General features: G+C 54.3%; 55 protein-coding genes and 4 tRNA genes (2 of these 59 only partly in view). 34 read left to right on the top strand and 25 right to left on the bottom strand.

The genetic code is table 11. The annotated features are described in order from the left end of the window. The 9 genes in view from hyfB to ACLW56_RS11530 are tightly spaced (at most 16 nt apart) and all read left to right on the top strand, a layout consistent with a single transcriptional unit that may run on beyond the window. Positions 1-1,875, top strand: partial view of a hydrogenase 4 subunit B gene (gene hyfB, locus ACLW56_RS11570; RefSeq protein WP_330983919.1) — the 3' portion only. 141 nt of this gene lie to the left of the window's left edge; the window shows 1,875 of its 2,016 coding nt (coding positions 142-2,016); its start codon lies off the left edge, out of view; its stop codon occupies positions 1,873-1,875. A gap of 10 nt (positions 1,876-1,885) precedes the next feature. Next, positions 1,886-2,836 (top strand): respiratory chain complex I subunit 1 family protein, encoded by a 951-nt coding sequence (locus ACLW56_RS11565; RefSeq protein WP_330983918.1) that lies wholly within the window; start codon positions 1,886-1,888, stop codon positions 2,834-2,836. 16 nt (positions 2,837-2,852) lie between these two features. Further along, positions 2,853-4,292, top strand: a complete 1,440-nt coding sequence (locus tag ACLW56_RS11560) for a hydrogenase 4 subunit D (protein WP_330983942.1) — start codon at positions 2,853-2,855, stop codon at positions 4,290-4,292. Between the two features lie 11 nt (positions 4,293-4,303). Beyond that, the gene (gene hyfE, locus ACLW56_RS11555; protein ID WP_330983917.1) at positions 4,304-4,954 is read left to right on the top strand and encodes a hydrogenase 4 membrane subunit; all 651 of its coding nucleotides are present in this window, start codon (positions 4,304-4,306) and stop codon (positions 4,952-4,954) included. Between the two features lie 4 nt (positions 4,955-4,958). Further along, positions 4,959-6,548, top strand: a complete 1,590-nt coding sequence (locus ACLW56_RS11550) for a hydrogenase 4 subunit F (protein ID WP_330983916.1) — start codon at positions 4,959-4,961, stop codon at positions 6,546-6,548. A 14-nt stretch (positions 6,549-6,562) separates the two neighbouring features. Beyond that, entirely contained in the window at positions 6,563-8,278 is a 1,716-nt protein-coding gene (locus ACLW56_RS11545) for an NADH-quinone oxidoreductase subunit C (RefSeq protein ID WP_415377763.1), read from the top strand. Positions 8,279-8,288: 10 nt separating this feature from the next. Next, complete coding sequence (gene hyfH, locus ACLW56_RS11540) at positions 8,289-8,849, top strand: hydrogenase 4 subunit H (protein ID WP_330983914.1); 561 nt, start codon at positions 8,289-8,291, stop codon at positions 8,847-8,849. Beyond that, entirely contained in the window at positions 8,836-9,603 is a 768-nt protein-coding gene (locus tag ACLW56_RS11535) for an NADH-quinone oxidoreductase subunit B family protein (protein WP_330983913.1), read from the top strand. The genes hyfH and ACLW56_RS11535 overlap by 14 nt, the downstream gene beginning before the upstream one ends. Then, positions 9,600-10,013, top strand: a complete 414-nt coding sequence (locus tag ACLW56_RS11530) for a formate hydrogenlyase maturation HycH family protein (protein ID WP_330983912.1) — start codon at positions 9,600-9,602, stop codon at positions 10,011-10,013. The genes ACLW56_RS11535 and ACLW56_RS11530 overlap by 4 nt, the downstream gene beginning before the upstream one ends. Before the next feature lie 242 nt (positions 10,014-10,255). Here ACLW56_RS11530 and ACLW56_RS11525 read toward each other — a convergent pair whose 3' ends face one another. Further along, positions 10,256-11,869 carry a sigma 54-interacting transcriptional regulator gene (locus ACLW56_RS11525; protein ID WP_330983941.1) on the bottom strand — a complete coding sequence of 538 codons (1,614 nt, stop codon included), beginning with the start codon at positions 11,867-11,869 and terminating at the stop codon, positions 10,256-10,258. A gap of 249 nt (positions 11,870-12,118) precedes the next feature. Between ACLW56_RS11525 and hycI the strand changes: the two genes are divergently transcribed. After that, on the top strand, positions 12,119-12,574 hold the full coding sequence (gene hycI / locus ACLW56_RS11520) for a hydrogenase maturation peptidase HycI (protein ID WP_330983911.1): 456 nt from the start codon (positions 12,119-12,121) through the stop codon (positions 12,572-12,574). Positions 12,575-12,670: 96 nt separating this feature from the next. Here hycI and ACLW56_RS11515 read toward each other — a convergent pair whose 3' ends face one another. From ACLW56_RS11515 to ACLW56_RS11495, 5 genes are all read right to left on the bottom strand, one after another. After that, positions 12,671-14,089: a 6-phospho-beta-glucosidase gene (locus ACLW56_RS11515; protein ID WP_330983910.1), complete on the bottom strand. Its 1,419-nt coding sequence runs from the start codon at positions 14,087-14,089 to the stop codon at positions 12,671-12,673. Between the two features lie 3 nt (positions 14,090-14,092). Then, positions 14,093-15,544 carry a PTS cellobiose/arbutin/salicin transporter subunit IIBC gene (ascF, locus tag ACLW56_RS11510; protein ID WP_330983909.1) on the bottom strand — a complete coding sequence of 484 codons (1,452 nt, stop codon included), beginning with the start codon at positions 15,542-15,544 and terminating at the stop codon, positions 14,093-14,095. 803 nt (positions 15,545-16,347) lie between these two features. Then, positions 16,348-16,839, bottom strand: a complete 492-nt coding sequence (locus tag ACLW56_RS11505; RefSeq protein WP_330983908.1) for a hypothetical protein — start codon at positions 16,837-16,839, stop codon at positions 16,348-16,350. A 535-nt stretch (positions 16,840-17,374) separates the two neighbouring features. Continuing rightward, on the bottom strand, positions 17,375-18,265 hold the full coding sequence (locus ACLW56_RS11500; RefSeq protein WP_330983907.1) for a hypothetical protein: 891 nt from the start codon (positions 18,263-18,265) through the stop codon (positions 17,375-17,377). A 22-nt stretch (positions 18,266-18,287) separates the two neighbouring features. Then, positions 18,288-18,767, bottom strand: a complete 480-nt coding sequence (locus ACLW56_RS11495) for an Hcp family type VI secretion system effector (RefSeq protein ID WP_330983906.1) — start codon at positions 18,765-18,767, stop codon at positions 18,288-18,290. A gap of 326 nt (positions 18,768-19,093) precedes the next feature. Here ACLW56_RS11495 and ACLW56_RS11490 point away from each other — a divergent pair, with 326 nt between their 5' ends. From ACLW56_RS11490 to ACLW56_RS11475, 4 genes are all read left to right on the top strand, one after another. Further along, positions 19,094-20,107: a LacI family DNA-binding transcriptional regulator gene (locus tag ACLW56_RS11490; protein WP_330983905.1), complete on the top strand. Its 1,014-nt coding sequence runs from the start codon at positions 19,094-19,096 to the stop codon at positions 20,105-20,107. Positions 20,108-20,251: 144 nt separating this feature from the next. Beyond that, positions 20,252-20,779 (top strand): electron transport protein HydN, encoded by a 528-nt coding sequence (gene hydN, locus ACLW56_RS11485; RefSeq protein WP_330983904.1) that lies wholly within the window; start codon positions 20,252-20,254, stop codon positions 20,777-20,779. Positions 20,780-20,786: 7 nt separating this feature from the next. Then, positions 20,787-23,009, top strand: a complete 2,223-nt coding sequence (hypF, locus tag ACLW56_RS11480) for a carbamoyltransferase HypF (RefSeq protein ID WP_330983940.1) — start codon at positions 20,787-20,789, stop codon at positions 23,007-23,009. Then, positions 23,009-24,025: a HoxN/HupN/NixA family nickel/cobalt transporter gene (locus ACLW56_RS11475; protein WP_330983903.1), complete on the top strand. Its 1,017-nt coding sequence runs from the start codon at positions 23,009-23,011 to the stop codon at positions 24,023-24,025. The genes hypF and ACLW56_RS11475 overlap by 1 nt, the downstream gene beginning before the upstream one ends. 17 nt (positions 24,026-24,042) lie before the next feature. Here ACLW56_RS11475 and gutQ read toward each other — a convergent pair whose 3' ends face one another. From gutQ to srlA, 7 genes are all read right to left on the bottom strand, one after another. Next, the gene (gene gutQ / locus ACLW56_RS11470; protein ID WP_330983902.1) at positions 24,043-25,008 is read right to left on the bottom strand and encodes an arabinose-5-phosphate isomerase GutQ; all 966 of its coding nucleotides are present in this window, start codon (positions 25,006-25,008) and stop codon (positions 24,043-24,045) included. Next, positions 25,001-25,774: a glucitol operon DNA-binding transcriptional repressor SrlR gene (srlR, locus tag ACLW56_RS11465; RefSeq protein WP_330983901.1), complete on the bottom strand. Its 774-nt coding sequence runs from the start codon at positions 25,772-25,774 to the stop codon at positions 25,001-25,003. Before srlR ends, gutQ begins: the two co-directional genes overlap by 8 nt. Before the next feature lie 63 nt (positions 25,775-25,837). After that, on the bottom strand, positions 25,838-26,197 hold the full coding sequence (gutM, locus tag ACLW56_RS11460; protein ID WP_330983900.1) for a transcriptional regulator GutM: 360 nt from the start codon (positions 26,195-26,197) through the stop codon (positions 25,838-25,840). Positions 26,198-26,265: 68 nt separating this feature from the next. Beyond that, positions 26,266-27,045 carry a sorbitol-6-phosphate dehydrogenase gene (gene srlD / locus ACLW56_RS11455; protein ID WP_330983899.1) on the bottom strand — a complete coding sequence of 260 codons (780 nt, stop codon included), beginning with the start codon at positions 27,043-27,045 and terminating at the stop codon, positions 26,266-26,268. A gap of 15 nt (positions 27,046-27,060) precedes the next feature. Then, positions 27,061-27,423, bottom strand: a complete 363-nt coding sequence (gene srlB / locus ACLW56_RS11450; protein WP_330983898.1) for a PTS glucitol/sorbitol transporter subunit IIA — start codon at positions 27,421-27,423, stop codon at positions 27,061-27,063. A gap of 10 nt (positions 27,424-27,433) precedes the next feature. Next, on the bottom strand, positions 27,434-28,405 hold the full coding sequence (locus ACLW56_RS11445; RefSeq protein ID WP_330983897.1) for a PTS glucitol/sorbitol transporter subunit IIB: 972 nt from the start codon (positions 28,403-28,405) through the stop codon (positions 27,434-27,436). Continuing rightward, a complete protein-coding gene (srlA, locus tag ACLW56_RS11440) occupies positions 28,402-28,965 on the bottom strand; it encodes a PTS glucitol/sorbitol transporter subunit IIC (protein ID WP_330983896.1) in 564 nt (187 codons plus the stop codon). Before srlA ends, ACLW56_RS11445 begins: the two co-directional genes overlap by 4 nt. A gap of 256 nt (positions 28,966-29,221) precedes the next feature. Here srlA and mltB point away from each other — a divergent pair, with 256 nt between their 5' ends. From mltB to luxS, 19 genes are all read left to right on the top strand, one after another. Further along, positions 29,222-30,301, top strand: a complete 1,080-nt coding sequence (gene mltB, locus ACLW56_RS11435; protein ID WP_330983895.1) for a lytic murein transglycosylase B — start codon at positions 29,222-29,224, stop codon at positions 30,299-30,301. 112 nt (positions 30,302-30,413) lie between these two features. Further along, positions 30,414-30,539, top strand: coding sequence for a hypothetical protein (locus tag ACLW56_RS11430; protein WP_330983943.1), 126 nt, complete (start codon positions 30,414-30,416; stop codon positions 30,537-30,539). Further along, the gene (locus ACLW56_RS11425; protein WP_330983894.1) at positions 30,536-31,213 is read left to right on the top strand and encodes a metal ABC transporter ATP-binding protein; all 678 of its coding nucleotides are present in this window, start codon (positions 30,536-30,538) and stop codon (positions 31,211-31,213) included. The genes ACLW56_RS11430 and ACLW56_RS11425 overlap by 4 nt, the downstream gene beginning before the upstream one ends. After that, on the top strand, positions 31,210-32,070 hold the full coding sequence (locus ACLW56_RS11420; protein WP_330983893.1) for a metal ABC transporter permease: 861 nt from the start codon (positions 31,210-31,212) through the stop codon (positions 32,068-32,070). The genes ACLW56_RS11425 and ACLW56_RS11420 overlap by 4 nt, the downstream gene beginning before the upstream one ends. 15 nt (positions 32,071-32,085) lie before the next feature. Next, positions 32,086-32,964, top strand: a complete 879-nt coding sequence (locus tag ACLW56_RS11415; protein WP_330983939.1) for a metal ABC transporter substrate-binding protein — start codon at positions 32,086-32,088, stop codon at positions 32,962-32,964. A 134-nt stretch (positions 32,965-33,098) separates the two neighbouring features. Beyond that, positions 33,099-33,596 (top strand): nicotinamide-nucleotide amidase, encoded by a 498-nt coding sequence (gene pncC / locus ACLW56_RS11410; RefSeq protein ID WP_330983892.1) that lies wholly within the window; start codon positions 33,099-33,101, stop codon positions 33,594-33,596. Between the two features lie 73 nt (positions 33,597-33,669). Next, positions 33,670-34,728: a recombinase RecA gene (gene recA, locus ACLW56_RS11405; RefSeq protein ID WP_330983891.1), complete on the top strand. Its 1,059-nt coding sequence runs from the start codon at positions 33,670-33,672 to the stop codon at positions 34,726-34,728. 196 nt (positions 34,729-34,924) lie between these two features. Next, positions 34,925-35,425 carry a recombination regulator RecX gene (gene recX, locus ACLW56_RS11400; RefSeq protein ID WP_330983890.1) on the top strand — a complete coding sequence of 167 codons (501 nt, stop codon included), beginning with the start codon at positions 34,925-34,927 and terminating at the stop codon, positions 35,423-35,425. 133 nt (positions 35,426-35,558) lie between these two features. Continuing rightward, a complete protein-coding gene (alaS, locus tag ACLW56_RS11395; RefSeq protein WP_330983889.1) occupies positions 35,559-38,186 on the top strand; it encodes an alanine--tRNA ligase in 2,628 nt (875 codons plus the stop codon). A 239-nt stretch (positions 38,187-38,425) separates the two neighbouring features. Further along, positions 38,426-38,611 carry a carbon storage regulator CsrA gene (csrA, locus tag ACLW56_RS11390; RefSeq protein WP_000906486.1) on the top strand — a complete coding sequence of 62 codons (186 nt, stop codon included), beginning with the start codon at positions 38,426-38,428 and terminating at the stop codon, positions 38,609-38,611. Positions 38,612-38,936: 325 nt separating this feature from the next. Further along, positions 38,937-39,029 (top strand) — tRNA-Ser (locus ACLW56_RS11385). Between the two features lie 4 nt (positions 39,030-39,033). Beyond that, positions 39,034-39,110, top strand: a tRNA-Arg gene (locus tag ACLW56_RS11380). 196 nt (positions 39,111-39,306) lie between these two features. Next, positions 39,307-39,383: transfer RNA gene (locus tag ACLW56_RS11375), tRNA-Arg, on the top strand. Positions 39,384-39,586: 203 nt separating this feature from the next. After that, positions 39,587-39,663, top strand: a tRNA-Arg gene (locus ACLW56_RS11370). A 300-nt stretch (positions 39,664-39,963) separates the two neighbouring features. Beyond that, on the top strand, positions 39,964-40,278 hold the full coding sequence (locus tag ACLW56_RS11365) for a BON domain-containing protein (protein ID WP_330983888.1): 315 nt from the start codon (positions 39,964-39,966) through the stop codon (positions 40,276-40,278). A gap of 119 nt (positions 40,279-40,397) precedes the next feature. Further along, positions 40,398-40,964 (top strand): fructose-1-phosphate/6-phosphogluconate phosphatase, encoded by a 567-nt coding sequence (yqaB, locus tag ACLW56_RS11360; protein WP_330983938.1) that lies wholly within the window; start codon positions 40,398-40,400, stop codon positions 40,962-40,964. Then, positions 40,961-41,389, top strand: coding sequence for a YqaA family protein (locus ACLW56_RS11355; RefSeq protein WP_330983887.1), 429 nt, complete (start codon positions 40,961-40,963; stop codon positions 41,387-41,389). Before yqaB ends, ACLW56_RS11355 begins: the two co-directional genes overlap by 4 nt. Before the next feature lie 78 nt (positions 41,390-41,467). Then, positions 41,468-43,024 carry a glutamate--cysteine ligase gene (gene gshA / locus ACLW56_RS11350; protein ID WP_330983886.1) on the top strand — a complete coding sequence of 519 codons (1,557 nt, stop codon included), beginning with the start codon at positions 41,468-41,470 and terminating at the stop codon, positions 43,022-43,024. A 205-nt stretch (positions 43,025-43,229) separates the two neighbouring features. After that, positions 43,230-43,745, top strand: coding sequence for an S-ribosylhomocysteine lyase (gene luxS, locus ACLW56_RS11345; protein WP_330983885.1), 516 nt, complete (start codon positions 43,230-43,232; stop codon positions 43,743-43,745). Between the two features lie 122 nt (positions 43,746-43,867). Here the strand turns inward: luxS and emrB are convergent, their stop codons facing one another. The 12 genes from emrB to ACLW56_RS11285 all read right to left on the bottom strand — a co-directional run bounded on the left by emrB (position 43,868) and on the right by ACLW56_RS11285 (position 56,987). Beyond that, positions 43,868-45,415, bottom strand: a complete 1,548-nt coding sequence (gene emrB, locus ACLW56_RS11340) for a multidrug efflux MFS transporter permease subunit EmrB (RefSeq protein ID WP_330983884.1) — start codon at positions 45,413-45,415, stop codon at positions 43,868-43,870. Between the two features lie 15 nt (positions 45,416-45,430). Beyond that, complete coding sequence (gene emrA, locus ACLW56_RS11335) at positions 45,431-46,603, bottom strand: multidrug efflux MFS transporter periplasmic adaptor subunit EmrA (protein ID WP_330983883.1); 1,173 nt, start codon at positions 46,601-46,603, stop codon at positions 45,431-45,433. A gap of 127 nt (positions 46,604-46,730) precedes the next feature. Beyond that, positions 46,731-47,261, bottom strand: coding sequence for a multidrug efflux transporter EmrAB transcriptional repressor EmrR (gene emrR / locus ACLW56_RS11330; RefSeq protein WP_330983882.1), 531 nt, complete (start codon positions 47,259-47,261; stop codon positions 46,731-46,733). Positions 47,262-47,540: 279 nt separating this feature from the next. Further along, positions 47,541-48,719 (bottom strand): MFS transporter, encoded by a 1,179-nt coding sequence (locus ACLW56_RS11325; protein ID WP_330983881.1) that lies wholly within the window; start codon positions 48,717-48,719, stop codon positions 47,541-47,543. 206 nt (positions 48,720-48,925) lie between these two features. After that, complete coding sequence (gene proX / locus ACLW56_RS11320) at positions 48,926-49,921, bottom strand: glycine betaine/L-proline ABC transporter substrate-binding protein ProX (RefSeq protein WP_330983880.1); 996 nt, start codon at positions 49,919-49,921, stop codon at positions 48,926-48,928. 60 nt (positions 49,922-49,981) lie between these two features. Further along, positions 49,982-51,046 carry a glycine betaine/L-proline ABC transporter permease ProW gene (gene proW, locus ACLW56_RS11315; RefSeq protein ID WP_330983879.1) on the bottom strand — a complete coding sequence of 355 codons (1,065 nt, stop codon included), beginning with the start codon at positions 51,044-51,046 and terminating at the stop codon, positions 49,982-49,984. Beyond that, a complete protein-coding gene (gene proV / locus ACLW56_RS11310; protein WP_330983878.1) occupies positions 51,039-52,241 on the bottom strand; it encodes a glycine betaine/L-proline ABC transporter ATP-binding protein ProV in 1,203 nt (400 codons plus the stop codon). The genes proW and proV overlap by 8 nt, the downstream gene beginning before the upstream one ends. A 389-nt stretch (positions 52,242-52,630) precedes the next feature. Beyond that, entirely contained in the window at positions 52,631-53,593 is a 963-nt protein-coding gene (gene nrdF / locus ACLW56_RS11305; RefSeq protein ID WP_330983877.1) for a class 1b ribonucleoside-diphosphate reductase subunit beta, read from the bottom strand. A gap of 10 nt (positions 53,594-53,603) precedes the next feature. Continuing rightward, positions 53,604-55,748, bottom strand: coding sequence for a class 1b ribonucleoside-diphosphate reductase subunit alpha (nrdE, locus tag ACLW56_RS11300; RefSeq protein ID WP_330983876.1), 2,145 nt, complete (start codon positions 55,746-55,748; stop codon positions 53,604-53,606). Continuing rightward, on the bottom strand, positions 55,721-56,131 hold the full coding sequence (gene nrdI / locus ACLW56_RS11295; RefSeq protein ID WP_330983875.1) for a class Ib ribonucleoside-diphosphate reductase assembly flavoprotein NrdI: 411 nt from the start codon (positions 56,129-56,131) through the stop codon (positions 55,721-55,723). Before nrdI ends, nrdE begins: the two co-directional genes overlap by 28 nt. Next, positions 56,128-56,373, bottom strand: coding sequence for a glutaredoxin-like protein NrdH (nrdH, locus tag ACLW56_RS11290; RefSeq protein ID WP_330983874.1), 246 nt, complete (start codon positions 56,371-56,373; stop codon positions 56,128-56,130). Before nrdH ends, nrdI begins: the two co-directional genes overlap by 4 nt. Before the next feature lie 182 nt (positions 56,374-56,555). Beyond that, on the bottom strand, positions 56,556-56,987 hold the full coding sequence (locus ACLW56_RS11285) for a carboxymuconolactone decarboxylase family protein (RefSeq protein WP_330983873.1): 432 nt from the start codon (positions 56,985-56,987) through the stop codon (positions 56,556-56,558). An 85-nt stretch (positions 56,988-57,072) separates the two neighbouring features. Between ACLW56_RS11285 and ACLW56_RS11280 the strand changes: the two genes are divergently transcribed. Continuing rightward, positions 57,073-57,127, top strand: partial view of a PLP-dependent aminotransferase family protein gene (locus tag ACLW56_RS11280; RefSeq protein WP_330983872.1) — the 5' portion only. Its footprint extends 1,298 nt past the window's final position; 55 of the gene's 1,353 nt are visible here — the first part of the coding sequence; its start codon is at positions 57,073-57,075; its stop codon lies beyond the right edge, outside the window.

The raw sequence follows: 57,127 nt of genomic DNA, 5'->3' as shown, positions 1-57,127 counted from the left end.
TGCAGCGCGGTGCCTGTTCTGCTGAGCGGGGAAGTGCACACCTGGCTTGCCGCCGGGCCTTTCCCTTTCGCGGCCTTCAGCGTGCGTATGGACAGTCTCGCTGCGTTTATGGTGATGGTCATCTCGCTGCTGGTGACCCTGTGCGCGCTCTATTCGCTTTCTTATATGCAGGAATATTTGGGCAAAGGCGCGGCCTCGATGGGGTTCTTTATGAACCTGTTTATCGCCTCGATGGTCGGCCTGGTGGTGATGGATAACGGCTTCTGGTTCATCATTCTGTTCGAGATGATGTCGCTGGCTTCCTGGTTCCTGGTGATCGCCGATCAGAGCGAAGAGTCGATCAAAGCGGGCTTGCTTTACTTCTTCATTGCCCACGCCGGATCGGTGCTGATCATGGTGGCGTTTTTCCTGATGTGGCGGGAAAGTGGCAGCCTGGAATTTGAATCCTTCCGCCAGTTACACCTTTCGCCTGTTGTGGCGTCGTGGGTCTTTATCCTCGCGTTTCTGGGTTTTGGCGCGAAAGCGGGGATGCTGCCATTGCATAGCTGGTTGCCTCGTGCGCACCCGGCGGCACCTTCCCACGCTTCGGCGCTGATGTCGGGCGTAATGGTGAAAATCGGGATTTTCGGCATTCTCAAAGTCGGGGTCGATCTCCTTGGTGCCACCGAAAGCTGGTGGGGGATTGTGGTGCTGGCCTTTGGCGCAGTCTCTTCCGTATTAGGCGTCTTGTATGCGCTGGCTGAACACGACATCAAACGCCTGCTGGCGTGGCACACCGTCGAGAACATCGGCATCATCCTGATGGGCGTCGGCGTGGGAATGGTCGGCATTGCCACTCATCATCCTGTGCTGGCGACCATTGGTCTGCTCGGCGCGCTGTTCCATTTGCTCAATCATGCCTTGTTTAAAGGGCTGCTGTTCCTTGGGGCAGGCGCTGTGATTTTCCGTGTTCATACCCGCGATATGGAAAAAATGGGCGGCCTGGCGAAGCTGATGCCACTGACCGGCACCGCGTTCCTGATTGGCTGCATGTCCATTTCTGCCTTGCCGCCGTTAAACGGCTTTGTCAGTGAATGGTTCACCTATCAGTCGCTGTTCACCATGAGCCACGATGGCGATTTCGCGATGCGTCTGGCGGGGCCGATTGCCATTGTGATGCTGGCGATAACCGGTGCGCTGGCGGCGATGTGCTTCGTGAAAGTGTACGGCATTAGCTTCTGCGGCGGCGCTCGCAGCGAACAGGCTGAACACGCACGAGAGGTGCCGTGGCCGATGACGGCGGCGATGATTGTGATGGCGCTACTCTGTGTCGCGCTGGGTGTTGGGGCTTCTGTCGCCGCGCCGATCCTGACGAAAGTCGCCACTTCCTTAACGCATGCTTCTGATGTGATTGTTGCCGGCAACGCTGTCTTGCAGCCGGGTAACAGCGCTCAGGCCATGCTTTCTCCTGCGATTTCCTTCCTGTTGCTGATTGCTCTGCCTGTGCTGCCGCTGGCGGTGTGGTGGGTGCTGCGCGGCGAGCGCGGTGCTTTCCGTCGTCGCGGTGAACCGTGGGCTTGTGGTTATGCGTGGGAAGAAGCCATGTCGGCTTCGGCGGGCAGTTTCACCCAGCCTTTGCGCGTGATGTTCGCGCCGCTCTATCGGATGCGTAAACAGCTCGATCCTTCGGCTGCACTGGGCCGTGGCCTGACCAAAGCGACAGACGGCGCGGCAGCGGTCGAACCATTCTGGGATGAGCGAATTATCTGGCCTGTGGTGCGTGCCGTTCAGCGCGTGGGCGCGGTCGTTCAACGGATGCAGAGCGGTGATTTCCGCCTGTATTGCCTGTACGTGGTGGTGGCGCTGGTGGTGCTGCTACTGACCGTGGCCTTGTGAGGAGTATGAAATGTTAATCCAACAAACGCCAGAGTGGGGCATGGGGCTGTTTGCGGTTTGTCAGGCCGCCATTCTGCTGGCGCTGACGCCGTTAATGACCGGGATTTCCCGCCAGATCCGCGCCCGTATGCACTCACGCCGCGGGCCGGGCATTCTTCAGGATTATCGGGATCTCGGCAAACTGTTCAAACGCCAGCCCGTCGGGCCCGATCAATCCGGAGCAATGTTCCGTGTGATGCCGTGGGTGCTGCTCAGCAGCATGCTGCTGGTCGCCATGGCGCTGCCTGTGTTTACTCAAACCTCACCGTTTGGCGGCGCAGGCGATCTCATCACGCTGTTGTATCTGTTCGCGCTGTTTCGCTTCTTCTTCTCGCTCTCCGGGTTGGACAGCAGTTCACCGTTTGCCGGAATTGGCGCCAGCCGCGAGCTGACGCTGGGCATTCTGGTCGAACCGATTCTGATCCTCGGCCTGATTGTGGTGGCGCTGATTGTCGGCTCCACCAACATCGGCACCATTAGCGCCACGCTGGCGGAAGGCTGGTCTTCGCCGCTGGCGATTTTCATGGCATTTCTGGCCTGCGGTTTCGCCTCGTTTATCGAAATGGGCAAAATCCCGTTTGATGTCGCCGAAGCCGAGCAGGAGCTACAGGAAGGGCCGCTTACCGAATATTCAGGGTCTGACTTCGCGCTGGTGAAATGGGGGATTGGCCTCAAGCAGGTGGTGGTCGCCGAACTGTTCCTTGCGGTGTTTATTCCGTTCGGCAAAGCCGCAAGCCTGACGGCATCGGCTTTACTGCTGGCGCTTGTGGTGATGGTCGTCAAGTTGCTGGTGGTGTTTGTGCTGGCTTCGCTTGTGGAAAACTCGCTGGCGCGAGGCCGTTTCCTGCTGACGCACCGCGTGACCTGGCTTGGCTTTGGCGTGTCCGCGCTGGCCTTCGTCTTCTATTTTACCGGTCTGTAAGGAGCGCCGTTAAATGATGGAAAACATAGCTCTGACGACTCTGCTGGTGCCGTTTGTCGGTGCGCTGCTGACGGCCTGTGCGCCGCAGCGGCTGGCGAAAAAAATCTGCACCTTGTTTGCCTTGCTGGCAACGCTTGGCACGGTGATTCTGGGGTGGCAGTTTCTTGCGGGCGGTAAAGTTGATGTGACTTATACGCTCGTCAGCGTGCACGGCGTGGCGCTGTTTGGCTTTACGGTCGACCGCATCAGCACGCTGATTGTGTTTGCGGTAGTGTTCCTCGGGTTATTGGTAAGCCTTTATTCCATGGGCTACCTGACCAGCGGCAACCGCGAGCATCCGCATGATGGCGGCAATCGCTACTACGCCTTTCTGCTTATCTTCATCGGCGCGATGGCGGGGCTGGTCCTTTCTTCCACCCTGCTGGGGCAACTGCTGTTTTTCGAAATTACCGGTGGCTGTTCGTGGGCGCTGATTGGTTATTATCAGACGCCAAAATCTCAGCGTTCGGCGATGAAAGCGTTGCTGATAACCCACGTGGCCTCGCTTGGGCTTTACCTCGCGGCCGCCACGTTATTCCTCAATACAGGCACTTTTGCGCTTAGCGCATTAAGCCAGCTGCACGGCACCGCCAGCTACGTGGTTTACGGCGGCATCCTGTTTGCGGCGTGGGGCAAATCCGCACAGTTGCCGATGCAAGCCTGGCTGCCGGATGCGATGGAAGCGCCAACCCCAGTTAGCGCTTACTTACACGCAGCGTCCATGGTCAAGGTCGGTGTTTACATCTTTGCCCGCGCCATTCTGGAAGGCGGCAACGTGCCGCACGTCATCGGTTGGGTCGGCATTGTAATGGCGACCATTACCATGATTTACGGCTTCATGATGTACCTGCCGCAGAAGGACATGAAACGCCTGCTGGCCTGGTCGACCATCACTCAACTGGCGTGGATGTTCCTTGCGTTGTCGATGGCGGCGTTGGGGTCAAAACAGGCGCTGGACGGCGGCATTGCCTACATCTTCAACCACGCGTTTGCCAAAAGCCTGTTCTTCCTCGTTGCCGGGGCATTCAGCTACAGCTGCGGGACTCGTCTGTTGCCAAAACTGCGCGGCGTGATGAGCAAATCCCCACTGCTGGGTATTGGTTTCTGCGTCGCTGCCCTGGCGATTGCCGGGGTGCCGCCGTTCAACGGCTTCTTCAGCAAATTTCCTGTCTTTGCCGCCGGGTTCACGCTCTCGTCAGAACACTGGCAACTGCTGCCGGTCATGGTGCTGGCGCTGGTGGAGTCCGTGGCGAGCTTCGCGTGGCTGATTTACTGGTTCGGGCGCGTGGTGCCTGGGGAACCAGGGCCGGAAGTGGCGCAGATGTCACCGCTGCCGATGGCGATGCGCGCTGTGTTGGTCGTTCTGGTAGTGATGTCGCTGCTTTCCAGCGTCATGGCTGCGTACTGGCTTAATTAAGGGAGTCGATGATGACCGGAGCCTTACTCGTTAATAACCTCGCCGGGCTGATGATGGTGACATCACTGCTGGTGATTGGGGCGAAACACCCGCGCAGCTCCTGCTGGTTCTATGCCCTGCAGTCGCTGGTACTGGTGCTGATTTTCTTCACGCTCTCCCGGACGCTCGATTCTGAACAACTGCTGATGTGGTCTTTCAGCGCGTTGCTCACCAAAGTGATTCTGGTGCCGCTGATCATGGGCTTTGCGCTACGCAAGCTGGCAGACCCGAAAGCCGATGCCAGCCTGATCAGCCCGACGATGCTGACAATAGCCGCCGCAGTGATTGTGGTGCTGTGCTGGTACGTGGTGCGCCCGGTGCAGTTGCCGCTGTTGCAGGATTTAAAACCTGCGCTGTCGGTGGCGCTGGGCCATTTCCTGCTTGGCCTGCTGTGCATCGTCACCCAGCGCAACATTCTCAAACAGGTGTTTGGCTACTGCCTGATGGAGAACGGCTCGCACCTGGTGCTGGCGCTGCTGGCGCATAAAGCGCCGGAGCTGGTGGAGATTGGCATCGCCACCGACGCGATTTTCGCGGTGATTGTCATGGTGCTGCTGGTGAGAAAAATCTGGCGCACGCTCGGCACGCTCGATGTGGATCAACTGACGGCGCTGAAGGGATAACACAATGAGTCATACTGCTATTTTCACCCTGTTACTGCTGACGCCGCTGCTGTTTTCGCTGCTGGCGTTTGCCTGTCAATTGTTGGGTTCTGGCTCGCGTGCGGCGGTAACATTTCTGCACGCCGTAGGTATTGCCGCGCTGTTGGGCGTAACGCTTTACGCCGTCAGCGTGGTTTATCAGCAAGGCGAGATGTTCTCGGACAACCTGTGGCTGCACGTTGATAGCCTGAGCGCGCTGTTCCTTGCGCTTCTGGGGATTATTGGCTGCCTGACTGGCCTTTATTCGATTGGCTATATGCGCCACGAAGTGGACGAAGGGGAAATTTCCGTCACCACGCTGTGCAACTACTACGGCTTCTTCCACCTGTTCCTGTTCACCATGATGCTGGTCGTCACCAGCAACAACCTGATTGTGATGTGGGCGGCGATAGAAGCCACCACGCTCAGTTCGGCGTTTCTGGTGGGCATTTACGGTCAGCGTTCATCGCTTGAAGCGGCCTGGAAGTACATCATCATCTGTACGGTGGGCGTGGCGTTCGGCCTGTTCGGCACCATTCTGGTGTACGCCAACGCGGCCAGCTTCATGCCAGATGCGCACAACGCCATTTTCTGGAGTGAAGTGCTCAAACACGCCTCACAGCTCGATCCGACCTTAATGCACCTCGCCTTTGTTTTCGTGCTGATTGGCTTTGGCACCAAAACCGGGCTGTTCCCGATGCACGCCTGGCTGCCTGATGCGCACAGTGAAGCGCCAAGCCCAACGAGTGCGCTGCTTTCCGCGGTGCTGCTCAACTGCGCGCTGCTGGTCATCATTCGTTTCCACATCATTATTACCAGCACAATTGGCACTCAGTTCCCGAACATGCTGCTGATGATTTTTGGCCTGCTGTCGGTGGCGGTGGCCGCGTTCTTCATTCTGGTGCAACAGGATGTGAAACGCCTGCTGGCTTATTCCAGCGTTGAGAACATGGGGCTTATCGCCGTGGCGCTGGGGATCGGTGGGCCGCTGGGGGTGCTGGCAGCACTGCTGCACACCCTCAACCACAGCCTGGCGAAAACGTTGCTGTTTTGTGGTTCCGGTAACGTGTTGCTGAAGTACGGCACCCGTGACTTAGGCGTGGTGCGCGGCATGCTGAAGCTGATGCCTTTTAGCGCCGTGCTGTTGGCTGGCGGTGCGCTGGCACTTGGCGGTATGCCACCGTTCAACGTGTTCCTCAGTGAGTTTATGACCGTCACCGCGGGCCTGGCTGGGGGACATATCTGGCTGACTATCGGCCTGCTGCTGTTGCTGACGGTGGTGCTCGGCGGGTTGGTACGAATGGTGGCTTGCCTGCTGTTTGGTACCGCGCCTGAAGCTACCAGCAAAGGCGAACTGGGTCTGCTGACCACGCTGCCGATGGCGATTCTGCTGGTGCTTATGTTGGTGATGGGCACTCACATTCCGCAGCCGGTGAGCCGCCTGCTGGAAAACGCCGCGTCGATTGTGATGAAAACATCCCCGCAGCAAGGTTTTCAGTGGCCGTGGGCTGGAACGTCTGCCGCGGTCACTTCCCACTGTAATAGCACCCGCGAGTGCGCTGGAGAAATGAAGTGAGTTATCAACAATATATGAACGGTCTCGCGCAGGGCGATGTACGTGGGTTGGGGTATCTGGCCGCAGTGAGGGAAAAATTCCCCGGCGCGATTCTGGATGAAGAGCGTCAGACCGGCGATCAGGTGACCATTACCGTTAAAATTAACCTGCTGTCAGAGATTGTTGAATTTCTCTATTACGGCTGCGGTGGCTGGCTGCCAGTGCTGTTTGGCAACGATGAACGTACGCTGAACGGACATTTTGCGGTGTATTACGCGCTGTCGATGGAAGAGGGCGAGAAGTGCTGGGTGGTGGTGAAAGCGTTAGTCGATCACTCGCTTGAGTTTCCTTCCGTCACGCCTCGCGTACCTGCTGCTGTCTGGGGCGAGCGTGAAATTCGCGACATGTATGGCCTGAAGCCAATTGGCCTGCCGGATGAACGCCGTCTGGTGCTGCCGGACGACTGGCCGGACGAGATGTATCCGCTGCGCAAAGATGCAATGGATTATCGCCAGCGCCCGGCTCCGACGACGGAAACAGAAACCTATCCGTTCATTAACGACGGTGACAAAAAAGCCCGCGTGGTGCCGATTGGCCCAATGCACATCACTTCGGACGAACCGGGCCACTTCCGTCTGTTTGTCGACGGCGAGACGATTGTCGATGCGGATTACCGTTTGTTCTATGTTCACCGCGGCATGGAAAAACTCGCTGAAACCCGCATGGGCTATAACGAAGTGACTTTCCTTTCTGACCGAGTGTGCGGCATCTGCGGGTTTGCCCACAGCGTGGCGTACACCACATCAGTCGAAAACGCGCTGGGGATTGTGGTGCCGCAGCGTGCGCACACCATCCGTTCCATCCTGCTGGAAGTCGAACGCCTGCACAGCCATCTGCTGAACATTGGGCTTTCGAGCCACTTTGTCGGCTTCGACACGGGCTTCATGCAGTTTTTCCGCGTGCGTGAAAAATCGATGATGATGGCGGAAATGCTGACCGGCTCGCGCAAAACCTACGGCCTGAACCTGATTGGCGGCATTCGTCGCGACATCCTCAAAGAGCAGCGCATCAAGACTATCCAGCTGGTTCGTGAGATGCGTGCCGAAGTGACTCAACTGGTCGATATGCTGCTCTCGACGCCAAACATTGGCGAGCGTACGCAGGGCGTCGGCATCCTCGACAGACAAGTAGCGCGTGATTACAGCCCGGTTGGGCCGCTGATCCGCGGCAGCGGGTTCAAACGCGACATGCGCTTCGATCATCCGTATTCCGACTACGGCAATCTGCCAAAAACGTTGTTTGCCTATGACGGCGGCGATGTGTTCTCGCGCGTGATGGTGCGTGTCAAAGAGACGTTTGATTCGCTGGCGATGATTGAGTATGCGCTGGACACCATGGGCAATGGCCCTCTGCTCACGGAAGGCTTCACCTATCAGCCGCATAAATTTGCACTCGGATACGTGGAAGCCCCGCGTGGGGAAGACGTTCACTGGAGCATGCTTGGCGACAACCAGAAGCTGTTCCGCTGGCGCTGCCGTGCGGCGACTTACGCCAACTGGCCGGTGCTGCGCTATATGCTGCGCGGCAACACGGTGTCTGATGCGCCGTTGATCATCGGCAGTCTTGATCCTTGCTACTCCTGCACCGACCGGGTAACGCTGGTGGATGTGCGTAAACGCAAGTCGACCACGGTGCCGTACAAAGAGATTGAACGTTATAGCATTGAGCGCAAGCACTCGCCGCTCAAGTAAGGACTGAACAATGCTGAAACTGTTTAAAACCATCCTTAAAGCGGGCGAGCCAACGGTCAAATATCCGTTTGCGCCACTGGAGATCAGCCCGGATTTTCGTGGCAGACCAGAGCTGAACCCGGAACAGTGTATTGCCTGCGCCGCCTGCACGATGGCGTGCCCGGCGAATGCGCTGACCATGGAAACACATCCTGAAAATAACGAGCGCCTCTGGCAGCTGTTTATCGGCCACTGCATTTTCTGCGGACGCTGCGAAGAGGTGTGCCCAACCAAGGCCATTCGTCTGACCAACGATTTCGAACTGGCGGTCACCAACAAAGCGGATCTGTATGTGAAAGCGGTGTTTCGTCTACAGCATTGCGAAGTCTGCCAGCAGCCCTTTACGCCGGAAAAATCCGCTCACTATGCCGTGGAATTGCTGCGCCAGTCGGGCGTCAGCGACGAAGCGCTGGAGAGTATGAAATCTCAGTTCACCACCTGCCCGGCATGCAAACGCAAGCAAACCTTGGGTCGTCACGACCAGCAAGGGCTCAGTTTTAACGTCGTGGAGAAAGCCGATGAGCGAGTTTAATCATCACGTTAGCCAGCCCGTCACTCTGGCGGACGATGCGACCCGAATGAAGCAAATGCTGCTCAAAGACATCAAGCGTTCAGCCTACGTGTATCGCGTGGACTGCGGCGGGTGTAACGGCTGTGAGATTGAGATTTTCTCCGCCATTACGCCGGTTTTCGATGCGGAGCGCTTCGGCATCAAAGTGGTGGCTTCCCCTCGTCATGCAGATATTTTGCTGTTCACCGGCGCGGTGACTCGCGCGATGCGTGTACCCGCGTTGCGAGCCTATGAGTCTGCGCCCGATCCTAAAATCTGCATTTCCTACGGGGCTTGTGGCGTGGGCGGCGGCATTTTCCACGATCTTTATTGCGTGTGGGGCGGCAGCGACACCATTGTGCCCATTGACGTGTGGATCCCAGGTTGCCCACCAACGCCCGCCGCGACCATTCATGGTTTTGCCGTGGCATTGGGCTTGCTGGATCAAAAACTCAAAGGCGTGGATCACGTTCAGGGCGAAAACGAAAAACCAGCGTTGATCCTGCCAGATGTGCCGTTGGCGCTGCGCGTGGCGGTGGAAAGGGAAGCTCGCAGAATGGCGGGTTATCGTCAGGGCGGAGATATCTGCCAGCGGTTCCTGACGCTGATTCAGCATAAGCAGCCGCAACAAGCGGCGCATGAGGTTGAAGCCTGGCTTCGCAAAGAGAACGATCCGCGCCTGAGCGAAATTATCCATAACCTGATGGCGGTGGTCGCCGGGGAGGTCACGGCGTGAGCGACAAAGGAAAAGTGACGTTCTGGTCGCTGCGACAGAAGTTCGTCGACAGCGACGACGATATGCCCGCCGAAAGTCAGCAGGTGATGTATTACTCGCTGGCGATTGGTCATCACGTCGGGATGATCGACTGCCTGAAAACGGAACTGGAATGCCCGCTGGACGGGTATACCGAATGGCTGAAATGCCTGCCTGAAGGCGAAGGGCGGCGTAAGCTGCGTGGCCTGCTGACTTTTGGTGAAATCACCATCGATTCCACCCATACGTCGCTGCTGGCAAATGCAGTTTCGGCACTCAGTAAAACAGGGGATGAACCCTACAAAGGCTGGAGTCTGCGGCTGATTGAGCTGCTGGCGGAAATCGAGCGCGAACCGGCTATCTATCTGATAGTGAAAAGGCAGATTGCCTGATGACGCTCAGATTGCTGACAAAGAAGGAAAAAGCGTGGTTTTTCCTTCTTTGTGGTGAGCAGCCGAAAATCAATGAATTGATTTTCCTTATTTTTTGTTCTGCCACCCATGACAAAACTTCATTCGTTAGAGGTTTGTCATCAGTCTCAGCGCCTGATGGCGCTTTGCTTATCAGGCCTACAAAATCAAAATGTGATGATGAATTTGTAGGCCCGCGCAGGCGAAGCGCCGCCGGGGGGCGGTTACAAATCCCGCGTGCTGATCCCCAGACGCTGCATTCTCGACAGCAGCGTCGTTCTTTTCAATCCCAGCTTCTTCGCCGCCCCTTTCGGCCCAGCTACGATGCCGTTGGTTTCACGTAGCGCCTGTAAAATCTTTTCTTTTTCACTCTCGTCATTTTCCGGCACCTGCGGGCTAAACATCGGCGGCAGCTTGAGCGGTGCAGGCTGAGCGCGGGGCGTGCTGGCTGGCGCGGCGGGGATTTTCAGATCGCTTAGCTGAAGATTTAACGTATTGCCCTGGGTCAGGATCACCGCACGCTCAATCACGTTTTGCAGCTCACGAACATTGCCCGGCCACGGATAGTTGCACAGCGCTTTTAACGCTGCGGCGGGAATCGTGTCGATGGTTTTGTTCATTCGCGCGGCGAGCTTTTGGGTGAACCAGGTTGCCAGCAGCGGAATGTCTTCCGGGCGTTCACGCAGCGGCGGGATCACAATCGGGAAGACGTTCAGGCGATAGAAGAGATCGCTGCGAAATTCACGATCCTGCACCATCTGATGCAGATCGCGGTTGGTGGCGGCGATCATCCTGACGTTGACTGGAATCACCTGGTTGCCGCCAAGGCGCTCGACTTCCCGTTCTTGCAGCACGCGCAACAATTTCGGCTGGAGCTCCAGCGGCATATCGCCAATTTCATCCAGAAACAGCGAACCGTTATCGGCCATTTCAAAACGCCCGATGTGCGTGCTGGTGGCCCCGGTAAACGCGCCTTTTTCATGACCAAACAGATCGCTTTCCAGCAGGCTGGCCGGGATGGCGGCGCAGTTCATCTTCATTAACGGTTTGGCTGAACGCTGGCTGAGTTTGTGAATGGCTCGCGCGATAAGCTCCTTACCGGTGCCCGTTTCGCCGAGCAGCAGCACGGTACTGTCGCTCATGGCGACCATTTCCACCTGGCGAAGTAAATTTTTCATCGCTGCGCTCTGATAGATAATGTCGTTCAGGCTTTCCGCATTTTGCAGTTGCTCATTCAGCCAGATATTTTCTTGTTTTAACGAATCTTTCAGGCGAGTGATTTCATTCCACGCATTGGCGTTATCCACGGCAATACTGATGCGTGAGGCTATTTGGCCCAGCAGTGAGCACACCGCGGGCGTAAAAGCGCCGGCATCGGTATGCGCAAGAATGAATATGCCTGGCGAGTGGGCATTAAAGGTCAGTGGCAGCAGCAAAACAGCCCGCATTCCGACGGAAAACAAATCCTTTAATAACGGATCGTTCACATTCTCAGTTAACGCGACCGCCTGAGGCTGGCCATTTTCCAGCACGCTTTTGATTTTGCCAGCCGTAAACGGGTAGGTTTTTTGCTGGCAATAATGTTGGTTATCGTCATACCAGCCACAGGCCGTCACCGGGAATGTGCTGGCCTGTTCGCCGTCAAAGAAGGCAATTGCCACAGAAGGAATGGCAAAAAAGCGATGGATGTCCTGGGATATCGCGCTGACCAGACCTTCGCGGTCGAGATGGGCCAGCACCGAGTTAGTGATGTCCACCAGAATGCGATATTCGTCACGCTCATCTTTTAATTGATGAAAGAATTCCAGCAGTTCCGGATCGATGCCGGAATTAATCATGGCGATCAAATGATTATTCCATTCACTGCTTGTAATGGGAATGGTTCTTATTTTCTTGCCACCTAACTTCTTTACATCATTCATCACATTAGCCTGGTTGAGAGGAATTGCTGATTGTCGCAAGGGTTCAGCAACCCTATTTGAGATCAGTATTTGCGGGCTGCGTGCAATATAAGATACCCCTTAAGGATCATTCGTTGATATCGATGGGTAATTTGCGCATTCAGGCCATTTTAGGGGGAGAAAAGGGTGACCAACGTTTTACTTTGTGTCGGCAATAGCATGATGGGTGACGACGGTGCCGGCCCGTTACTGGCTGAAATGTGTGCCGCGCAGCCGAAAGGCGACTGGCAAGTGTTTGACGGTGGCAGCGCGCCAGAAAGAGAAGTGGCCGCAATTCGCGAACTCAAGCCAGAACGATTGTTGATTATTGATGCAACCGATATGGGGCTCGAACCGGGTGATATCCGCATTGTGGACCCGGACGACATTGCCGAAATGTTCCTGATGACCACGCACAATATGCCGCTTAACTACCTGATTGAGCAGCTTGAAGAAGATATCGGCGAGGTCATTTTTGTCGGCATTCAGCCGGATATTGTCGGTTTCTATTATCCGATGACGGAGAAAGTGAAAGCGGCGGTTGAGGTGGTGTATCAGCGGCTGGAAAATTGGGCAGGTGAGGGTGGGTTTGAGCGACTGTGAAAATTGCCGGGCGGCGCTGCGCTTGCGCCGGCCTACACGACCGTAGGCCCGGTAAGCGCCAGCGCCACCGGGCAATCAGCGCCGCCCGGCAAAAAATCAGCTCAGATCCGTCCCGTTACTCGCAATCACTTTCTTATACCACCAGAAAGATTTCTTGCGGGTGCGGGCCAGCGTGCCGTTGCCTGCGTCATCACGGTCAACGTACACAAAGCCGTAGCGCTTGCTCATTTCCCCGGTTGATGCGGCGACCAAATCAATGCAGCCCCAGGTGGTGTAACCGATAACCGGAATGCCATCGTCAATGGCTTCACCCATCGCCTGGATATGTTCGCGCAGGTAGCTGATACGGTAGTCGTCGTTGATTTCGCCGTTGGCTTCCACCACGTCTTTCGCACCCAGGCCGTTTTCCACCAGGAACAGCGGTTTCTGGTAGCGGTCGTACATCATGTTCATGGTGATGCGCAGGCCGAGCGGGTCGATGCCCCAGCCCCATTCACTGGCTTTGATGTGCGGGTTTTTCAGCGACTTCACGATGTTGGCGGCGTTGGTGTTATTGGCGTTCATATCCGCCGAAGCGCAGCGTGAGGCGTAATAACTGAACGAAACGAAATCGACGGTGTTTTTCAGGATGTCATCGTCGCCTGGCGCTTTCTCAATCACGACGCCTTTTTCGCGGAACACGCGCGCAGAATAGGCCGGGTAAGCGCCACGCGCCTGCACGTCGATAAAGAACAGGTTCTCGCGGTCTTTCTCCAGCGCCATCCAGACATCTTCCGGTTTGCAGGAGTAAGGGTAGAAGTTGCCACCCGCCAGCATGCAGCCGACCTGGTTTTGCGGGTTCACCTCATGGGCGATTTTGGTCGCCAGGGCGCTGGCAATCAGCTCGTGATGTGCGGCCTGATATTTTACCTGCTCCTGATTTTCACCTTCTTCAAACACCAGCCCGGCCCCGGAGAAGGGGCTGTGCAGCATGATGTTGATTTCATTAAAGGTGAGCCAGTACTTCACCAGCCCATCGAAGGCTTCAAAACAAGTACGCGCATAACGGGCAAAGAAATCCACCATTTTGCGGTTGCGCCAGGAGCCGTATTCCACCACCAGATGCATCGGCACGTCGAAGTGGCACAACGTAACCAGCGGTTCGATATTGTACTTTTTGCACTCCAGGAAGAGGTCTCGGTAAAACGCGATGCCTTCTTCGTTTGGCGTCAGTTCATCGCCGTTAGGATACAGGCGAGCCCAGGCGATGGACGTGCGGAAAACGGTGAAGCCCATCTCCGCCATCAGGGCGATATCTTCTTTATAGCGATGGTAAAAATCGATGGCCTGATGGCCTGGATAGTATTCGTCCTCGCGCAGGCTAAAGCGTTTTTCCAGCCCCAGTTTGACCGGCATACGGTTTGCGCCGTGTGGGATCATATCGACGGTGGTTAACCCCTTTCCGCCTTCCAGATAAGCGCCCTCTGACTGGTTCGCAGCCAGCGCGCCGCCCCATAAAAATCCTTTAGGAAACATCTTTTACCTCGCTTCTAACGGTTGTGCGGTAGCAGGAACGCCTTGTGCCTGGCGTGCTTTTTCCGCCTCTTCGACCGGAATGTCTTCAAACCCTAACAGCAGCGTCAGGACAAAGGAGAGCACCACAGCCAGCGCCATCACCCCAAACACCCACACGATGGTCATCGGATTGGCGGGGTCAAAGAACTGCACGCTGGTGAACAGCCCTGGTGCGGCCATCGAATGGCTCGCCAACCCGGCAATACCGGCGACGGCCCCGCAAACAAAGCCGCTGATTAAGCTGGCGATCAGTGGGCGCTTCAGGCGAATGGCCACGCCGTAAAGTGCCGGTTCGGAAATGCCCGCCAGAATGGCAGAAGCGGCTGCGGCGAGCGCGGTCTGACGCAGTTCCGGGTTTTTCGTTTTCCACGCGACGGCAAGTGACGAGCCGCCGAGCGACAGGTTGGCGCCAATTTCTGACGGCATCACCATGCCTTCTTTGCCAGTGGTGGCAATGGTCTGAATGATGGTCGGCGTAAAGACGCGGTGCATCCCGGTCATCACCAGCAGCGGCCACAGTGCGCCCATGATGGCGACGGAAAGCCAGCCGAGGTAGTCATGAACGGTGTACACCAGCGCGGAAATGGCGGTACCAATCCAGATGCCAATCGGGCCAATCAACAGAATAGCCAGCGGCGCGGCAATCAGCACAATCAGCATCGGCTTGAGGAAGTTTTTCGTGACCGCAGGTGTGATTTTGTCGACCCAGCGTTCAATAAACGACAGGCACCAGGTCATGACCAGCGCCGGGATAACGGTGTAGGTGTATTTCACCGCCGTGACCGGAATAAAGGCGAACTCAACGTGTTCCCCTTGCGCGGCTTTTGCCATTAGTTCGATAAAGCTTGGGTGCACCAGAACGCCAGCAATCGCAATGGCGAGCGACATGTTGGTTTTGAATTTCACCGCAGCGGAAGCAGCCACCATCAGGGGCAGGAAGAAAAATGCGCCATCGCCGATGACGGTCAGAATAGTCAGCGTTGGCGTGCCTTTGGCGAGCACACCAGACATCTCCAGCACCATCGCCAACAGCTTCACCATTGAACCACCGATGATCGCCGGGATCAGCGGAGACATGGTGCCGATCAGCGCATCAAGAATGCCCGCACCCACGCGACGCAGCGTCCATTTTTGCGGATTTTGTTCCACGGCGGGCTGAAGGTTACCCGGTAGCAGCGCCATCACTTCTTTGTACGCCTGTGAAACGGTGTTGCCGATAATCACCTGGCACTGGTTATCACTGCGCACCACGCCGAGCACGCCGCTAAGGGCTTTCAGCGTGGCAACATCCGCAAGCGTTGGGTCATTCAGCACAAAGCGCAGACGCGTCATGCAGTGAGTGGCGGCGGCGATATTGTCGGCCCCCCCAAGCGCGGACAGAACATCCTGAGCCAGCGCGGCATAGTTTTTTGACATCGGGTTAATCCATCTTGGTGTGGTTAATCTTTGTGTAGGAAACCGGTTCCACAAAATCATGAAGAGATCGGCGTGGTGAAACAAGATGAAAATTTAACTATTCTCAATTTTGTGATTTATATCGGATTTTTAAACCGTTCGAACGGCAGAAGTAAGGAAACGCCATCATGATTCCTGTTCAATGAAGTGAGAACACGGTAGAAAAGAGTATTGCTGTCTTTATATTTTTAATAAAAACCGAGGGTCTTTAATTGTTAGGCAAATAGCATAATCGGTTACGTAGTATTCTTTTAATCTGGGATCCTCGCAGGTTTTATATGGTGTAAATAGAGTAAGATATAAATAAAAAACAAGAGATAGAATGTTTAGCAATGCAAAAATAGATAAAAACAAGATGGCCGTTATTGTTGCGTATTTTTGGTACCTTTTAGGAGGTTCAGCACTGGAAGAGAATAATGCGAGAAATGAGTATAAAATAATATAGATAAACATTGGTGAAGTGCACGCTAACGCAATGACTTTTCCGTTGAACCAAAAATAATTGCTACCGCTAAAAAAACGCATTAAATCTTGATAAGGAAGATCAAGGATAAAAAATGTAAAAGCACTTACTGTTACGATGGTAAATACGCAGGCTGCGCGTATTTTGATTTTATCAAAAAATGTTGGGTTTGTTTTTTTATTTATTATCTCAATTGTGTAGGTTTTAAATGGGAACAAATTCAAATTCTTTAGGATGAATGTGTTGTTTTAAATAGCCTGTGGTTTTTTTGAAAATCGTTGTTTCTTATTCAAAAATGATGCTAATAGAAAACATGAGACTCAAATCTGGCACAGGTACTGTAATCAATGACATAGTAGTCATTTAACTCTGTTTTCTCACAAGGTTTGAATGGGGAAAACAAAAGGATATAGAAGTGAAGAAATGTAGCAATCATGCTAAGTAGCACAACCAGAGTTACAGAGGTAATAGCGACAATATCGTCAAAAGCATCCAGTTTTTTAGGCGGGTGATGTGTTTCAGAGAAGATTGACAGAACTCCCATGAAAATACAGTACGCTAACAATGGTGCTCCAGCCAAACATGCGATACGCTTTCCATTGAACCAAAAGCAATCCTGACTTTGAGTGATGAAAATCATATCGCGAAAAGGCAAGTTCACCGCAAACATGATGAGTCCAGCAATTATTACCCTGGTCGCAACGATCACAATACGCAGACCTGGCTGTTTTAATAAATTAGTACAATAGCCTTTCATATTGCTATCAATTATACCATTTAATTTATTTGTCATGATACCTGCGTTTATAATGAAATGTGCAGCAGAATTTTATTCTGAAAAGATAACTTTATTCGGTATGTTTATGTGCTAATAAGAATCATGACTGTTAATTCTATGGCAAACTTCTAATTCCGTGGCGAAATAATGTTCAAGAGTTGTCTCCTTACAATGTTTGTAGGATGAGAAAAAAATGATGTAGAAATACAAAAATAAAGATAGGATGTTCAGTAGTATGAGGGATATCAGGGTGATAATTGTTATAATCCCACTGAATCGGCTCAGAGACTTCGGGAACTGATGATCTTTGCTAAATATTATAATGAATAAAATGAAAATGATGAATATTAAAAATGGTGCTGCGGATAAGTAAGCGATATGCCTTCCATCAAACCAAAAATACTCATTTTTGGTGAAAATAAACATCAGGTCGTGATAAGGAATATCTATGGAAAAAGATAATGCCATGTATGATATAGTAATTGCACCGATTGCCCATATAATTATTGCAATGTTTTTTAACGCGGTGATTAACATAGGAGTTTCCATTTCAATAATAGTTTTTATTAAAATATACTAATGCATCAGGAGACATGTGTTGCTTATTCCATTCTTGCATTTTTATTTCATCGATAAGCGCTTCTCTAATCATTTTTTTGAATGCTTGAGACCATCCATTTTCTTTGTCAAGTTTATTTAGTTTGTAATTTACATATATACCGAGAAAGATTATTAATCCTGCTGTAAGAATAAGCGGGCTGCTAACTAATGCTAACCCAATGCCTGCGATTGTGGCTATGACGGTAGAAACCAATGTTTTCGCCGTATCCATAATTACGTCGCCAAAAAAATCTACTAAGGTATATTCCTTCTTAAATATCAATTCAATAGCTCGAAAGGCCAGTGAAAAATAAACACAGAACCTTACTGCCCTGGCAAAGTTATAAATTGCACCTCGCCAACCGATGCCGAGTTCCAGCAATTGCAAACTGTTGGCTCTGTATCGGGTTCCGTTAAGTATGCGACGCGTACTCGCATAGCCGGTGATTTTGATATAGGTCTCAGTACCGTATTTGCAGGCTTTTGCCCTGATGCCCAGGCCTTTAAGGTTAAACGCCAGTTGATTGGCTTCATCAAGATATGTCGAAAAGTTCCTGACGGTATTCATGCCATCCAGGATGTCTTTGATGTTCCCACCGCCAAGGGTATAGGAGAAAAAATCATCCGCTTTGCCAGTGAGATCGCTCAGGACACCTCGGGCTTCCGCCAGGGTAAACAACATAATATGTTGCGTATTTTTGGCTAACAACTCCTCCAGATGTGGAAGGCTGTCAATATAGGGGTGGTTGGGCACCAGCTGGTTGATGGGCTGCTCCCCGCGCAGAATACTTCCCATTGAATCGGCCCAGGATGAGCCTCCAGGATACTTTGAATAAGGCATCTTTATTCCTCAAGGCTATTTGTCAGAAAATTCGCTCTTCCCACAGGCTGTAAGTGCTGGTGCCCGCCACGCGGTGCTCCCAGCTAATCGCTTGGTAAGCGAACGAGACTCTCTCCTGTGCTTCTTCCCCGGTATGGTGAATATTGTGAGGGATGTGAAGGTCAATCTCAGCAATACGCGCATCGCTCAGTTTTATCTGGTAGTAAAGTTCGCTGCAGCCGGTTCGGTCTGTGCGGTAAAAATCAAAGATGCAGCTAAATGCCTCATTTTCTGAAATGGCTTTTGCCAGCAGCGGTGAGGATTTGTCTAGCGGCTTAATCAGCGTGATGTTGTGATGATTAACATTTTGTTCGCGCGAAAGAGTATGGGACAGAGTGAAAATAAAGATTTGGTCACGATGTGCTATCTGTGCTTTATTTCCGACTGATGCCTGACTCAGGCAACCTGAAGAGACCAGCCCTTGCTGTTCCCCCGTTAACGAGAGATAAATAAACCCTGACATATGAATGCTCCTGATTTATTCATTATATTTATGTATATGACTTTACTGTAAAAAAGAGACTTAACTTTCTTAGTCTTACTCCTGGCGTAAACGTCGGGCAATCTAAATAAATAAGAAATGAGCAAGCGGGATGAAATTTCGCACTAATAAACAAAATAAACCTTTTATTAATCGAATCAGTAATTGCTCTTAAAAAAACAGAATTAGACGGCTGTTCTCCTGTGAAGATAAAGGCGTTGGCAGGTGGAACTCGGAGAGACAAAACGCTGCAATTCCCGCAGCGCTGAAGTAAACTTCCCGCCATTAAAACGTAAGGAATTTGCAACATGACAACGATGCTGGAAGTGGCGAAGCGCGCTGGCGTGTCGAAAGCCACCGTATCCCGCGTGCTGTCGGGCAATGGTTATGTCAGCCAGGACACCAAAGACAGAGTGTTCAAAGCGATTGCGGAGAGCGGCTATCGCCCCAATTTGCTGGCGCGAAACCTGGCGACGAAGAAAAGCCAGACGCTCGGGCTGGTGGTGACCAACACGCTGTATCACGGCGTCTACTTCAGTGAACTGCTGTTTCATGCGGCACGCCTGACAGAAGACCAGGGGCGTCAGTTGATCCTTGCGGATGGCAAACACAGTGCGGAAGAAGAAAGGGCGGCGATTCAGTACCTGCTCGATTTGCGCTGCGATGCGATCATCATTTATCCCCGTTTTCTGACCCCCGATGAGATGGATGAAATCATCCGTAACCACGAACAACCGATCATGGTGCTCAACCGTCGTCTGCGGCAAAACGGCAGCCACTGCGTCTGGTCAGATCAAAAAGCCTCCAGCCAGATGGCGGTGGAACAGCTCATTCAACAGGGCCACCGTGATATCGCATTTATCACCGGTTCGCTGGATTCACCGACGGGTATTGAGCGTTTGGCGGGCTATAAAGAGGCGCTGAATAGCCACGGCATCGCCGTGCGGGATGAACTGATTACCCAAGGGAAATGGACCCCGGCGACAGGGGCGACGGGTGTGGAAACGTTACTCGAACGCAAGGTGTCATTCAGCGCACTGGTCGCCAGTAACGATGACATGGCGATTGGCGCGATGAAGCAACTCCATGCCAAAGGCGTACGCGTGCCTGAACAGGTTTCGGTGATTGGTTTTGATGATGTGGCGCTGGCACCGTATACCATTCCGGCGCTCTCCAGCGTGAAAATCCCGGTTACTGCGATGATTGAAGAGACCATCAACCGCCTGATTTTTATGCTGGATGGCGGTGAATTCAATCTCCAGCACGCTTTCCCCGGCGAGCTTATCATGCGCGATTCCGTCACTGCGGGCCCCTTTGCCTGACCTTGTGTCCTGTCGTCGTCATAAGTGACGATGACAGGCTGACACTTCGTGAGTGAAATCGTTAATCTATTGATAAATAGCCATTTTAATAATGGCGCGGAAAATGCATAGCCCCAGCCTTAACGCGAAATGCTGGAGGAGTGGATGAACCGTTTCATCATCGCGGAAGCGAGCAAATGTATTGGCTGTCGCACCTGTGAAGTGGCTTGCGCCGTGGCGCATCAGGAAGATCAGGACTGCGCGGCGTTAACCCCGCAAACTTTTTTGCCCCGCATCCATGTTATCAAAGGCGTGAATATCTCCACCGCGACAGCCTGTCGCCAGTGTGAAGATGCGCCCTGTGCCAACGTGTGTCCTAACAATGCCATCGCCCGTGAAAATGGGTTTGTCCATGTGATGCAGGAACGCTGCATTGGCTGCAAAACCTGTGTCGTGGCGTGCCCTTATGGCGCGATGGAAGTGGTGGTTCGCCCGGTCATTCGCACCAGCGGCTTTGGCATGAAGGTGAAGATGGAAAAAGCGGAAGCCAACAAGTGCGACCTCTGCCATACCCGTGAAGAAGGCCCAGCCTGTATTGCTTCTTGCCCAACGTTTGCCCTGAGCTGCATCGACCGCATGGCGCTTGAAAAACTGAATGAAGAAAAACGCCGCCGCACTGCGCTGGCCTGGTGATTGCACGATGAACGGAATTGCCCTTCGTGTTCGGGGCAAAGTGCAGGGCGTGGGGTTTCGGCCGTTTGTCTGGCAGGTTGCGCAGCAGTTACAGCGCTGCGGAGATGTCAGCAACGACGGTGAGGGCGTGCTGGTGCACCTTGTCGGTGCAGATAATGGGTTTGTTGCCCATTTGCAGCGCCATTGCCCCGCGCTGGCGCGTATCGATTCCACGGATATCACGCCTTATCACTGGGAGACTCCGCCTGAAGATTTCAGCATTCGCGCAAGCGGTGCAGGAGCCATGAGCACGCAAATTGTGCCGGATGCGGCGACGTGTCCGGCCTGTCTCGCTGAAATGAATGACCCGCACAACCGGCGTTACCGTTATCCGTTTATCAACTGCACTCACTGCGGCCCGCGATTTACCATTATTCACGCCATGCCTTATGACCGCCCCTACACTGTGATGGCGGCGTTTCCCCTTTGTCCTGCATGCGAAAAAGAGTATCGCGACCCGCGAGATCGTCGCTTTCATGCCCAGCCAGTGGCCTGTGCCGAATGCGGCCCGCAGCTCAGTTGGCAAGACGGTAGGGCAAATGTGGACGGCGAAGCGGCGCTGATGGCTGCGGTCGGGAAGATTGCGCAGGGCGGTGTTGTCGCGGTGAAAGGGCTGGGCGGTTTTCATCTTGCCTGCGATGCCGGAAATCCTGCTGCTGTTGCTTTGCTGAGAGCGCGCAAGCATCGCCCGGCTAAGCCGTTGGCGGTGATGGTGGCGCAGTCAGAAGGCTTTTCATCTCAGGCACAAAAGTTGCTTACCTCTCCGGCGTCGCCCATCGTGCTGGTCGCCAAAAACGCCGTCAATGGGCTGTGCGAAGAGATTGCGCCAGGGCTTGATGAGGTTGGCATTATGCTGCCATCGAACCCGATTCAGCACTTGTTGATGCAGGCGCTGAATCGCCCTTTGGTGATGACTTCCGGCAATCTTAACGGCAGGCCTCCGGCTATCAGTAATGAGGATGCGCTGAGGGATCTGGCGCAGATAGCGGACGGATTTCTGCTGCATAACCGCGATATCGTTCAGCGCATGGATGATTCCGTCTTACGTGAAAGTGGCGAAATGCTGCGCCGGGCGCGGGGTTATGTGCCGGATGCGATCCCGTTGCCTGCTGGCTTCAACGACATTCCGCCGATGCTTTGCTGCGGAGCAGACATGAAAAACACCTTCTGTCTGGTACGCGGTAAAGAGGCCGTGTTGAGCCAGCATCTTGGTGATTTAAGCGAAGAAGGCGTGGAAGCGCAGTGGCAAAAGGCGCTGGCGCTGATGCAGTCGATTTATGATTTTAAACCCCAAAAAGTCGTCGTGGATGCGCATCCTGGCTATCGCTCCGGGCAGTGGGGCAAAGCGCTCGGCCTGCCGCTTGAGGAAGTGTTTCACCATCACGCCCACGCCGCAGCCTGTATGGCGGAACAGGGCTGGCCGCTCGACGGTGGAGACGTTATTGCTCTTACGCTCGACGGCATTGGAATGGGCGAAAACGGCGAACTGTGGGGCGGGGAATGCCTGCGGGTGAACTATCACCAGTTTGAACGGCTTGCAGGTTTGCCAGCGGTAGCTTTACCGGGTGGCGACCTGGCTGCGCGACAGCCGTGGCGAAACTTGCTGGCGCAGGGGATGGCGTTCGTGCCGGAGTGGCCATCACGATTGCCGCTAAAAAATTATCCGGCAGAAGCGCTGGCTCGCGCGGTGGAGAGAGGCATTAACGCGCCGCTCGTTTCCTCTTGTGGGCGGTTGTTTGACGCGGTCGCCAGCAGCCTCGGTTGCGCGGCTGAATCTCTCAGTTATGAAGGGGAAGCGGCCTGCCAGCTTGAAGCTTTAGCCCGACAAAGCTCAGTCGAGAAACACCCGATTGTGCTGCCGTGGCGCAACGGGGCGCTGGAGATGGCTACATTTTGGCGGTTGTGGCTTGACTGGCCTGCGGCAAACGCGGAAAAAGCCTGGGCGTTTCATGACGCGCTGGCTTGTGGCCTGGCTGAAATGTTGCGCCATTTTGCCCGGCAAGCCCAAATCAACACGCTGTTCTTTGGCGGCGGCGTGCTGCATAACCGGCTTCTTCGCGAGCGGCTGGCGTTTTATCTGACTGGTTTTACACTTTTATTTCCGCATCGATTGCCTGCAGGCGACGGCGGGATTTCATTTGGACAGGCGGTCATCGCGGCCGCCCGTTGGCAGAAAGAAAGGAAGGGATGATGCTGATTAGGCTTTTACGTCAACAACCTCGTGCGGCGCTGCTGACAGGCGCGCTGCTGCTGGCGAATGTGTTGGCCTGGTGCTGGGCATGGCAGGTGTTTGGTCACAGCGGGGCGCTGATGGCGGCCAGCCTGCTGGCGTGGGGATACGGCCTGCGCCATGCGGTGGATGCCGACCACATTGCCGCCATCGACAGCGTCACGCGTAAAATGATGCAGCAGGGCAAACGCCCGTTCGGCGTCGGTGCCTGGTTTTCCCTTGGTCACTCTTCCATCGTGGTGCTGGCATCGGCTGCAATTGCCGCGACAGCCACCGCCTTCCAACAAAAAATGGGCTGGTTTCATGATACCGGCAGCCTGATTGGCACGGCGGTCTCATCCCTTTTCTTGCTGGCGATGGCCTTTGTGAACCTGATTATTCTGCGCAGCGTGTGGCGTAGTTTTAGAGCTTTCCGTCAGGGCAAGCCGTTTACGGCGGACGTGGCGACCAGCGGCGGGATGATGAGCTGGATCTTTGGCAAAACCTTTCGCCTGATTGGTAAAAGTTGGCACATGTATCTGGTCGGGTTCTTGTTCGGCCTGGGCTTTGATACCGCGACAGAAATCGGCGTGCTGGGCATCACTGCTGCCAGTGCCTCCAGCGGCATGTCTATCTGGAGCATCATGATTTTCCCGGCGCTGTTTGCAAGCGGAATGGCGCTTATCGACACGCTGGATAACGTGCTGATGGTCGGTGCCTACGGGTGGGCATTCAACAAGCCGCAGCGCAAGCTCTATTACAACATGACCATTACCGGCACGTCTGTGGTGGTGGCGCTGTTTATCGGCGGGCTGGAAGCGTTGGGGCTGCTGATGGACAAATTCGGCTTCAGCGGCGGTCTCTGGAAGGTAGTTGGCGCGCTGAATGAGAACCTGGGCAACGCGGGTTTTGTGGTTATCGGCCTGTTCATGGCCTGCTGGATTGTGTCCTGGGCGGTATATCGCTGGCGAGGGTATGACGCACTGCCTTGTGCGTGATACCCGATGCTGAAAGCTTAGAGAATGCCTGCCTGGTAGAAATCCTGCAGGTTGATTGCGCCGCAAAGGTGACCGTTTTTATCGACTACCGGCGCGGCCGCAATTTTGCGTTTCATCAGTTCGTCTTTGGCATCTACTGCGCGGCTGTCTGCTTCGAGCGTCACGCCGCCTTGGGTCATCGCTTCTGACACGGCAGCTTCCAGCTTGCCGCCACCGACCAGCCAGCGACGCAAATCGCCATCAGTGAACACGCCTTTGACCCTTGCGCTGTTATCACACACGGCAACCAGACCCAGCCCGGTGCGGCTTAATTCCAGCATCGCGTCCATCACGCTTGTCGTCAGTTTGACCTGCGGGATCTGGTCGTCGGTGCGCATCAGGTGATGAACTTTGTTCAGCAGCCGCGCGCCTAACGCTCCCGCAGGATGAGAACGGGCAAAATCTTCTTCGTTAAAACCACGTGCCTGCATGACGGCCATCGCCAGTGCATCGCCCATCATCAGGGTATTGACGGTGCTTGATGTTGGGGCCAGATGCATCGGGCAGGCTTCGCGCTCAACGGCGATATCCAGCACGGCTGCCGCCGCAAGGCCCAACGGGGAACCCGGTTTGCCGGTCATTGCCAGCAGGGTTACCGATTTCTCTTTCAGGCGCGGCACGATGAAATCCAGCTCTTTCGCCGTGCCGGAATAGGAGATAAACAGCATCACATCGCGGCTTTCAATCATGCCTAAGTCGCCGTGCAGCGCTTCGGCCGGGTGAACGAAGAACGCGGGCGTTCCGGTGCTGGCGAGCGTGGCGGCGATCTTTTTGCCGATATGTCCGGATTTGCCAATCCCGGCGACGATCACTTTGCCTTTGCACTCCAGCAGCGCCTTCGCGGCGCGAACAAATTCATCACCCAGACGATCCGGCAGGCGGCTTGCTTCTTCCAGTTCGATTTGCAGGGTCTGACGACCGGCGTTCAACAGCAGGTTATTCATGACGTTCTCCGGTGATAATGACGTTAATGCCTTTGGCTTCCAGCGCTTGTTTAAAGGTCGGTTCGATGCCTGCATCGGTGATCAGGGTGTCGACGCTTTCCAGGCTGCAAACAATGTTCGGGCTTTTGCGACCAAACTTGGACGAGTCCGCCATCAGAATGACTTCGCGGGCCGCATTGCACATGGCTTTGCTGACGCTGAACACTTCGTTGAAGGTAGTAACGCCCGCGTTCAAATCGATGCCGTCGGTGCCCATAAACAGCTTGTCGAAGCTGAAATGCTCAAAGGCATTTTCCGCCAATTGTCCGTGAAAAGAGGCGGATTTCTTACGGAATGTGCCGCCTGGCATCAGAATGGTTTGTTCGTTATCGAATTCAGAAAGGGCGTTGACGATATGCAGGCTGTTGGTCATCACGGTGATGTTGTTGAAGCGGCTCAGCATCGGCACCATCTGCAACACGGTGCTGCCAGCATCGAGGATTATCGAGTCGCCATCATGAATAAAGGCCACGGCGGCTTCGGCGATGAGCTGTTTCTGAGAGGTGTTGATCAGCGTTTTGTGGTCAATAGGCGGATCGGCTTCATCTTTATTGAGCACCACGCCCCCGTAAGTACGGATCACCGCGCCGGTGTTTTCCAGCGCGACTAAGTCTTTGCGGATGGTGGTGCCGGTGGTGTCAAAGTAAAGGGCTAAGTCCTCTACCGAGCATTTTCCCTGCTTTTGCAGGTGCTCGATAATGGCCGCCTGGCGCTGCCGTGGTTTCATGGGCGCTGAGTTCCTTAAGTTGCGAAATGATAATTTCGCAAGCTTAGAGCGTTTACAACGAAATTATCTGTGTTTCAGTTTAAGCGCTAATGATAGAGCATTCTGACAGCTCTGATCATGGGGAAAGATCACATCAGGCTCGATTTGCCCGAACAACTGCCCTTTGATCGCCTCAATTTTTCGGGTTCGGGCGAAGACGGTTATCCCGCGCATGATCAGTGAATCGGAAATTATCCCCTGTTGATCGACGGCGACCGCGATGACGACTCGTGGCTTAAAGCGCCCGCCAGAACGGCCCACGCCGATGCGGCCAAGCTGTGCGAGCTGGTCGAAAGCCTGATTGAACCGATGAATTTGCCAGCCGCCCAGCGCCAGTTGGCAAATCCAGGCGATAGCGGCAACGGTGATAAGAGCGGTGACCATAGGTTTCTCCAGATTGTTAACGTTCACATTGCCCGGCAGCACTGTGTTTGTGCCGCCGGGAAACACTGTCAGAACATCACTTGCCCACCGGTCACATTGATAGACTGCCCGGTGCAGTAAGAGGCTTTGTCACTGGCATAGAACAGCAGTGTGTTGAGCACATCCTGATAATCACAGCCACGCTTGAGCGGCACTTTATCGATGTAATACTGCTCCACTTCTTCCGGCTTGATGCCAAGCTTGGTGGCATATTGCGGAAGCAGAGACTGGAACATCGGCGATTTCAGCAGGTTGCCGAGCATCAGCGCGTGAACAGTTATCCCGTATTCCGCTAAATCCAACGCCAGAGATTGCGTCAGGCCCACTCCGCCGAATTTTGCCGCGCTGTAGCCGGAGTTGTGTTTACTGCCCACTTTGCCGGATTTCGAGTTGATCTGAATGATGCGTCCCTGAATGCCGTCGCGGATCATCAGACGGGAAAACTCGCGAGCGCAGAGGAAATACCCCACCAGATTCACCTGCAACGCGCGGTCAAAATCGCCCAGTGCGACGTCACTAATAAAACCAGCTTTGGCAATTCCGGCACTGTAGACCAGCAAATCGACGCGGTTAAAAATCTCATCCACGCCGTGCGCCAGCGCCATCACGCTTTGCTCGCTGGTGGCATCGGCACCAAACCCGTAAGCCACGCCTTCGCCAAACTCCTGATTAATGGCACTGGCAACCCGGGCTGCTTTTTCGCTTTGAATATCGACCACCGCAACGCGATAGCCTTCTGCGGCCAGCCCACGGCACAGGAACTCCCCTAAGGTTTGTCCTCCACCAATGACAACGGCAACCTGATTCATCCTTCTCTCCTTAAATTATGCAACGAATGTGAGTGTGCAGCCGGCGGCGAGCGCCTGTGGCACGGGGCCGTCTACGTGGACGGTGCCCGGATATTCCGCTTCATGCTGTCCATCGAAGCGCAGCGTAATGTGGCCAAGTTCGCGCAGGTTCTGCTCGGCCACATCACCGACGGCGGTGACCGGATAATGTTTGCCGCCTAGCCGTAACTCGCCGCCGGGCAGCAGGGCGCCGCTGAGCGTGCCGTGACAGTGAATGAAGCAATATTCTTCAATGTCGGCCGGTGCGCCTTCGCGAAAGGTAATGAGCATGCTGTCGCCCAGCGCCTCGCGGGCGCTTTGGCCAATGCGGGTGATAGTGGTCTGATAAATGACGGACATCGGTCACTCCTTATTGATAGATAAAGCCAGAGACAAACCAGGCAATCAGCACCGTTGGTGCGCCGGTGAGAAAACGGCTGACCAGCACGGAAGGCACGCCCACGCGAACGGTGTCCTGTCTGGCTTCGGCAAGCGAAAGCCCAACGGGGATAAAGTCGCAGGCCGCCTGGGCGTTAATAGCAAAAAGAGCGGGCAGGGCGAGGTGCGGGGGAATATGCCCAAGCCCGATTTGTACCCCAATCAGCACGCCGATAACCTGCGCAATCACAGCACCTGGGCCGAGGAAAGGTGAAAGCAGCGGGAAGGAACAAATGAGTGCCAGCGTCACCAGACCGAGTGGGTGGCTGGCGAGCGGAGCGAGACCGTGCGCTATCCAGTCGCCAAGCCCGGAAGCCATGATGATGCCGATCAGCGCCGAAACGAACGCCATAAACGGTAGGATCGTCTTCAGTACGGTATCGATGGTGTCGCGACCGGACTGGAATAACACAGCCACCGCAGACCCCATTCCCATGCCCACTTTCGCCAGCAGCCCATCACTCTGTTCTGTAATTTTTTTGCTGGTGTCGTACTCACGCGGCGCAGTGCTGGCACGAGAGCTTTGCGGCGTAGCGGAGCCTTCCATGAGCTGAATGTTTTCCACTTTCACGCCAGAAACATAAATATCCTCAACGATGTACTGCGCCATCGGCCCGGATTTTCCGGTCGAGTGAATGTTGATGGTAGGAATGCGCCGTTTGGGATAGAGGCCACAGCGCAACGTGCCGCCGCAGTCGATAACCGCCACGCCAATTTCTGCTTCTGCGGGCTCGCCTTCCTTAAAGCCGTCTACCGCTTGCCAGCCGGTGAGTTCCACCAGTCTGTCGACGATGGCCGGACGGGTGCCAGCAGTGATGTAAACAATCTTTTTCCCTTCGATAACGTCCAGCTCCAGCGGGCCACCCCAGCCGCTGGTGCCTTTTTCAATACGGATGCGGCTCATGCTGTGGCTCCTGAAAGGCGAACGGTTTGTTCAAGCTGAATCCCCATTTTTCGCTCGAAAATGGCGGTGGTCAGATCGGTGACCCAGCCACGGAAGAAGTTGGTCACCAGACCGACCAACAAATAGCTCACGGCCAGCGGACCAAGGGGAAGACCCAGTGTGGTTAAGCCGCTGGCAATGCCGAGGTACACGAACAATTCGCCCGGGTTGATGTGAGGAAACAGACCGTTCATCGAATGACAGCTGTAAGAGGCTGCGGCGTAATAGCTGGGTTTGTAGCGCTCCGGCATAAAACGCCCAAGGCTCAACGTCATCGGGTTACAAAACACAAATGTGCCGATGAAGGGCAAAACCAGATAACGAGAAACAGGGTTGCCCGCACAGCGTTGAGCAAATCTTTCAATGCGGGCAGGGCCGATAAAGTTGATCAGCGCGTTCATGATAACCAGCAGGCTGATCAGCAGCGGCAGGATCCCGGTCACCATCCCGGTAAACACTTCCCCGCCCTTCTGAAACAGCCCGATGAACCACTCGGCGCCATGGGTAATGGTTTCGATCATTGTTCTCTCCTGTGTGTGTTCTTGTGCAACTGGCTGCAATAATAATCACTTTGAAAGGTTTTAATGTGTTAATTAGATCTCAAAATGAAAGATAAAATAATCATTGTGAAAGATTGTGGTGAAATACCAGGAGGAGAGTGACGAGAGAGGAAGCGTAAAAATGAAAGATTTGTTTTTAATGCAGGTAGCGCTTCCTTGCAGACTTCGGGATGCTTTACCATGATTGCCTTTGCTGAAATTGCTAAATGGATGTCACATGTTGAAGCGTCGTTATCTGACCTTACTCCCACTCTGCGTGCTGGTTGCGGCCTGTAGCAGCAAACCGAAAACGGCGGAAGCGCCTACGGCAACCCCGTCCTCCGGGGGCTTTTTGCTGGAGCCGCAGCACAACGTCACGATGATGGGCGGCGACTTTGCGAATAACCCGGCGGCGGAGCAGTTTATTGATTCGATGGTCAGCAAACATGGCTTTGATCGTCAGCAACTGCATGAAATCCTTTCGCAGGCGAAACGTCTGGATTACGTGCTGCGCCTGATGGACAGGCAGGCACCGACGGCGCAGGTACCAACAGGGCCGAATGGCGCGTGGTTGCGCTATCGCAAACAGTTCATCACCCCAGATAACGTGCAAAACGGCGTGGCTTTCTGGAATCAGTATCAGGATGCGCTGACCCGCGCGTGGCAGGTCTACGGCGTGCCGCCGGAAATCATCGTCGGCATTATTGGGGTGGAAACCCGCTGGGGTCGCGTGATGGGCAAAACCCGCATCCTCGACGCGCTGGCGACGCTCTCCTTCAACTATCCTCGCCGTGCGCAGTATTTCTCTGGCGAGCTGGAAACTTTCCTGTTGATGGCGCGTGATGAGCAGGACGACCCGCTGGATCTGAAAGGCTCCTTCGCAGGCGCAATGGGCTACGGTCAGTTCATGCCGTCTTCCTACAAACAGTATGCGGTGGACTTCAACGGTGACGGGCATATCAACCTGTGGGACCCGGAAGACGCTATCGGCAGCGTGGCTAACTACTTCAAACAGCATGGCTGGGTGAAGGGCGATCAGGTTGCCGTTCCGGCAATGGGTCAGGCGCCGGGTCTGGATAACGGCTTCAAAACGAATTACAGCATTTTGCAGCTTTCAGCGGCGGGCTTGTCTCCAACGCAATCTCTGGGCGATCATCAACAGGCAAGCTTGCTGCGTCTGGACGTGGGTACCGGCTACGAATACTGGTACGGCTTACCAAACTTCTACGCGATCACCCGCTACAACCACAGCACGCATTATGCGATGGCTGTCTGGCAACTTGGTCAGGCTGTCGCCATGGCTCGCGCTCAGCAGTAATGCCTTTTCCCCTCCTGCGGGAGGGGATTTCCGAAACATTCCGATACATCCCCGCTTCAGATCATCAATTTACAACGTCTCATGAACTCATTATTGTTATGTTATAACATATTTGTTTGAGTCGCTGACCATGTCGTTTTCCCTGTTTACCTCCTCCAGTTTGCTGCGCCTGGCTTTCGCCGTTGCGTTACTGACTTTGCTCTGGGTCGCCACCTGGTGGGCGGTGCTGTTGCCATGATTGCTTTGGATCATCTTGTCGCGGGTTACGACCGTCTTGCGATCACCCCGGCGCTTTGTGGCGTTATTGAAGAGGGCTCGCTGACCGCAATTGTCGGCGTGAATGGCTGCGGGAAATCAACGCTGCTCAAAACCCTGGCCGGATTTATCCCTGCCGTGAGCGGAAAAGTGCACTGGCAAAAACAGCGCCCGGTGATTGGCTGGCTGGCACAACGGCATGCGCTGGAGTCTCAGTTTCCCGTAACGGTAAAGGACGTTGTTAGCCAGGGCGCGTGGCCGCGAGTGTCACTGTTTCGTGGCGTGAGCGGCGAAATGCGTCGGCGTGTAGCCCAAGCGCTGGAGAGAGTAGGACTGACCGCGCTCACTGAGATGCCCATTGAAGCGCTTTCTGGCGGTCAGTTTCAGCGCATGCTTTTTGCCCGCGTGCTGGTACAACAAGCGCCGCTAGTGATGCTTGATGAGCCGTTCACCGGTATCGATGAGGCCACCAGTCAGCTGTTAATGGAGGTCATCCTCGACATGCATCGCGCCGGGCAAACGGTACTGGCGGTGTTACATGACAACCAGCGCGTTGCCCGTCACTTCCCTGAAACGCTGCTTCTTGAAGCGCAACACGCGCTTTGGGGGGCAACCGCGTCTGTGCTTCCGGCCTTTGACCACGCGAGGCGAGCATGATCTGGCACACTTTTTTCCAGCCTTTTATCGAATTTGGTTTTATGCGCCGTGCGCTGGTGGTGTGCCTCGCGTTATCGGTCAGCACCACGATGCTCGGTGTGTTCTTGCTGCTTCGTCGAATGAGCCTGATGGGCGATGCGCTTTCGCACGCGATATTGCCCGGCGTGGCGGTGGGATATCTGTTGAGCGGCATGTCGCTGCTGGCGATGACGATTGGCGGGTTTATCGCCGGAATCGCTGTGGCGCTGATTGCGGGCTGGGTTAGCCGCCGCACGCCGCTGAAAGAAGATGCCAGTTTCGCTGGCTTCTACCTGGGATCGCTGGCTTTGGGTGTCACACTGGTGTCGCTCCGGGGGTCAAGCGTCGATCTCCTCCATCTACTGTTTGGTTCCATTCTGGCTGTCGACAGCAACGCCGCGGTGTTTGTGTCTGCGGTTGCCAGCCTCACGCTCATCGCAATGGCCGTGCTGTATCGCGGCTTTGTCAGTGAAGCGTTCGACAGCGCCTGGCTGGAAGTCAACTCGCGCCGTTTACCGTCGTTGCTGCACGGCGTGTTTCTGGCGCTGCTGGTGATTAACCTGGTCGCCGGGTTTCAGGTATTGGGCACACTGATGGCCGTTGGCGTGATGATGCTTCCCGCGATTGCCGCTCGCTGCTGGGCGAGAACCTTACCTGTGATTTTGCTGTTTGCCGCAGTGAGCGGCGCATTCTGCGCCTGGCTCGGATTAAGTTTGTCCTGGTCGGCAAACCTGCCGGCAGGCCCTGCGATTGTGCTCACCGCCAGCCTGCTGTTTTTCATTTCGCTATTTTTTGGCACGCGTAGCCGGCTGGCTTTCAGCCTGCGAGCGCTTTTTTGATAAAGGGGAATAATGATGAAAAGAACGGGGTTTATTTTAGCGCTGGCGCTAGGGGCGCTCTCACCGGGCGTTATGGCAAAAACGCTCAATGTGGTCGCCAGTTTTTCGGTGCTCGGCGATATGGTGCAGCAAGTTGGGGGAGAACACGTGCACGTGGACACGCTTGTTGGCCCGGATGGTGACCCGCATACCTTTGAGCCTTCGCCAAAAGACAGCGTGCTTTTGAGTAAAGCAGATGTGGTGGTGGTCAATGGGCTGGGTCTTGAAGGCTGGCTGGACAGGCTGGTGAAAGCTTCGGGCTTCAAAGGCGAGCTGGTCGTCGCTTCACAAGGGGTGAAGACCCATACGCTTGATGAAGACGGAAAAGTTGTTACCGATCCTCATGCCTGGAACAGTGCCGCCAACGGGGCGCTGTATGCACAAAACATTCTTGCCGGGCTGGTGAAAGCCGATCCGCAAGATGAAGCGGCCCTCAACGCCAGTGGGCAGGCCTACATTGCGCAGCTCAAGCAAATTGATGGCTGGGCGAAGTCACGGTTTAGCGCTATCCCGGAAGCTAAGCGCAAAGTCCTGACCAGCCATGACGCCTTTGGTTACTTCGGGCGTGCTTACGGGGTGACTTTCATGGCTCCGCAAGGCTTGTCTTCAGAAAGTGAAGCCAGCGCGGCGCAGGTGGGCCAACTGATCAATCAGATTAAGGCTGACGGCGTGCAGACCTGGTTTATGGAAAACCAACTCGATCCACGCCTGGTGAAGCAGATTGCTTCTGCGACAGGCGCACAACCTGGCGGTGAGCTGTATCCGGAAGCGCTGTCAAAACCGGGCGGGGTGGCTGACAGCTACGTCAAAATGTTGCGTCATAATGTCGACTCCCTTGCCAATAGCATGAAGTAATTCTGAGATGCGCCCGGCACTTGTCGGGCGCTGTCGATTTTCCTGAACCCACCTCGTAAAACCATCACCTCGTCCCCCTTTTGATGTTGAAAGTGCTACTCTGTGACCCTCTTTTTCAGGCTTTGAGGATGACGATGAACGATCGTGAATTGATGACCCTGAGCGAACAGGTCGGGCTGGCGTTGAAGGCGCAGGGCGCAACCGTCACTACCGCAGAATCTTGCACCGGTGGCTGGATAGCCAAAGTCCTCACCGACATTTCAGGCAGTTCTGCCTGGTTTGAACGTAGCTTTGTGACCTACAGCAACGAAGCGAAATCGCAGATGATTGGCGTGCGTGAAGAGACATTGCTCAATCACGGCGCAGTCAGCGAACCGGTGGTGGTGGAGATGGCGATTGGCGCTTTACGGGCCGCTCGCGCGACGTATGCGCTGTCTGTCAGCGGCATTGCGGGCCCGGATGGCGGCAGCGAAGAAAAGCCCGTCGGTACCGTCTGGTTTGGCCTGGCCTGTGCGAATGGACAAGGCTTTACCCGGCAAGAATGCTTCGCAGGAGACCGTGAAGCCGTGCGGCGTCAGGCTACGACTTATGCCTTACAACTGCTGTGGCAACAATTTCTACAAAACACTTGATACTGTATGACCATACAGTATAATTGCGACAACAAAACAGAATTTACGCGGTAACACCCGGACAGGAGTAATAATGGCTATCGACGAAAACAAACAGAAAGCGTTGGCGGCAGCACTGGGCCAGATCGAAAAACAATTCGGTAAAGGCTCCATCATGCGCCTGGGTGAAGACCGTTCCATGGATGTGGAAACCATCTCCACCGGTTCGCTCTCTCTGGATATCGCATTGGGTGCCGGCGGCCTGCCGATGGGTCGTATTGTTGAGATTTACGGGCCGGAATCTTCCGGTAAAACTACGCTGACGCTGCAAGTGGTTGCGGCGGCACAGCGCGAAGGGAAAACCTGTGCGTTTATCGATGCGGAACACGCGCTGGACCCAGTGTATGCACGCAAACTGGGCGTTGATATCGATAACCTGCTGTGTTCCCAGCCAGACACCGGCGAACAAGCGCTGGAAATTTGTGACGCGCTGGCACGTTCTGGTGCGGTTGACGTCATCGTGGTTGACTCCGTAGCGGCGCTGACGCCGAAAGCGGAAATCGAAGGTGAAATCGGTGACTCTCACATGGGCCTCGCGGCACGTATGATGAGCCAGGCAATGCGTAAGCTGGCCGGTAACCTGAAGCAGTCTAATACTCTGCTTATCTTCATCAACCAGATCCGTATGAAAATTGGGGTGATGTTCGGTAACCCGGAAACTACCACTGGCGGTAACGCACTGAAATTCTATGCGTCTGTTCGTCTGGACATCCGTCGTATCGGCGCGGTGAAAGAGGGCGATAACGTCGTCGGTAGCGAAACCCGCGTGAAGGTTGTGAAGAACAAAATTGCTGCGCCGTTCAAACAGGCTGAATTCCAGATCCTCTACGGTGAAGGCATTAACTTCCTGGGCGAGCTGGTTGACCTGGGCGTGAAAGAGAAGCTGATCGAGAAAGCGGGCGCCTGGTACAGCTATAAAGGTGACAAAATTGGCCAGGGTAAAGCGAATGCTATCTCCTGGCTGAAAGAGAACCCGGCGGCAGCGAAAGAGATCGAGAAACAAGTTCGTGAACTGCTGCTGACCAATCAGGATGACAAACCCGCTTTCGTTCCTGACCAGGGCGACGTTGAAGAAACCCACGAAGATTTCTGATTACCCTCGATGCTAAAGCGGATTCCAACGCAGGGCAAAGAGGTGTCTTCCAGTAAAAAATAAGGAAAATCAATTTATTGATTTTCGGCTGATAGCCACAAAGAAGGAAAAACCACGCTTTTTCCTTCTTTGCCTGGATGTGAGGGCTGCTGATGCGGCCCTTTTGTCTTTTTACGACGCAGAAAAAAGGCGAGATATGTCTGAAAATTCACCTCGACGCTCGGCGTATTCAAGACTGCTGGACAGAGCGATTCGTATTCTTGCCATGCGAGACCACAGCGAGAAAGAACTGCGGCGAAAACTAGCCGCACCGGTGCTGACCAAAAACGGCCCGGAACCGATTGATGCTCCACCGGAAGATGTCGATAAAGTTGTTGCCTGGTGTCTGGAAAGCAGCTATCTCGATGATGTTCGTTTTACCCGCCAGTTTATTGCCAGCCGAAGCCGCAAAGGTTACGGCCCGGCGCGTATTCGTCAGGAATTGAACCAGAAAGGCATCAGCCGAAGCGATATCGATCAGGCGATGTTTGATTGCGAAATTGACTGGTTGCAGCTTGCTCGCGAACAGGCCCAGCGCAAATACGGCGAACCTCTGCCAACCGCCTTTGCTGAAAAAGTGAAAGTTCAGCGCTTTTTGCTCACCCGCGGCTATCTGATGGAGGATATACAGGGAATTTGGCGAAATTTTGCGGACTAAAGCACTCGGTATTTTACTTCCCTCCAAAGAAAACTTATCTTATTCCCACTTTATTTCTGCAAGGTTGCCTGATTGTGTAAAAACTGTTCAGATGCCGCCTGCTTCAATCCGTTAGCGTGATTCCAGGATAATTATGAGCAAGAGCACCGCTGAGATCCGTCAGGCGTTTCTCGACTTTTTCCATAGTAAGGGACATCAGGTAGTTGCCAGCAGCTCCCTGGTACCCAATAACGATCCAACTCTGCTGTTTACCAACGCCGGGATGAACCAGTTCAAGGATGTGTTCCTTGGTCTCGACAAACGTAATTATTCCCGCGCGACAACCTCGCAGCGCTGCGTGCGTGCCGGTGGTAAGCACAACGATCTGGAAAACGTCGGTTACACCGCACGTCATCATACTTTCTTCGAAATGCTGGGTAACTTCAGCTTCGGTGATTACTTCAAACACGATGCGATTCAATACGCGTGGGAACTGCTGACCGGTGAAAACTGGTTTGCTCTGCCTAAAGAGCGCCTGTGGGTCACCGTGTATGAAACCGATGACGAAGCTTTCGAAATCTGGGCCAACGAAGTGGGTGTTCCTCGCGAACGTATTATCCGCATCGGTGACAACAAAGGCGCAGCGTACGCTTCTGACAACTTCTGGCAGATGGGTGATACTGGCCCTTGCGGTCCTTGCACTGAAATCTTCTTCGATCATGGTGACCATATCTGGGGTGGCCCTCCGGGAAGCCCGGAAGAAGACGGTGACCGTTACATCGAAATCTGGAATATCGTGTTCATGCAGTTCAACCGTCAGGCTGACGGCACCATGGAACCGCTGCCGAAGCCGTCCGTGGACACCGGCATGGGTCTGGAGCGTATCGCTGCTGTCCTGCAACACGTGAACTCCAACTATGAAATCGACCTGTTCCGCACCCTGATTCAGGCTGTGGCGAAAGAGACCGGTGCAACCGATCTCAGCAACAAATCGCTGCGCGTTATCGCTGACCACATTCGTTCTTGCGCATTCCTGATTGCGGATGGCGTTATTCCGTCCAACGAAAACCGTGGCTACGTGCTGCGTCGCATCATCCGTCGTGCCATCCGCCACGGAAACATGCTGGGCGCGAAAGAGAGCTTCTTCTGGAAACTGGTTGGCCCATTGGTTGAAGTCATGGGGTCTGCCGGTGAAGAGCTGAAGCGTCAGCAGGCGCAGGTAGAGCAGGTTCTGAAAACCGAAGAAGAACAGTTTGCCCGTACGCTTGAGCGTGGTCTGGCGCTGCTCGACGAAGAACTGGCGAAGCTGAAAGGCGACACGCTGGATGGCGAAACGGCTTTCCGCCTGTACGATACCTACGGTTTCCCGGTTGACCTGACGGCAGACGTTTGCCGTGAGCGCAACCTCAAAGTCGATGAAGCTGGCTTTGAAGCCGCCATGGAAGAACAGCGCCGTCGTGCGCGTGAATCCAGCGGTTTTGGCGCAGACTACAACGCGATGATCCGCGTTGACAGCGCCTCTGAATTTAAAGGCTATGACCATCTGGAACTGAACGGCAAAGTCACTGCGCTGTTTGTCGAGGGTAAAGCGGTAGACAGCATTGCTGCAGGTCAGGATGCGGTTGTTGTTCTGGACCAGACGCCGTTCTACGCGGAATCGGGTGGTCAGGTAGGCGATAAAGGTGAACTGAAAGGCGCAGGCTTTGCTTTTGCTGTTCAGGACACCCAGAAATACGGCCAGGCCATCGGTCATCTCGGCAAGCTGAGCAGCGGTTCCCTGAAAGTGGGTGATGCTGTGCAGGCAGACGTTGATGAAGCACGTCGTGCCCGTATTCTGCTGAACCACTCTGCCACGCACCTGATGCATGCAGCACTTCGCCAGGTACTCGGTACGCATGTGGCGCAGAAAGGCTCTCTGGTGAATGACAAAGCGCTGCGCTTTGACTTCTCTCACTTCGAAGCGATGAAGCCGGAAGAAATTCGTGCAGTGGAAGATCTGGTCAACGCCCAGATTCGCCGCAACCTGCCGATTGAAACCAACGTCATGGAACTCGAAGACGCGAAAGCAAAAGGCGCGATGGCGCTGTTCGGCGAGAAATACGACGAGCGTGTACGTGTGCTGAGCATGGGCGATTTCTCCACTGAGCTGTGCGGCGGTACTCACGCTTCTCGCACCGGTGATATCGGCCTGTTCCGCATCACGTCTGAATCAGGTACAGCGGCAGGTGTTCGCCGTATCGAGGCGGTGACCGGTGAAGGCGCAATCGCCAGCCTGCACGCGCAGAGCGATGTGCTGAGTGATGTGGCGCAACTGCTGAAAGGCGACAGTCACAACCTGAGCGACAAAGTGCGTTCTGTGATGGAGCGTACTCGTCAGTTGGAAAAAGAGCTTCAGCAGCTGAAAGAACAAGCTGCCGCGCAGGAGAGTGCAAACCTCTCCAGCAAAGCTGAAGAGATCAATGGCGTGAAACTGCTGGTCAGTGAACTGGCGGGTGTTGAGCCGAAGATGCTGCGTACTATGGTTGACGATCTGAAGAACCAGTTAGGTTCCACGATTGTGGTACTGGCCACGGTAGCAGACGATAAGGTTTCTCTGATTGCGGGCGTTTCTAAGGATGTCACGGATCGCGTGAAAGCAGGGGATCTGGTTGGTATGGTCGCCCAGCAGGTGGGCGGTAAAGGGGGCGGTCGTCCTGATATGGCGCAAGCCGGCGGTACGGATGCAGCGGCTCTCCCGGCCGCACTGGCCAGCGTGAAAGGCTGGGTCAGCGCAAAACTGTAATAACTATAAACGCGGCAGACGCCAAAATCCTTGGGTTCTGGCGTCTTGCAATAGCAAGACTGACAACGATAAAGTCAGGTTGAAATTGTGTAAATCGGCTAAACTTACGTTTAACAGAATGTAATGCCGTGACTGCTTACACGTTTACGTGTTTGTCATCGCTTACTTTTTGGCGTTATATGATGGATAATGCCGGGATACAAGAGACCCGACTCTTTTAATCTTTCAAGGAGCAAAGAATGCTGATTCTGACTCGTCGAGTTGGTGAGACCCTCATGATTGGAGATGAGGTCACCGTGACAGTTTTAGGGGTGAAGGGCAACCAGGTACGCATCGGCGTAAACGCCCCTAAAGAAGTCTCTGTCCATCGTGAAGAGATCTACCAGCGTATCCAGGCTGAAAAATCCCAGCAGTCCAGTTACTAAGTTTTCCGCGTCTCACCTCCCCGGTGAGACGCACTCTCTCTTCCCCCTCTCTTTTTCCCGTTTTCTCTTACTCTCTTTGTTTTTTCCCAACTCTTTATGTTTGTTCCTGGCTGGCTAATGCCTGATGATTTCGGGTATAGCAGCAGATTTGTTTGTTGATAAATCGCTCTTTTTGCCGTTTTTGCAGGCTAATTGGGTGTGAAGTGTGCAAACGGTAAAAGCTCAGGAAAAATTGTTTGACTTATAAGTCCCAGAAAGTAATATGTGCGCCACGCAGCGACGAGAAGCTCTTACGAGTCACTCGAAGCACTCGAAAGAGGCGTGTGGTGAGGTGGCCGAGAGGCTGAAGGCGCTCCCCTGCTAAGGGAGTATGCGGTCAAAAGCTGCATCCGGGGTTCGAATCCCCGCCTCACCGCCATTTTGCATCCGTAGCTCAGCTGGATAGAGTACTCGGCTACGAACCGAGCGGTCGGAGGTTCGAATCCTCCCGGATGCACCATCTTCTCCTCAACTATCAGCGATGATAGTGCTTCAGAGAAATTCGATTTCTCAGCAAGTACGAGGGAGGATAACGTTGCTTCAGCAACGGCCCTTAGGGCAAGCTTTCGGCGAGTAATCCTCCCGGATGCACCATCTTATCAATGTTGCGGCTTGTTGAGTGACATTGAATCAGCAGTAAAAGCAGTACCCCTGATGCATCCGTAGCTCAGCTGGATAGAGTACTCGGCTACGAACCGAGCGGTCGGAGGTTCGAATCCTCCCGGATGCACCATATTCTCCTCGACTATCAGTAGTGATAGTGCTTCAGAGAAATACGATTTCTCAGCAAGCAGAAGGGAGGATAACGTTGCTTCAGCAACGGCCCTTTAGGGCGAGCCTTCGGCGAGTCATCCTCCCGGATGCACCATATTCTCCTCAACTATCAGCAATGATAGTGCTTCAGAGAAAATCAGTAGTACCTCAGCAATTCCCGATGCATCCGTAGCTCAGCTGGATAGAGTACTCGGCTACGAACCGAGCGGTCGGAGGTTCGAATCCTCCCGGATGCACCATATTCTCCCAAACTATCCGCAGTGATGATGCCCCAGAGAAATTCATTTTCTCAGCAAGCTCCAGGGAGGATAACGTTGCTTCAGCAACGGCCCTTTAGGGCGAGCCTTCGGCGAGTCATCCTCCCGGATGCACCATCTTCTCTTCAACTATCAGCAACGATAGTGCTTCAAAGAAATTCAATTTCTAAGAATCTCCTCCAGAAAACGCCTTAACCCCTTGTTCAGTATTGGCATATTTCCTCGTCCAGGCTAATTTATATCTGTATTCAATCTGTTTTCAGGTAGTAAGGAGAGAAATCCATGAAATGGTTCAAAGCTGTCTCTGCGTTCTGTGCAGCGAGCATTTTCGCCGTATCCCTGGCGGGCTGTGCGGGGTCGTCAACCAAAGAGAGCACTGGCGGCTATATCGATGATACGGTGATCACCACCAAGGTGAAATCCGCGTTGTTCAGCGATAAAGATGTCAAATCTAATGAAATCAGCGTCGTGACCTTTAAAGGCCGCGTACAATTGAGCGGGTTCGTTTCTTCCCAGGCGATTGCCAATCGTGCAGTCGAGCTGACGCGTAACGTCACAGGCGTGCGTATGGTCGAAAACGACATGCAGGTTAAGTAACGCCAGGCACTTTAGCTCAGAGGCACCTTCGCGGTGCCTCTGTTGTTTTCGGCTGGCGGCGACAAGCGACCCCTTTTTACGTTAAAGTAACGTTCTGTTATCCAGTGAGTGAGAGCATGATGTACGAGCGCTATGCAGGGCTGATTTTCGATATGGACGGCACCCTTCTTGATACTGAGCCCACTCATCTGAGAGCGTGGCATGAGGTGCTTGGGCGCTACGGTATGCGTTATGAAGCCGAGGCCATGGCCGCGCTCAACGGCTCGCCGACCTGGCGCATTGCTGAGTCAGTTATCGCTCTCAATCAGGCAACGCTTGATCCCCACCAGTTGGCCCGTGAGAAAACAGACGCTGTGAAAGTGATGCTGCTGGACACTGTGCGTCCACTGCCATTGATAGATGTGGTTAAAGTGTGGCACGGTCGTCGACCCATGGCGGTGGGCACAGGCAGTGAAAGCGCCATTGCTGAAGCTCTGCTAAGCCATTTAGGGCTGCGGCAATACTTTACGGCGGTCGTTGCCGCCGATCATGTTAAGTATCACAAGCCAGCTCCCGATACTTTTCTGCTTTGTGCTGAATTGATGGGCGTCGCGCCTGAACAGTGTGTGGTCTTTGAAGATGCAGACTTCGGCCTTGAAGCGGCCCGTCTTGCGGGAATGGATGCTGTGGACGTGCGTTTGCTGTGAGTGACACACTGTCTCTATTCTCCCTGTTTGCCAGTAGTTTTCTCAGCGCCACGCTACTGCCCGGTAACTCCGAGGTGGTGCTGGTCGGCATGCTGATAGCCAAGGTCGGTCATCCCTGGCTTCTTGTTTTAATAGCAACAATGGGTAATAGCCTTGGAGGGGTAACTAACGTTATTCTTGGGCGTTTATTTCCGCTACGTGATAATTCACGCTGGCGGGAAAGAGCAGTGGGCTGGCTAAGACGCTATGGGGCCGCCACACTGTTACTAAGCTGGATGCCTGTCATCGGTGATTTACTGTGTCTGCTGGCAGGATGGATGCGCATCTCATGGGGACCGGTGCTTTTTTTCTTGTGCCTTGGCAAGGCGCTGCGCTATGTGGTCATTGCCGCAGCAACGCTGCAAGGTATGACGTGGTGGCACTAATTGGACTGATTGTGACCTTTAATCGTCAACCATGACAATTATGCTTAATAAAATGATTTCGACAGGCGGGAGGTCAATTTGATCCCGGACGTATCACAGGCGCTGGCCTGGCTGGAAAAGCATCCTCAGGCTGTGCGAGGAATTCAACGCGGGCTTGAGCGCGAAACACTGCGCGTCAATGCCGACGGTTCACTGGCAACAACCGGTCATCAGGATGCTCTTGGCTCGGCGCTGACCCATCAATGGATTACCACCGATTTTGCGGAAGCCTTACTGGAATTTATCACGCCCGTAGACGGTGATATTGACCATATGCTGACGCTGATGCGCGACGTGCATCGCTACACGGCTCGTCATATCGGTGAAGAACGTATGTGGCCGCTCAGCATGCCGTGCTACATCGCACCAGGTCAGGAAATCGAACTGGCGCAATATGGCACCTCAAACGTAGGGCGTCTGAAGACGCTGTACCGTGAAGGGCTGAAAAACCGCTACGGCGCGCTGATGCAGACGATTTCCGGTGTGCACTATAACTTCTCGTTACCGATGGCATTCTGGCAAGCGAAGTGCGGCGTTAACGGCACGGAAGACGGCAAAGAGGCCATCTCTGACGGGTATTTCCGCCTGATTCGCAATTACTACCGTTTTGGTTGGGTGATCCCATACCTGTTCGGCGCCTCTCCGGCTATTTGTTCGTCGTTCCTGCAAGGTAAACCGACGACGCTGCCGTTTGAGAAAACCGAATGCGGCATGTACTACCTGCCGTACGCGACCTCTCTGCGTCTGAGCGACCTGGGTTATACCAATAAGTCGCAAAGCAATCTCGGTATTACGTTTAACGATTTGCACAGCTATGTGGCAGGATTGAAGCGGGCGATCAAAACGCCGTCGGAAGAGTACGCCAAAATCGGCGTCGAGAAAGACGGCAAGTTCCTGCAAATCAACAGCAACATTCTGCAGATTGAGAACGAGCTGTACGCGCCGATTCGTCCAAAACGTGTGACCCGCAGCGGTGAAACGCCGTCTGATGCGTTGCTGCGTGGCGGCATCGAATACATCGAAGTGCGCTCGTTAGACATCAACCCGTTCTCGCCGATTGGGGTGGACGAGCAGCAGGTACGCTTCCTCGATCTGTTTATGGTCTGGTGTGTGCTGGCGGATGCGCCAGAGATGAGCAGCGACGAGTTGCTGTGTACTCGCACCAACTGGAATCGCGTGATTCTGGAAGGCCGCAAGCCAGGTCTGACGCTGGGCATTGGCTGCGAAACCGCGCAGTTCCCGCTGGCGAAAGTGGGCAAAGACTTGTTTGCCGACCTGAAACGCGTCGCCCAGACACTGGACAGCATCGAAGGCGGAAATGCCTACCAGCAAGTGTGTGATGAGCTGGTCGCAAGCTTTGACAATCCAGAATTAACTTTCTCAGCACGCATTTTGCGTTCTATGCTTGAAAGTGGCATTGGCGGGACAGGTAAAGCATTGGGTGAACAGTACCGTACAATGCTGCGCGAAGAGCCGTTAGAGATATTGCACGAAGCGGATTTTGAAGCGGAACGTGAAGCGTCAATCGCGCGTCAGCGTCAGATTGAAGAGGCGGATACCGAGCCGTTTGCTGCGGTGGTTGCGCGTCACGCCTGACAGAAAAGAAAAAGGCCACATCATTGTGGCCAAACTTTCATCTCTGAAGAACAGGGATGATGATAACAAATGCGCGTCTTTCATATACTCAGACTCGCCCGGGAACAAAGAGTTCAGTTTATTTATAAAAAAATCACACTCTTCAGTTATTTTTTCTCTCAGCCCTGATGGCACAAGAGAAAGCGAAGAGTTCGGAGGAGACAAAATGCCGTTATTAGATAGCTTCACTGTCGACCATACCCGAATGGAAGCCCCTGCGGTCCGCGTCGCAAAAACCATGCACACGCCGCACGGCGATGAGATCACCGTCTTTGATCTGCGCTTTTGCGTACCGAACAAAGAAGTGATGCCAGAGAAGGGCATTCACACGCTTGAACATCTGTTCGCGGGCTTTATGCGCGATCACCTGAACGGGAATGGCGTCGAGATCATCGACATCTCCCCCATGGGCTGCCGGACTGGTTTCTACATGAGTCTGATTGGTACGCCGGATGAAACCCGCGTAGCTGACGCGTGGAAAGCGGCGATGGCGGATGTTCTGAAGGTCAAAGAACAGAACCAGATCCCTGAGCTGAACGTCTATCAGTGCGGCACTTACACCATGCACTCACTGCAGGAAGCACAGGATATCGCCCGTAGCATTATCGACCGTGGCGTGCGAGTGAACAGCAATGATGAGCTGGCGCTGCCGAAAGAGAAGCTGCAGGAACTGCACATCTAGTCCTCTGCCCTGTTGCCGGATGGCGCTGCGCTTATCCGGCCTACAAAACCAGTAGGCCCGGCAAACGCAGAGCCGCCGGGCAATATAAAAAAAGCCAGCGGGTTCCCCCTCTGGCTTTTTTGTTAGTGAGCACCACCGCCACCACCACCCGCACCAAATGGCGGTCTGGCGAGCCAGATGAGGCCCAGCAGAACGATAAAGATCCCCGCTGAAATCCAGAAAATTTCATTGGCCGAAATGATTAAGCCCTGGGCGGTGATCTCCTGCGCGATATAACCGGATGCCTGCTGCTGCGTCATCCCTAGCCCTTGTAGCTGATCGTACATTTGTTGGGCGTTCGGGTTATACGGCGTCACCGCTTCCGTCAACTGCGCGTGGTGCATCGCTTCGCGGTTCGTCCACATGGTCGTGGTAAACGACGTCCCGATTGACCCTGCCAGCGTACGGGTAAAGTTCGACAGACTGGAAGCTGCCGCAAGCCGATCTGGAGGCAATCCTGACAGCGTGATAGTGGTCAGTGGCATAAAGAAGCAGGCCACGGCGAAGCCCTGAATAAACTGCGGCCACGCGGATGCGCCAAAGTCCATGCCCGGTTCGAACGTATACGCTCGCCAGTAGAAGCACACGGCATACATGATAAAGCTGAAGGTGACCAGCCGTCGCATGTCGAGCTTATGGGCAAAGCGCCCGATAATCGGCGACAGCAGAACCGGGATAACCCCCACCGGTGCAGACGCAAGCCCGGCCCAGGTCGCGGTGTAACCGTATACCTCCTGCAACAGCTGCGGCAACAGGACGATAGCGCCGAAGTAGAGCATGTACGCGAGGCTGATACTGAGCGTGCCGATGGTAAAGTTTCGCGACTTAAAGAGCGATAAATCGACTATCGGGTTATCGTCGGTGAGTTCCCAGACAATCAGGAAACTTATCGCGACTACGGCGGCAATCGCCAGCACCACCACTTCTGTCGAGTTAAACCAGTCGAGTTCTTTGCCGCGGTCGAGCATCACCTGCAAGCTGCCGATACCAATCACTAAGAGCGCGAGACCCACACCGTCGATGCGCCGCTGTTCGGTGCGAGTTTCACGCCCGCGCAGGCTTTGCAGCGTCAGCAGAACCACCACCGCACCAATCGGGACGTTGATAAAGAAGATCCAGCCCCAGTGATAGTTATCACTGATATAGCCACCGAGGATCGGGCCGCAAATAGGGGCCACGATAACCGTCATTGACCATAAAGCCAGCGCGACAGAACGCTTCGCTGGCGGATAGTTGTTCAGCAGCAAACTTTGCGACAGTGGGATCAGCGGCCCGGCGACCACACCCTGAATCACGCGGAAGAAAATCAGCATGGTCAGGCTGTTGGACACGCCACAGGCCCAGGACGCAATCACAAACGCGATTGTCGACCACATGAACAGCTTGACTTCACCTACGCGCTTCGCCAGCCAGCCGGTGATCGGGATCGAGATGGCATTCGCCACCCCGAAAGAGGTGATAACCCAGGTGCCCTGGCTCAGCGATGAGCCAAGGTTACCGGCAATGGTCGGGATCGCCACGTTGGCGATCGTCGAATCCAGCACCTGCATAAACGTCGCCAGAGAGAGGGCAATGGTCATGATGACCAGTTGCGCACCTTCCAGAGGTTTTTGCGGTTGTTGCTGTTGCATTACGCTCACCCCTGATCAGTCGGCGTTAGCCTGGACGATGCCTTCAATCAGTTTATTCACCGGGTCGAGACTGATTTCACGAGCGTTACTTTCGTATGCCGGGCTGCTACGCACCTGGCTTGCCAGTATCTCGCCACCGCGATCGGCGGTGTCCACTTTCACCAGCGTAGAAAGGCCGATGCGCAGCGGGTGTTGTGCCAGTTGCTTCTCATCCAGCTCAATACGTACAGGCAGACGCTGAACCACTTTGATCCAGTTACCGGTGGCGTTTTGTGCCGGAAGCAGGGAGAAGGCGCTGCCAGTCCCCATATCGAGGCCGACAATCTTACCGGTGTACTTCACATCATCACCGTAGATATCGCTGACAATGGTCGCGGTCTGGCCGATGCGCATATGCGCCAGCTGAGTCTCTTTGAAGTTCGCATCCACCCACAGATTGGTGGCCGGAACCACCGCCATCAGCGGCGTGGTTGGGCTAATTTGCGCGCCAGGTTGAACGGCACGACGAGAGACATAGCCGGTCATTGGGCTGACGATTTTGGTACGTTGCAGGGCAAGCCAGGCATTACGCACTTCCGTCGCGGCCTGTTGAACAGCCGGTTGATTTTCAAGCTGTGTGTCCAGCACCATCGCCTGGTTAGCGTTGTATTGCTGAACGGCGACGTTCAGTTCTGCTTGCGCACTGGCCACGGCGTCACGCGCGTGTTGCAGCTCTTCACGGCCAATCAAATTGGCGCTGCCAAGCGGAATGCGGCGATTAAGGTCAGTCTGCGCTTGTGCCAGAGCGGTCTTTTTAACGTCAATGCTCGCCTGAAGCTGCTTGCTGTTGATCATCAACTGACGGGTCTGACGAACGCTGGAGGCTAAGCCCGTTTTTGCCTTCTCGAATGCCTGCTGGGCATCGGTCTGGTCGAGCGTGACCAGCACGTCGCCTTTTTGCACGTAGTCGGTGTTGTCAGCCCAGACTTTTGTCACGCTGCCTGACACCTGTGCCATGATTTGAACCTGGTTCCCTGCCACGTACGCATCATCCGTTTCTTCATAATGACGCAGCACTAAAAACCAGTAGATCCCATAGGCCACTGCAATAACAATAAAGAGCAAGGTCAGAAGCAGCAGGGCACCCTTACGTTTGCCTTTCTTGCTGGCCGGTTGCTGCGGGGGTTGAGTCTCCGCATTCGCGCTCATGTAGTTCTCCACGATCTTATTATTTCACATCGGCTGAGCCGACCTGTTTGTCAGAAAGGCCAGCAGTTATGCGCTGCTGGCCTGTCAGTTTTCTTTTATTAATCAGGATGGTAAGCGAGTCACACGCTTAACGAAGTGCCTCAAGCACCACGCCGTCTTCGTCCATCTGATCCAGACGAGTCAGGAGCTTGCGGGTGATTTGCTCAAGTTGAGCTTTCTCGGTGACGCTTAAAGAGGACCAGAGCTGGTGCAGGCAGTGGTGCTGCGGCGGTAACACTTCGCGCAGGAACTGATGACCTTTTTCGGTGAGTTGCAAATGCAGGCAGCGACGGTCGTTGTCGCTTTCGCGGCGTTCGATCCAGCCACGTTTTTCCAGTTCATCGGCAATACGGGTCGCGTTAGTACGGGATGACCCCAGCGCACAGCTCAGTTCAGAAGGCTGAATGCTATGGTTTTCCTGAGACTCCAGCGTGATTAACGCCATAAATAACGTCTCGTTAATCCCTTGAGCTTTCAGCATTTTATTGCGGTTTTCCAGCAACTTACCTTGCATATGCATGCACAGGCGAGTCAGAAGAATTTCCTGGTAAGGGAAATCTTCATGGCGGCTGGCGCGAAATTTTAGCATTTGTTCAATGGGCGTAAACGAACTATCCATTTGGGCATAACCTCATTAATTTCAGCCGATATAGTAACGAATGTGACAAATAAAGTAAATGAATTAATGCACCGAAAACATAGGTCGGAGCAATTTATTCATAAAAAGTATTGTCTGACGGCGAACGACCGCGCCGTCAGCGTCCCAGGAGGTTTCATCGTGAAAGTGCAATAATTACCCGAGAAACAGTTACCGGGTTGATCAGGTTGATAACCTTAACAGACAAAGGGGGGCCTTAACACCCCAATGCAGGAATAACGCCATGAATGTGAAGCCTTTTCAGGCAATGGCCTCCTGGCGATGAAATCCTCGCCACCATACCAGTAAGTTTAGCGCCGCCATCACCGCCCCGGCTGCACACACCCCCGTCCAGCCGTAGTGCTGCCAGGCGTAAGCCGAAATCAGAGAGCCCGCAGCACCGCCAATGAAGTAGCTGGTCATGTAACCGGCGGTCAGGCGATTTCGTGCGTCTGGCTGCACGCGATAAATGACGGTTTGGTTGGTGATGTGCACGCCTTGCACGGTCAAGTCGAGGACCAGAATCCCCACAATCAGTGCCAGCACCGAGGCATGGCCGAACCAAATGGTCACCCACGAGAGCAACAGAAGTACCAGGCCAGTGGTGGTGGTCAAATGCGATTTGCCTTTGTCCACGAAACCGCCAGCCGGGCGAGCGCCCAACGCACCCGCTGCGCCTGCCAGACCAAACAGCCCGATCACGCCTTCAGAGAAATGGAAAGGGGCACCGGCCAGCAGGAAGGCCATTGAAGTCCAGAGGATGCTGAAGTTCGCGAAGGTCAGGCAGCCGAGTAATGCGCGGGTACGCAGCAGTTTGTCATGGATAAACAGGCTGAAGACCGAACGCAAAAGCTGCGGATAGTTAAGGTGTGTTTCTTGTTTAACCTGAGGGAGACCGCGCCAGAGGGCAATCGCCATCAGCACCATCAAGCCTGAAGCGAGCCAATAAACGGTGCGCCAACCGCCGAGGCTTGCCAGCAATCCGGCAACGGTTCGCGCCAAAAGAATGCCGAGCAGCAAGCCGCTCATGATGGTCCCGACCACTTTCCCACGCTTTTCCGGGCTGGCGAGCGTTGCCGCCAGCGGCACCAAAATCTGCGCCACAACAGAGAAAAGCCCGGTTAAGGCGGTGCCAAGGATCATCATCGATAACGACTGGCTGGAGGCGGTGATTAACATGCCGCCTGCGGCAAGTAGCGTCATGGTCACAATCAGCGCGCGTCGCTCGAACATATCGCCGAGCGGCACCAGAAACAGCAAACCTGCCGCATAGCCAAGCTGGGCCGCTGTGACGATAAATCCAGCCTGTCCTGCAGTCAGAGAAAAAGCGCGAGCAATCGTGTCGAGCAGCGGTTGGGCGTAGTAGTTACTGGCAACGGCAAGGCCGGTTGCTACAGACATAAGCGCAATCAGCGCGGGGCTAAGCGAGTGTTTAGTCATTAGTTATCGTTATCTGAGTAATTATTTTGCAGGTGAGCAATGATAACGAGTTTGCGGAGGTTTAGGGAAATGTTGGGTGGCGGATAGTGCGGTTAAGATTTGAGTCGTCTGCTCCCCTCTCCCCCAGCCCCTCTCCCAAAAGGAGAGGGGAGTAGGCCAATTCCCTCTCCCCGCGGGAGAGGGTTAGGGAGAGGGGCTTGCACAGATTACTTCTGCGCAGCCAGCGCTTCTTTTATCCAGCCGTCAAACTGCTGCTGGTGGCCTTTGATCCAACCATCAACGTGGCCCTGGATATCCGCTTCAGACGAGTGACCTTCGTGCATCATGGCGTTTTGGGCGTTGATATCTGCCAGCGGCAATTTCATCAGCGAGAACAGCTTCGCGGCTGCCGGGTTTTTCTCAGCCCAGGCAAGGTTTGCCACAATGTGCATGGTGTTCACCGGGAAACCGTAGTTAGCGCCATTTGGCAGCCTGGTGTCGATGTCTTTCTGCTCACCCGGCATGGAGGAGAACGGCACCTGCAGCCACACCACATCTTTCCCTGGTTTGAGCACATCGCTGACCCAGTAAGGCGTCCAGGTGTAATAGATAACCGGTTTGCCTTCTTTATAACGGGCGATGGTGTCCGCCATCATTGCGGAATAGTTGCCGTGGCTAACGTCGACGGTTTTCGCCAGACTGAAGGCTTTGTTCTGGTGATTAATCACCGCTTCACAGCCCCAGCCCGGTGAGCAACCCATCATGTCGGCTTTACCGTCGCCGTTGCTGTCAAAGAGTTTGGCAATCTTCGGATCTTTGAGCTGGACAATATTAGTGATGTGGTACTGATCGGCGGTTTTCTTGTCAATCAGATAACCCTGTGCCGCGCCTGTTACGTACACGCCTTCACGGTAAAATTTCTTGTCGCCGCCCGCGGCCTTGTACATGTCGTCATGCAATGGCTGCCAGTTGACGGCGGTAAACGTGGCATCGCCAGAGGCAATCGAGGTGTAGCCCACGTTGTAATCGACTTCGCTCGGTGCGCTCACCGTGTAGCCAAGTTTCTCCAGCGCGCGGCTGACCAGCAGCGTCTGGAAGGTTTCTTCAGAAATGGTGCTCTGCACCGGTTGCACGGTAATGCCTTTTCCCGGCAGGTCGGCGGCAAAAGTGCTGGTGGAGACAAGCGTGGCAAACGCTGTGGCAAACATTACGCGATGTCGCATCGTTGTTCCTTTTATAAGTTGTAGGCCCGGTAAGCGTAGCGCCACCGGGCAACCGAGGGATTATTTGGTGAAAGGGCGAAGGATCAGCCCAAGTGGCCCGGTGGTGTACCAGCGACGGTTGCCACGGCTGCGTGAATCGCGGCCAACGGCCTGTGTCAGACGGTCAAGAATGATTGCCAGGATGACAATCCCCACACCGCCGACGCTCGCCAGGCCCATATCGAGACGGCCAATACCGCGCAGGACCATTTGACCCAGACCGCCCACGGCGATCATCGAGGCGATAACCACCATCGACAGCGCCAGCATCAGCGTCTGGTTCACCCCGGCCATAATGGTCGGCATCGCCAGCGGGAGCTGGACTTTGAACAGCATCTGGCGCGGGCTGGCACCGAATGAGCGCGAAGCTTCAATCAAGTCCGCAGGAACCTGGTTAATACCAAGGATTGTCAGACGCACTATCGGTGGCAGGGCGAAGATAATCGTCACCACCACGCCCGGCACGTTACCGATGCCGAACAACATGACGATGGGCACCAGATACACGAACGCCGGTGTGGTCTGCATTGCATCCAGCAGCGGGCGAACAATTTTCGACGCTCGGGGACTACGCGCCAGCCAAATCCCCAGCGGCAGACCGATAACCACGCAGAAGAACAGCGCGGTCAGCACCAGCGCCAGAGTGATCATCGCCTGTGTCCAGGCTCCGATAGCCCCGATCAGAATCAGTGAAATCAGCGTGGCGACACCCATTCCCGTGCCACCAATTTGCCAGGCTATCAGTGCGAACAGTGCAATGGCCATCGGCGCAGGCATGCTGGTCAGCAGGTGCTGAAAACCGCCAAGGATGTAATCCACCGGCATACGGATGCCCTGGAAGACCGGGCGGAAGTTGCTGACGATCCAGTCGATACCGTGGGTCACCCAGTTATCGAGGGGGATCAGCGTTTTATGGAACGGGTCCATAATGTTGAAATGTTCAGCCTGTGGCGCGGGTGCGCTGTGCAGCCAGTCAGCACCGCCGCCCTCTGTCGGCGCTGGCGCAGGCGTTCCCCATGCGTCAGCCGATTGTGCAGCGCTGTCCGCTGCCGGTGTGGTTGCCCACGGATTGGATTGATCAGCCATTGTTTGTTCCCTCTCGATCTAAAGCCTGCAGCAGTACACTTTTGGAAATGATGCCCACATACTGCTGGTTCTCGTCGACCACCGGCACCGCACAAGGCGCCTGACCGACATGAGAAAGCATCTCGCTCAGCGAAGTCTGAGCATCAACCGCCAGCGGCGTTTCAAGCAGCGCAGCGTCAATGCTCTGGCCTTCCGCCAGCGCGGCTTTCAGGGAATCGATAGAGACAATGCCAACAAATTTATTCCCGCGTTCAATGACATAGCCATATTCACGGTCTTCATCCTGCAACAGTTTGATGGCAGAACGAGGGCCAAAGCCCGGCGCTTTACGCAGCAGGCCTTTCGGCGTACGGCGGGCGATATCTTTTGCGCTAAAGACCTGGCTAATATCCACGCCACGGAAGAAAGTTCGTACGTAGTCATTGGCCGGATTATTCAGAATTTCATCCGGCGTACCGACCTGAACCACTTCGCCATTTTGCATAATGGCAATGCGATCGCCGATGCGCATGGCTTCATCAAGATCGTGGGAAATAAAGACAATGGTACGTTGATGTCTGGCCTGCAATTTCACCAGTTCATCCTGCATCTCGGTACGAATTAAGGGATCGAGCGCCGAGAAGGCTTCGTCCATTAATAAGATGTCAGGGTTGATGGCTAATGCACGGGCCAGGCCAACGCGCTGGCGCATACCGCCAGATAATTCATCCGGCCAGGCGTGAGCATAATTATCCAGACCGACCTGACGCAGGGCATGAAGGGCTTTTTCCTGACGTTCCTGCGGCGCAATACCGGCTAATTCCATACCGAACGCTGTATTGTCCAGTACGTTCATATGAGGCATCAGCGCAAAAGACTGGAAGACCATCGCAATTTTCTTGCGGCGCACTTCACGCAGCTCGGCGTCGGATATTTTGGCGATATCAATACCGTCGATCAGTACCTGCCCGCGAGTGGGTTCAATCAGGCGATTGAGAAGGCGTACCAGGGTGGATTTACCGGAACCGGATAACCCCATGATGACAAAAATCTCGCCTTCTTCAATGGCCAGACTGGCGTCAATAACGCCAAGAGATAAACCTGTTTTTTCCAGGATCTGCTCTTTGTTGAGACCCTTTTCGATATATTTGAATGCGCGCTGTGGATGTTCGCCAAATATTTTATAAAGATTTTTGATTTCTAATTTAATTGCCATGCAATAAACGGATTCCCATTATTTAATTATGTCGATATGTTACCTGATGAAAATAATTGACTGGCCATACCCTAACATACTCAGATTCTGAGACAACCCTCAATTTCCCACTGATTCCTGCCTTTCTGGTGCTCTGGTGGCGTGATGCCCCATGATATAAGGGCTGAGGGGAAATGAATTTAGATTTGTAATTTTTGTCAGTACGGTCAATTTTCGGCTGAATCTGGGTGGGATATTGAAATAATCATATTTTATTTATGGATTAATCCTCTAAATAATTCGCGTTGTAGAAAGGCGGCAAATACGCAAGTCCCCAGGAGCTTACTTAAGTAAGTGACTGGGGTGCGCGCATGCAGCCAACGCCTCTACAGCGTGAAGTATGAAGAGGATTAAAAACTCCAGTCTTCGTCTTCGGTCTCGACGGCTTTCCCCATCACGTAGGAGGAGCCTGAGCCTGAGAAGAAATCGTGGTTTTCATCGGCGTTTGGCGACAGCGCCGCAAGAATTGCCGGGTTCACGTCGGCCATCTCTGGCGGGAACAGCGCTTCAAACCCAAGGTTCATCAGCGCCTTATTGGCGTTGTAACACAGGAATGCTTTGACATCGTCTTCCCAGCCCGTCCCCGCATACAGCGCCTCGGTGTAGGCCAGTTCGTTGTCGTAGAGATCCATCAGCAGATCGAGGGCGAAATTTTTCAGTGCTTCGCGTTCGCCCGGGCTCACCAGTTCCAGCCCTTTCTGGAATTTATAGCCAATGTAGTAACCGTGAACGGCTTCATCGCGGATGATCAGGCGGATCAGATCCGCGGTATTGGTCAGTTTGCCGCGGCTGGACCAGTACATGGGCAGCCAGAAACCGGAATAGAAGAGGAACGATTCCAGGAACACGCTGGCGATTTTCTTCTTCAACGGCGCATCTGCTGCATAGTGTTCCAGCATCAACTGCGCTTTACGCTGCAACGGCCCGTTCTCTTCACTCCAGGCGTAGGCCGCATCCACGTCTTTAGTCTGGCAAAGTGTTGAAAAAATGGAGCTATAGGAACGCGCATGGACAGCTTCCATAAAGCAGATGTTCGACATCACCGCTTCCTCGTGCGGCGTGAGCGAATCTGGCATTAGCGCCGGGGCGCCAACCGTATTCTGAATGGTGTCGAGCAGCGTTAACCCGGTGAAGACGCGGATCGTCAGCTGTTGTTCCTCCAGGCTTAATGACTGCCAGGCCGGAATGTCATTCGACAGCGGCACTTTCTCCGGCAGCCAAAAATTGCTGGTCAAGCGGTTCCAGACTTCCAGATCTTTGTCGTCCTGGAGGGTGTTCCAGTTGATGGCGCTGACCGGTGATAAACGGTTCATCCTTCTCTCCTTACAATGCGCAAGACACGCAGCCTTCAATTTCTGTGCCTTCGAGCGCCAGCTGGCGCAGGCGGATGTAGTACAGCGTCTTAATGCCTTTCTTCCACGCGTAAATCTGGGCTTTGTTGATATCGCGAGTGGTGGCGGTGTCCGGGAAGAACAACGTCAGCGACAAGCCCTGATCGACGTGCTTTGTCGCTTCGGCATAGGTGTCGATGATTTTTTCAGGCCCAATCTCATAGGCGTCCTGATACAGCGCCAGGTTGTCGTTGGTCATAAACGGGGCCGGGTAATAGACGCGCCCGGTTTTCCCTTCCTTGCGAATCTCAATTTTCGAGACAATCGGGTGAATACTTGAGGTCGCATGGTTGATATAGGAAATCGACCCGGTCGGCGGCACGGCCTGCAAATTCTGGTTGTAGATGCCGTAACGCATGACGTCATCCCGCAGCTGCTGCCACATTTCGCGTGTGGGCAGCGTGATGCCAGCCTGCGTAAACAGCGTGCGAACACGTTCTGTTTTCGGCTGCCACACCTGCTCCAGATACTGGCGGAAATACTCGCCGCTGGCATAACGAGACTGCTCAAACCCGGCAAAACGCTGGTGACGTTCGCGCGCCATCTGCATTGAGGTATGCAGCGCATGCCAGGTGATGGTGTAAAAATAGAAGTTGGTGAAATCCAGCCCTTCTTCGCTGCCGTAAGCAATTCCCTCGCGAGCCAGATAACCGTGAAGATTCATCTGCCCAAGCCCAATCGCGTGTGACGCAGCATTCCCCGCTTCAACAGATGGCACCGAGCGAATATGGCTCATGCCCGAAACTGCCGACAGGCCACGGATCGCAGTTTCAACCGTGCGGCCGAAGTCCGGCGAATCCATCGTATGAGCAATGTTCAGTGAGCCTAAATTGCAGGAGATATCGTGCCCGGTGGCGGCGTAATCTAGGTTCTCATCAAAGGTTGAGGGGCTGTTGACCTGCAAAATTTCGGAACACAGGTTGCTCATATTGATGCGCCCGGCAATCGGGTTCGCGCGGTTGACCGTGTCTTCAAACATGATGTACGGATAGCCGGATTCGAACTGGATTTCGGCAAGCCGCTGGAAGAAATCACGGGCGTTGATCCAGGTTTTGCGCACGCGTTCGTCTGCTACTAACCGGTCATACATTTCGCTCAGCGCAATATCACCAAACGGTTTGCCGTACAGGCGCTCAACGTCATACGGGGAAAACAGCGCCATCTGCGCATTTTCTTTCGCCAGGCGGAAGGTGACATCCGGGATCACCACGCCAAGCGACAGCGTTTTGATGCGAATTTTTTCGTCGGCGTTTTCACGTTTGGTATCCAGAAAACGCAGAATGTCCGGGTGATGGGCATGCAGATACACCGCGCCTGCACCCTGACGAGCCCCAAGCTGGTTCGCATAAGAGAAAGCATCTTCCAGCATTTTCATCACCGGGATCACCCCGGAAGACTGATTTTCAATACGCTTAATGGGCGCGCCCGCTTCACGCAGGTTCGAAAGCAAAAAGGCGACGCCACCGCCGCGCTTTGAGAGCTGCAACGCCGAATTTACCGAGCGACCAATCGACTCCATATTGTCTTCAATGCGCAGCAGGAAGCAGGAGACTAATTCACCCCGCTGTTGTTTGCCGCAGTTGAGGAAGGTAGGCGTGGCAGGCTGGAAGCGGCCGGAGAGCATTTCGTCAGTGAGCTGACGCGCAAGGGATTCATTGCCCTGTGCCAGCGTCAGCGCGACCATCACCACGCGGTCTTCAAAGTGTTCCAGGAACTGTTTGCCGTCGAACGTTTTCAGCGTGTAGCTGGTGTAAAACTTCCAGGCCCCGAGAAACGTTTTGAACTGAAACTGGCTGGCGTGAGCGTGGGCAAAGAGACTGGTAATAAATGCGCGGTTGAAGCGAGCCAGAACGCGTTCATCGTAATAGCCTTCTGTAACCAGCCAGTCCAGGCGCGCGTCCTGATTGGTGAAGGTGCGTGAGTTCGGGCGCACGTAGGCGGCCATAAAAGCGCTCACGGCTTCGGCATCTTTCTCAAACTGAATGCGGCCGTCTTTATCGTACAGATTCAGCATCGCATTGAGCGCATGGTAGTCCGGGGCGCTGTGGGTCACACGTTCTGCGGTTGTCGTTGCCAAAATTCGCTCACTCCTTTTCGCACATTGTCGATATCGCTTTGGGTGCCCATCAGTTCAAACCTGTAGAGGTAAGGCACGCCGCATTTCTGCGCGATGACATCTCCGGCGCGGCCAAAAGCTTCGCCGAAATTTCGGTTGCCCGAGGCAATCACGCCGCGTATCAGGGCGCGATTGTGCGGGTCGTTTAAAAAGCGGATCACCTGGCGAGGCACCGCGCCTGCCGTGCCGCCTCCGCCGTAGCTGGGCACCACCAAAATATAGGGTTCGTCTACCTGAATGCGTTCCCGTTCATTGAGCGGAATACGCACTGCAGGCAGCCCCAGCCGCTCGATAAAGCGCAGCGTGTTTTCGGAGCTGCTGGAGAAATAGACGAGGGGATTCATGCTCGTGCCGCAATGGCCTCAGGGCGCAGGCGGTTGATCATGTCCGGACGAAAACCAGACCAGCTCACGTCGCCAGCAATCACCACTGGCAGCGAACGAAAGCCTTGCGCACGCAGAGTGTCAGCGGCATCAGGATGGTGGTCGATATTGATCATCTCAAAGTCAAACCCGCGGGACTCCATCGCCCGTTTGGTGGCATGGCACTGAACGCAGTTATTTCGAGTGTAAATAGTAATGCGCATGATTCGTATTTCCGTTTAAAATAAAAAAGCGGCGCAAAAATCAGCGTCGGTTTGGGTGAGTCATCTCTAAAGGGAATACTAGATGTAGTTAAGAAAAACATCAACCATACAATATATAGATATTTTATCGTGATTTTCCCCCGCTAACGAGCGTAGCGAGGGCGAGGGTTTTTTGGTCCTAATTACATGCGCATACTGATGGCGAGGCGGTTAAAGGCGTTCATCAGGCTAATGGCAAACGTCAGGTCGCTAATCTCTCTGGCGCTGAAGTAAGCCTGCAACGGTTGATAGACTTCATCTTCCGCGCGGTTGCGGGCAATGTCCGTCAAATCTTCCGCCCAGGCCAGCGCAGCACGTTCGCGATCGGAGAAGTGATGACTCACACTCCAGCCTGCCAGCGCGTCCAGTTTCACCTGTTCCACACCGCGTTTACGCAGCGCTTTGCTGTGCATTTCCAGGCAGAAGGCGCAGCCGTTGATTTGTGAAATCCGCAGATACACCAGTTCGATAACGGACAAATCCAGTTCGCTGTGTTCCAGCGCTTTTTTCGCCTGGCCCAGGGCGGCATACACTTCAGGGCTCAGTTCATAGTAGGGTTGGCGTAATGTTGTCATGGCAGGTCTCCTCTTTTCGATGAGCACAGTCTGTCACTATAATGGTCTGGTGTAGAGAGCCATCTTTTGAGTAAAAAACCAGACCATGAATTCACCCTCCGCAGGGCCACGCTACCAGAGTATTGCGCGCCAGCTTAAAG

It is taken from the genome of Pantoea sp. sgz302252 (assembly GCF_047713085.1).
Taxonomy (GTDB): Bacteria; Pseudomonadota; Gammaproteobacteria; order Enterobacterales; family Enterobacteriaceae; genus Scandinavium.
The sequence above is the reverse complement of the archived record's forward strand: the minus strand, read 5'-3'. Positions and strand labels throughout refer to the sequence as shown.

Excerpts from the sequence above, each read along its gene's own strand:
- ACLW56_RS11565 (WP_330983918.1), top strand. The coding sequence starts at position 1,886 with ATGTTAATCCAACAAACGCCAGAGTGGGGCATGGGGCTGTTTGCGGTT.
- ACLW56_RS11560 (WP_330983942.1), top strand. The coding sequence starts at position 2,853 with ATGGAAAACATAGCTCTGACGACTCTGCTGGTGCCGTTTGTCGGTGCG.
- hyfE (WP_330983917.1), top strand. The coding sequence starts at position 4,304 with ATGACCGGAGCCTTACTCGTTAATAACCTCGCCGGGCTGATGATGGTG.
- ACLW56_RS11550 (WP_330983916.1), top strand. The coding sequence starts at position 4,959 with ATGAGTCATACTGCTATTTTCACCCTGTTACTGCTGACGCCGCTGCTG.
- ACLW56_RS11545 (WP_415377763.1), top strand. The coding sequence starts at position 6,563 with ATGAACGGTCTCGCGCAGGGCGATGTACGTGGGTTGGGGTATCTGGCC.
- hyfH (WP_330983914.1), top strand. The coding sequence starts at position 8,289 with ATGCTGAAACTGTTTAAAACCATCCTTAAAGCGGGCGAGCCAACGGTC.
- ACLW56_RS11535 (WP_330983913.1), top strand. The coding sequence starts at position 8,836 with ATGAGCGAGTTTAATCATCACGTTAGCCAGCCCGTCACTCTGGCGGAC.
- ACLW56_RS11525 (WP_330983941.1), bottom strand. The coding sequence starts at position 11,869 with ATGATTAATTCCGGCATCGATCCGGAACTGCTGGAATTCTTTCATCAA.
- ACLW56_RS11515 (WP_330983910.1), bottom strand. The coding sequence starts at position 14,089 with ATGTTTCCTAAAGGATTTTTATGGGGCGGCGCGCTGGCTGCGAACCAG.
- ascF (WP_330983909.1), bottom strand. The coding sequence starts at position 15,544 with ATGTCAAAAAACTATGCCGCGCTGGCTCAGGATGTTCTGTCCGCGCTT.
- ACLW56_RS11505 (WP_330983908.1), bottom strand. The coding sequence starts at position 16,839 with ATGACAAATAAATTAAATGGTATAATTGATAGCAATATGAAAGGCTAT.
- ACLW56_RS11500 (WP_330983907.1), bottom strand. The coding sequence starts at position 18,265 with ATGCCTTATTCAAAGTATCCTGGAGGCTCATCCTGGGCCGATTCAATG.
- ACLW56_RS11495 (WP_330983906.1), bottom strand. The coding sequence starts at position 18,767 with ATGTCAGGGTTTATTTATCTCTCGTTAACGGGGGAACAGCAAGGGCTG.
- ACLW56_RS11490 (WP_330983905.1), top strand. The coding sequence starts at position 19,094 with ATGACAACGATGCTGGAAGTGGCGAAGCGCGCTGGCGTGTCGAAAGCC.
- hydN (WP_330983904.1), top strand. The coding sequence starts at position 20,252 with ATGAACCGTTTCATCATCGCGGAAGCGAGCAAATGTATTGGCTGTCGC.
- hypF (WP_330983940.1), top strand. The coding sequence starts at position 20,787 with ATGAACGGAATTGCCCTTCGTGTTCGGGGCAAAGTGCAGGGCGTGGGG.
- ACLW56_RS11475 (WP_330983903.1), top strand. The coding sequence starts at position 23,009 with ATGCTGATTAGGCTTTTACGTCAACAACCTCGTGCGGCGCTGCTGACA.
- gutQ (WP_330983902.1), bottom strand. The coding sequence starts at position 25,008 with ATGAATAACCTGCTGTTGAACGCCGGTCGTCAGACCCTGCAAATCGAA.
- srlR (WP_330983901.1), bottom strand. The coding sequence starts at position 25,774 with ATGAAACCACGGCAGCGCCAGGCGGCCATTATCGAGCACCTGCAAAAG.
- gutM (WP_330983900.1), bottom strand. The coding sequence starts at position 26,197 with ATGGTCACCGCTCTTATCACCGTTGCCGCTATCGCCTGGATTTGCCAA.
- srlD (WP_330983899.1), bottom strand. The coding sequence starts at position 27,045 with ATGAATCAGGTTGCCGTTGTCATTGGTGGAGGACAAACCTTAGGGGAG.
- srlB (WP_330983898.1), bottom strand. The coding sequence starts at position 27,423 with ATGTCCGTCATTTATCAGACCACTATCACCCGCATTGGCCAAAGCGCC.
- ACLW56_RS11445 (WP_330983897.1), bottom strand. The coding sequence starts at position 28,405 with ATGAGCCGCATCCGTATTGAAAAAGGCACCAGCGGCTGGGGTGGCCCG.
- srlA (WP_330983896.1), bottom strand. The coding sequence starts at position 28,965 with ATGATCGAAACCATTACCCATGGCGCCGAGTGGTTCATCGGGCTGTTT.
- mltB (WP_330983895.1), top strand. The coding sequence starts at position 29,222 with ATGTTGAAGCGTCGTTATCTGACCTTACTCCCACTCTGCGTGCTGGTT.
- ACLW56_RS11425 (WP_330983894.1), top strand. The coding sequence starts at position 30,536 with ATGATTGCTTTGGATCATCTTGTCGCGGGTTACGACCGTCTTGCGATC.
- ACLW56_RS11420 (WP_330983893.1), top strand. The coding sequence starts at position 31,210 with ATGATCTGGCACACTTTTTTCCAGCCTTTTATCGAATTTGGTTTTATG.
- ACLW56_RS11415 (WP_330983939.1), top strand. The coding sequence starts at position 32,086 with ATGAAAAGAACGGGGTTTATTTTAGCGCTGGCGCTAGGGGCGCTCTCA.
- pncC (WP_330983892.1), top strand. The coding sequence starts at position 33,099 with ATGAACGATCGTGAATTGATGACCCTGAGCGAACAGGTCGGGCTGGCG.
- recA (WP_330983891.1), top strand. The coding sequence starts at position 33,670 with ATGGCTATCGACGAAAACAAACAGAAAGCGTTGGCGGCAGCACTGGGC.
- recX (WP_330983890.1), top strand. The coding sequence starts at position 34,925 with ATGTCTGAAAATTCACCTCGACGCTCGGCGTATTCAAGACTGCTGGAC.
- alaS (WP_330983889.1), top strand. The coding sequence starts at position 35,559 with ATGAGCAAGAGCACCGCTGAGATCCGTCAGGCGTTTCTCGACTTTTTC.
- csrA (WP_000906486.1), top strand. The coding sequence starts at position 38,426 with ATGCTGATTCTGACTCGTCGAGTTGGTGAGACCCTCATGATTGGAGAT.
- ACLW56_RS11365 (WP_330983888.1), top strand. The coding sequence starts at position 39,964 with ATGAAATGGTTCAAAGCTGTCTCTGCGTTCTGTGCAGCGAGCATTTTC.
- yqaB (WP_330983938.1), top strand. The coding sequence starts at position 40,398 with ATGTACGAGCGCTATGCAGGGCTGATTTTCGATATGGACGGCACCCTT.
- luxS (WP_330983885.1), top strand. The coding sequence starts at position 43,230 with ATGCCGTTATTAGATAGCTTCACTGTCGACCATACCCGAATGGAAGCC.
- emrB (WP_330983884.1), bottom strand. The coding sequence starts at position 45,415 with ATGCAACAGCAACAACCGCAAAAACCTCTGGAAGGTGCGCAACTGGTC.
- emrA (WP_330983883.1), bottom strand. The coding sequence starts at position 46,603 with ATGAGCGCGAATGCGGAGACTCAACCCCCGCAGCAACCGGCCAGCAAG.
- emrR (WP_330983882.1), bottom strand. The coding sequence starts at position 47,261 with ATGGATAGTTCGTTTACGCCCATTGAACAAATGCTAAAATTTCGCGCC.
- ACLW56_RS11325 (WP_330983881.1), bottom strand. The coding sequence starts at position 48,719 with ATGACTAAACACTCGCTTAGCCCCGCGCTGATTGCGCTTATGTCTGTA.
- proX (WP_330983880.1), bottom strand. The coding sequence starts at position 49,921 with ATGCGACATCGCGTAATGTTTGCCACAGCGTTTGCCACGCTTGTCTCC.
- proW (WP_330983879.1), bottom strand. The coding sequence starts at position 51,046 with ATGGCTGATCAATCCAATCCGTGGGCAACCACACCGGCAGCGGACAGC.
- proV (WP_330983878.1), bottom strand. The coding sequence starts at position 52,241 with ATGGCAATTAAATTAGAAATCAAAAATCTTTATAAAATATTTGGCGAA.
- nrdF (WP_330983877.1), bottom strand. The coding sequence starts at position 53,593 with ATGAACCGTTTATCACCGGTCAGCGCCATCAACTGGAACACCCTCCAG.
- nrdI (WP_330983875.1), bottom strand. The coding sequence starts at position 56,131 with ATGAATCCCCTCGTCTATTTCTCCAGCAGCTCCGAAAACACGCTGCGC.
- nrdH (WP_330983874.1), bottom strand. The coding sequence starts at position 56,373 with ATGCGCATTACTATTTACACTCGAAATAACTGCGTTCAGTGCCATGCC.
- ACLW56_RS11285 (WP_330983873.1), bottom strand. The coding sequence starts at position 56,987 with ATGACAACATTACGCCAACCCTACTATGAACTGAGCCCTGAAGTGTAT.